This is a genomic window from Glycomyces sambucus, assembly GCF_900102815.1.
GTDB classification, from domain to species: Bacteria; Actinomycetota; Actinomycetes; order Mycobacteriales; family Micromonosporaceae; genus Glycomyces; species Glycomyces sambucus.
Genome location: NZ_FNGF01000008.1, coordinates 99139 through 156142, shown reverse-complemented (window position 1 = coordinate 156142; position 57004 = coordinate 99139). Strand labels below are relative to the sequence as shown.

General features: G+C 71.0%; 51 protein-coding genes and 3 tRNA genes (2 of these 54 running past the window's edge). 34 read left to right on the top strand and 20 right to left on the bottom strand.

Annotated elements, in window-relative coordinates; all coding sequences use genetic code 11:
- On the bottom strand, positions 1–1216 hold the 5' portion of the coding sequence (locus BLS99_RS22545) for a hypothetical protein (protein WP_091053981.1). The gene continues 725 nt to the left of window position 1, outside the view; 1216 of the gene's 1941 nt are visible here — the first part of the coding sequence; the start codon lies at positions 1214–1216; the stop codon falls past the left edge of the window.
- Positions 1217–1429: 213 nt separating this feature from the next.
- Between BLS99_RS22545 and BLS99_RS22540 the strand changes: the two genes are divergently transcribed.
- Entirely contained in the window at positions 1430–2347 is a 918-nt protein-coding gene (locus tag BLS99_RS22540) for a hypothetical protein (RefSeq protein ID WP_143034914.1), read from the top strand.
- A 79-nt stretch (positions 2348–2426) separates the two neighbouring features.
- On the opposite strand, the gene BLS99_RS26415 is transcribed toward BLS99_RS22540, so the two are convergent.
- On the bottom strand, positions 2427–2603 hold the full coding sequence (locus tag BLS99_RS26415) for a hypothetical protein (RefSeq protein WP_176953487.1): 177 nt from the start codon (positions 2601–2603) through the stop codon (positions 2427–2429).
- 479 nt (positions 2604–3082) lie between these two features.
- On the opposite strand from BLS99_RS26415, the gene BLS99_RS22535 reads away from it, so the two are divergent.
- Positions 3083–4054: a serine hydrolase gene (locus BLS99_RS22535; RefSeq protein WP_091053979.1), complete on the top strand. Its 972-nt coding sequence runs from the start codon at positions 3083–3085 to the stop codon at positions 4052–4054.
- 30 nt (positions 4055–4084) lie between these two features.
- Positions 4085–5479: an FAD-binding oxidoreductase gene (locus BLS99_RS22530; protein WP_091053978.1), complete on the top strand. Its 1395-nt coding sequence runs from the start codon at positions 4085–4087 to the stop codon at positions 5477–5479.
- 349 nt (positions 5480–5828) lie between these two features.
- Here the strand turns inward: BLS99_RS22530 and BLS99_RS22525 are convergent, their stop codons facing one another.
- Positions 5829–6683: an aminotransferase class IV gene (locus BLS99_RS22525; RefSeq protein WP_091053977.1), complete on the bottom strand. Its 855-nt coding sequence runs from the start codon at positions 6681–6683 to the stop codon at positions 5829–5831.
- Positions 6684–6952: 269 nt separating this feature from the next.
- Between BLS99_RS22525 and BLS99_RS22520 the strand changes: the two genes are divergently transcribed.
- The 6 genes from BLS99_RS22520 (at position 6953) to BLS99_RS22495 (ending at position 11302) form a co-directional block, all read left to right on the top strand.
- Complete coding sequence (locus BLS99_RS22520) at positions 6953–7393, top strand: Fur family transcriptional regulator (protein ID WP_091053976.1); 441 nt, start codon at positions 6953–6955, stop codon at positions 7391–7393.
- Positions 7390–8448: a CAF17-like 4Fe-4S cluster assembly/insertion protein YgfZ gene (gene ygfZ / locus BLS99_RS22515; protein WP_091053975.1), complete on the top strand. Its 1059-nt coding sequence runs from the start codon at positions 7390–7392 to the stop codon at positions 8446–8448. The genes BLS99_RS22520 and ygfZ overlap by 4 nt, the downstream gene beginning before the upstream one ends.
- Before the next feature lie 21 nt (positions 8449–8469).
- Positions 8470–9450: an asparaginase gene (locus BLS99_RS22510; protein WP_091053974.1), complete on the top strand. Its 981-nt coding sequence runs from the start codon at positions 8470–8472 to the stop codon at positions 9448–9450.
- A 116-nt stretch (positions 9451–9566) separates the two neighbouring features.
- A tRNA-Leu gene (locus tag BLS99_RS22505) sits at positions 9567–9649 on the top strand.
- A gap of 176 nt (positions 9650–9825) precedes the next feature.
- Positions 9826–10446 (top strand): bacterial proteasome activator family protein, encoded by a 621-nt coding sequence (locus BLS99_RS22500; protein WP_091053973.1) that lies wholly within the window; start codon positions 9826–9828, stop codon positions 10444–10446.
- A gap of 172 nt (positions 10447–10618) precedes the next feature.
- Positions 10619–11302, top strand: coding sequence for a lysophospholipid acyltransferase family protein (locus BLS99_RS22495; protein ID WP_218126799.1), 684 nt, complete (start codon positions 10619–10621; stop codon positions 11300–11302).
- Between the two features lie 6 nt (positions 11303–11308).
- On the opposite strand, the gene BLS99_RS22490 is transcribed toward BLS99_RS22495, so the two are convergent.
- The 4 genes from BLS99_RS22490 to BLS99_RS22475 form a co-directional block, all read right to left on the bottom strand.
- Positions 11309–12235 (bottom strand): peptidylprolyl isomerase, encoded by a 927-nt coding sequence (locus tag BLS99_RS22490; RefSeq protein WP_091053972.1) that lies wholly within the window; start codon positions 12233–12235, stop codon positions 11309–11311.
- Entirely contained in the window at positions 12184–13536 is a 1353-nt protein-coding gene (locus tag BLS99_RS22485; protein WP_091053971.1) for an MFS transporter, read from the bottom strand. The genes BLS99_RS22490 and BLS99_RS22485 overlap by 52 nt, the downstream gene beginning before the upstream one ends.
- Positions 13537–13618: 82 nt before the next feature.
- On the bottom strand, positions 13619–14689 hold the full coding sequence (locus BLS99_RS22480; RefSeq protein ID WP_091053970.1) for an inositol-3-phosphate synthase: 1071 nt from the start codon (positions 14687–14689) through the stop codon (positions 13619–13621).
- Positions 14682–15398 carry a PadR family transcriptional regulator gene (locus BLS99_RS22475; protein WP_091053969.1) on the bottom strand — a complete coding sequence of 239 codons (717 nt, stop codon included), beginning with the start codon at positions 15396–15398 and terminating at the stop codon, positions 14682–14684. The genes BLS99_RS22480 and BLS99_RS22475 overlap by 8 nt, the downstream gene beginning before the upstream one ends.
- Before the next feature lie 338 nt (positions 15399–15736).
- Here BLS99_RS22475 and BLS99_RS22465 point away from each other — a divergent pair, with 338 nt between their 5' ends.
- A complete protein-coding gene (locus tag BLS99_RS22465; protein ID WP_176953486.1) occupies positions 15737–19033 on the top strand; it encodes a transglycosylase domain-containing protein in 3297 nt (1098 codons plus the stop codon).
- Between the two features lie 67 nt (positions 19034–19100).
- Positions 19101–20660 (top strand): glycosyltransferase family 87 protein, encoded by a 1560-nt coding sequence (locus BLS99_RS22460; RefSeq protein ID WP_091053966.1) that lies wholly within the window; start codon positions 19101–19103, stop codon positions 20658–20660.
- Here BLS99_RS22460 and BLS99_RS22455 read toward each other — a convergent pair.
- Positions 20551–21984, bottom strand: coding sequence for a CCA tRNA nucleotidyltransferase (locus BLS99_RS22455; RefSeq protein WP_091053965.1), 1434 nt, complete (start codon positions 21982–21984; stop codon positions 20551–20553). The genes BLS99_RS22460 and BLS99_RS22455 overlap by 110 nt on opposite strands.
- 30 nt (positions 21985–22014) lie before the next feature.
- Here BLS99_RS22455 and murJ point away from each other — a divergent pair, with 30 nt between their 5' ends.
- The 6 genes from murJ to trxA all read left to right on the top strand — a co-directional run bounded on the left by murJ (position 22015) and on the right by trxA (position 28549).
- On the top strand, positions 22015–23832 hold the full coding sequence (murJ, locus tag BLS99_RS22450) for a murein biosynthesis integral membrane protein MurJ (RefSeq protein ID WP_091053964.1): 1818 nt from the start codon (positions 22015–22017) through the stop codon (positions 23830–23832).
- A 143-nt stretch (positions 23833–23975) separates the two neighbouring features.
- Positions 23976–25484, top strand: coding sequence for a protein kinase family protein (locus tag BLS99_RS22445; protein ID WP_091053963.1), 1509 nt, complete (start codon positions 23976–23978; stop codon positions 25482–25484).
- 10 nt (positions 25485–25494) lie between these two features.
- Positions 25495–26238: an RNA polymerase sigma factor SigM gene (gene sigM / locus BLS99_RS22440; protein ID WP_091053962.1), complete on the top strand. Its 744-nt coding sequence runs from the start codon at positions 25495–25497 to the stop codon at positions 26236–26238.
- Positions 26235–27011: a hypothetical protein gene (locus BLS99_RS25845; protein WP_143034912.1), complete on the top strand. Its 777-nt coding sequence runs from the start codon at positions 26235–26237 to the stop codon at positions 27009–27011. The genes sigM and BLS99_RS25845 overlap by 4 nt, the downstream gene beginning before the upstream one ends.
- A 238-nt stretch (positions 27012–27249) precedes the next feature.
- Positions 27250–28197 (top strand): thioredoxin-disulfide reductase, encoded by a 948-nt coding sequence (trxB, locus tag BLS99_RS22430; RefSeq protein ID WP_091053960.1) that lies wholly within the window; start codon positions 27250–27252, stop codon positions 28195–28197.
- Between the two features lie 37 nt (positions 28198–28234).
- Complete coding sequence (gene trxA, locus BLS99_RS22425) at positions 28235–28549, top strand: thioredoxin (RefSeq protein ID WP_091053959.1); 315 nt, start codon at positions 28235–28237, stop codon at positions 28547–28549.
- Between the two features lie 302 nt (positions 28550–28851).
- Here trxA and BLS99_RS22420 read toward each other — a convergent pair whose 3' ends face one another.
- Positions 28852–29550 (bottom strand): GNAT family N-acetyltransferase, encoded by a 699-nt coding sequence (locus BLS99_RS22420; RefSeq protein WP_091053958.1) that lies wholly within the window; start codon positions 29548–29550, stop codon positions 28852–28854.
- Between the two features lie 233 nt (positions 29551–29783).
- Between BLS99_RS22420 and BLS99_RS22415 the strand changes: the two genes are divergently transcribed.
- Together BLS99_RS22415 and BLS99_RS22410 are read left to right on the top strand one after the other, a co-directional pair.
- Positions 29784–31031 (top strand): aminotransferase-like domain-containing protein, encoded by a 1248-nt coding sequence (locus tag BLS99_RS22415; RefSeq protein WP_091053957.1) that lies wholly within the window; start codon positions 29784–29786, stop codon positions 31029–31031.
- Complete coding sequence (locus BLS99_RS22410; RefSeq protein WP_091053956.1) at positions 31028–31993, top strand: D-alanine--D-alanine ligase family protein; 966 nt, start codon at positions 31028–31030, stop codon at positions 31991–31993. Before BLS99_RS22415 ends, BLS99_RS22410 begins: the two co-directional genes overlap by 4 nt.
- A gap of 340 nt (positions 31994–32333) precedes the next feature.
- Here BLS99_RS22410 and BLS99_RS22405 read toward each other — a convergent pair whose 3' ends face one another.
- Positions 32334–32903, bottom strand: coding sequence for a hypothetical protein (locus BLS99_RS22405; RefSeq protein ID WP_091053955.1), 570 nt, complete (start codon positions 32901–32903; stop codon positions 32334–32336).
- Positions 32904–33180: 277 nt separating this feature from the next.
- On the opposite strand from BLS99_RS22405, the gene BLS99_RS22400 reads away from it, so the two are divergent.
- On the top strand, positions 33181–33753 hold the full coding sequence (locus BLS99_RS22400) for a GNAT family N-acetyltransferase (RefSeq protein WP_218126797.1): 573 nt from the start codon (positions 33181–33183) through the stop codon (positions 33751–33753).
- 156 nt (positions 33754–33909) lie between these two features.
- Here the strand turns inward: BLS99_RS22400 and BLS99_RS22395 are convergent, their stop codons facing one another.
- The 8 genes from BLS99_RS22395 to rpmH form a co-directional block, all read right to left on the bottom strand.
- On the bottom strand, positions 33910–35004 hold the full coding sequence (locus tag BLS99_RS22395) for a ParB/RepB/Spo0J family partition protein (protein WP_091053953.1): 1095 nt from the start codon (positions 35002–35004) through the stop codon (positions 33910–33912).
- Positions 35005–35007: 3 nt separating this feature from the next.
- Positions 35008–36033 carry an AAA family ATPase gene (locus tag BLS99_RS22390; protein WP_091053952.1) on the bottom strand — a complete coding sequence of 342 codons (1026 nt, stop codon included), beginning with the start codon at positions 36031–36033 and terminating at the stop codon, positions 35008–35010.
- Between the two features lie 458 nt (positions 36034–36491).
- The gene (rsmG, locus tag BLS99_RS22385; RefSeq protein WP_245712375.1) at positions 36492–37109 is read right to left on the bottom strand and encodes a 16S rRNA (guanine(527)-N(7))-methyltransferase RsmG; all 618 of its coding nucleotides are present in this window, start codon (positions 37107–37109) and stop codon (positions 36492–36494) included.
- A gap of 73 nt (positions 37110–37182) precedes the next feature.
- Positions 37183–37680 carry a Jag family protein gene (locus tag BLS99_RS22380; RefSeq protein WP_091053950.1) on the bottom strand — a complete coding sequence of 166 codons (498 nt, stop codon included), beginning with the start codon at positions 37678–37680 and terminating at the stop codon, positions 37183–37185.
- A 90-nt stretch (positions 37681–37770) separates the two neighbouring features.
- Positions 37771–38898, bottom strand: a complete 1128-nt coding sequence (yidC, locus tag BLS99_RS22375) for a membrane protein insertase YidC (protein WP_176953484.1) — start codon at positions 38896–38898, stop codon at positions 37771–37773.
- A gap of 45 nt (positions 38899–38943) precedes the next feature.
- Positions 38944–39165: a membrane protein insertion efficiency factor YidD gene (yidD, locus tag BLS99_RS27705; RefSeq protein ID WP_342761293.1), complete on the bottom strand. Its 222-nt coding sequence runs from the start codon at positions 39163–39165 to the stop codon at positions 38944–38946.
- Between the two features lie 161 nt (positions 39166–39326).
- Positions 39327–39734, bottom strand: a complete 408-nt coding sequence (rnpA, locus tag BLS99_RS22365) for a ribonuclease P protein component (RefSeq protein WP_091054095.1) — start codon at positions 39732–39734, stop codon at positions 39327–39329.
- A 75-nt stretch (positions 39735–39809) separates the two neighbouring features.
- Positions 39810–39947, bottom strand: a complete 138-nt coding sequence (gene rpmH, locus BLS99_RS22360; RefSeq protein WP_091053947.1) for a 50S ribosomal protein L34 — start codon at positions 39945–39947, stop codon at positions 39810–39812.
- A 617-nt stretch (positions 39948–40564) separates the two neighbouring features.
- Between rpmH and dnaA the strand changes: the two genes are divergently transcribed.
- The 12 genes from dnaA to BLS99_RS22305 all read left to right on the top strand — a co-directional run bounded on the left by dnaA (position 40565) and on the right by BLS99_RS22305 (position 53489).
- Positions 40565–42397 carry a chromosomal replication initiator protein DnaA gene (gene dnaA / locus BLS99_RS22355; RefSeq protein WP_143034911.1) on the top strand — a complete coding sequence of 611 codons (1833 nt, stop codon included), beginning with the start codon at positions 40565–40567 and terminating at the stop codon, positions 42395–42397.
- A gap of 391 nt (positions 42398–42788) precedes the next feature.
- Positions 42789–43937, top strand: a complete 1149-nt coding sequence (gene dnaN / locus BLS99_RS22350; RefSeq protein ID WP_091053946.1) for a DNA polymerase III subunit beta — start codon at positions 42789–42791, stop codon at positions 43935–43937.
- A gap of 49 nt (positions 43938–43986) precedes the next feature.
- Positions 43987–44883 (top strand): phosphogluconate dehydrogenase (NAD(+)-dependent, decarboxylating), encoded by an 897-nt coding sequence (gnd, locus tag BLS99_RS22345; RefSeq protein WP_483866693.1) that lies wholly within the window; start codon positions 43987–43989, stop codon positions 44881–44883.
- Positions 44884–45034: 151 nt separating this feature from the next.
- Positions 45035–46114: a DNA replication/repair protein RecF gene (recF, locus tag BLS99_RS22340; RefSeq protein ID WP_425432631.1), complete on the top strand. Its 1080-nt coding sequence runs from the start codon at positions 45035–45037 to the stop codon at positions 46112–46114.
- Positions 46104–46565, top strand: a complete 462-nt coding sequence (locus tag BLS99_RS22335) for a DciA family protein (RefSeq protein WP_091053943.1) — start codon at positions 46104–46106, stop codon at positions 46563–46565. The genes recF and BLS99_RS22335 overlap by 11 nt, the downstream gene beginning before the upstream one ends.
- A 297-nt stretch (positions 46566–46862) precedes the next feature.
- Positions 46863–48827, top strand: a complete 1965-nt coding sequence (gyrB, locus tag BLS99_RS22330; RefSeq protein ID WP_091053942.1) for a DNA topoisomerase (ATP-hydrolyzing) subunit B — start codon at positions 46863–46865, stop codon at positions 48825–48827.
- Positions 48828–48873: 46 nt separating this feature from the next.
- On the top strand, positions 48874–51378 hold the full coding sequence (gyrA, locus tag BLS99_RS22325) for a DNA gyrase subunit A (RefSeq protein WP_091053941.1): 2505 nt from the start codon (positions 48874–48876) through the stop codon (positions 51376–51378).
- Positions 51379–52098: a DUF3566 domain-containing protein gene (locus BLS99_RS22320; protein ID WP_091053940.1), complete on the top strand. Its 720-nt coding sequence runs from the start codon at positions 51379–51381 to the stop codon at positions 52096–52098.
- Between the two features lie 180 nt (positions 52099–52278).
- Positions 52279–52355, top strand: a tRNA-Ile gene (locus BLS99_RS22315).
- Positions 52356–52458: 103 nt separating this feature from the next.
- Positions 52459–53061: a flavodoxin family protein gene (locus BLS99_RS22310; RefSeq protein ID WP_091053939.1), complete on the top strand. Its 603-nt coding sequence runs from the start codon at positions 52459–52461 to the stop codon at positions 53059–53061.
- Positions 53062–53181: 120 nt separating this feature from the next.
- Positions 53182–53313: a DLW-39 family protein gene (locus tag BLS99_RS26690; RefSeq protein WP_218125197.1), complete on the top strand. Its 132-nt coding sequence runs from the start codon at positions 53182–53184 to the stop codon at positions 53311–53313.
- Positions 53314–53413: 100 nt separating this feature from the next.
- Positions 53414–53489, top strand: a tRNA-Ala gene (locus BLS99_RS22305).
- A gap of 107 nt (positions 53490–53596) precedes the next feature.
- Here the strand turns inward: BLS99_RS22305 and BLS99_RS22300 are convergent.
- Positions 53597–54256: a response regulator gene (locus BLS99_RS22300; RefSeq protein WP_091053938.1), complete on the bottom strand. Its 660-nt coding sequence runs from the start codon at positions 54254–54256 to the stop codon at positions 53597–53599.
- A 9-nt stretch (positions 54257–54265) separates the two neighbouring features.
- Entirely contained in the window at positions 54266–55906 is a 1641-nt protein-coding gene (locus BLS99_RS22295) for a sensor histidine kinase (RefSeq protein WP_218126796.1), read from the bottom strand.
- Between the two features lie 100 nt (positions 55907–56006).
- On the opposite strand from BLS99_RS22295, the gene BLS99_RS22290 reads away from it, so the two are divergent.
- Together BLS99_RS22290 and BLS99_RS22285 are read left to right on the top strand one after the other, a co-directional pair.
- Entirely contained in the window at positions 56007–57002 is a 996-nt protein-coding gene (locus BLS99_RS22290) for a Bug family tripartite tricarboxylate transporter substrate binding protein (RefSeq protein ID WP_218126795.1), read from the top strand.
- Positions 56999–57004, top strand: the 5' end (the start) of a protein-coding gene (locus tag BLS99_RS22285; protein ID WP_091053936.1) for a tripartite tricarboxylate transporter TctB family protein. Its footprint extends 603 nt past the window's final position; 6 of the gene's 609 nt are visible here — the first part of the coding sequence; its start codon is at positions 56999–57001; the stop codon falls past the right edge of the window. Before BLS99_RS22290 ends, BLS99_RS22285 begins: the two co-directional genes overlap by 4 nt.

Sequence of the window (57004 nt, the reverse complement as noted above, 5' to 3'; positions counted from 1 at the left end):
GGGTGAAGCCGACCAGGAGCGCCTGCTCGGGCGCCCACGTCAGGTCGGCGCGGGCCGCCTCGTGCGCGGCCCCCCACAGGCGCGACTCCTCCGGGGAGATGATGAACGACTGCCAGGTGGGGCTGAACCACGAGATGTAGTCGACGTCGCGGACCGCCTCGGGGTACTCGCGGGCGACCACGGCGTGCCGGTCGGCGATCCACAGGACGCCGAGGCTGAAGACGACGCCGCCGACGCCGTTCGCGGCGATCGTCTGCCACTTCAGGCGCGGGCGCAGCACCAGCCAGTGCAGGCCGACGACGACGCCGGTGCCGAGCAGCAGGTACACGAACGGGATGCCGAGCCCGGCGCCGATCGAGAACTGCCACAGGGCGGTGAGCCATCCGGCGACGATCCAGCCGGGGCGCTGGCGCTCGGGCTTGAAGCCATGGCGCAGCGACCAGCCGTGCCCGCGCGCGAGCATGGCGAGCGCGAGGGCGATGCCGCCGCAGGAGAGGACCTGGAGGTGCCCGGCCTGGCCGAGTTTCCAAGGCGCGTAGGCGAACGCGGCGGCGGCGACGGCCGAGCCGGCGACGCGGGCGCCGAGCTGGCGCAGGAGCGCGTACGCGCCGAGGAACGCGAGGGCGAACGAGGCGATGTACAGGACGTTGTAGACGACGAGTGCGCTGGTGGGGCCGGTGGCGAAGAGCGCGAACGGCGCGTAGCCCAGGAGCGTGTCGGTGAACAGGTAGGCGTCGGTGAGGGGCCAGAAGCTGTTGGTGTCCCAGATGCCGCCCGGGTCGCCGCGGAGGGCGTGGCCGACCCAGCCGAGGATGTAGGTGAGCAGCAGCGGGTCGCCGGTGTCGTGGGGGATGACGTCGTCGAGGTCCTTGGCGAGGGGCCAGGTCATGCCGACGGCGAGGAGGGCGCTGAAGAGCCCGGCGAGGGTCCATTCGCTGCGGGCGGCGCGGGCGGCGAGGCCGCCGGCGGCGCGGAGGCGCCCGGGCGGTGCCGCGGCGGGGGACGGGGTCGCGCCGGAGGCGAAGCGCTGCCACCGCTCGTGGTCGTCGGGCTTCGCGTCGGGACCCGGCGCCGCGTCGGCCCCGCCGTCCGGGCCCGGTGCCGCGTCGGCGTCCGCTGCGGCCCGCGCTCCGGGCTCGGGGGACGGCGCGGCGTCCTCGGGCTCGCGACCGTCGCCGCGGTCGGGCTGGGTGGAGTCGGGCTCGGTGATCACCATGGGGTTCCCGCGGTCTCGCTCGGTGCTGTCTCAGGGCACATCCTACGGACGGCCGCGCCGCGGCGGTCGGGCGCATGCAGCGGGCCGGCGAATCGGGCGGGGCCCGGGCCGTCACCTTTCGGCCGCCGGTTCGTTGAACGGGGTTGAGACCTGATTCCCGCGGTGGACCGGGTCCGCACCCACAGACGAAATCGCGGTTGGAGAGACGCAGGCATGGGAAGACACACCACGAAGCTCGGTCACCAGTCCCGGGCCCAGACGCGTCCTCCGCTGCCGTACCCGGTGAACGACGGCCGGATCGCCCCGGCGATCCAGGCGGCGATGGACCGGCGCTCGCAGCGCCGCCGCTCGCGCCTGGCGGCGCTCTCGGCCGCGGCGGTGCTCGCGGCGGGCGGCGCGGCCGGGATGAGCATGGCCACGGCCGAGGAGCCCGAGGCGGGCACCGGCAGCGAGATCGTCTTCAGCGGCGACTGCGGCACGCTCGGTCTGCTGTCGGCGTCGTCGACGCCCGACGCGGGCGACCTGACGGTGGAGTCGGGTTCGCAGGTGCGGTACACGAACGAGCTGGGCGCGAACGCCGAGCTGCACGTCGGCGACGAGGTCTACGACATCGCGGACGGCTCGACGCAGGTGTTCGAGATGAACCGCTCGGCCGAGGTCGCGATGGTCCCGCAGTGCCACGGCCTGTTCGCCGAGTACGACTCGGCCCAGGTGCACGTGGTCGAGGCGCAGGCCGACGAGAACGACGAGTCCGGCACCGAGGAGGAGCCCGACTCCCACGACCTGCCCGCCCCCGAGGACGAGGACGAGGACCAGGGCGAGGACGCCGGGGACTCCGGTGCCGAGGGCGCCGCCGACGGCGACAACGCCGCGGCCCAGCAGGGCCCCGACGAGGAACTGCCGTCCCAGGACGCGGCCGAGGTACCCGTCGAGGACGAGGTGAACGCGTTCGGCGAGCCCGGTGCCGACGACGCGTTCGACCCGGCCGCGGAGGAAGAGGTCGTCGCGGTCGACCCGAAGGCCGTGGCGGACGGCGCGAACGGGCTGCTGGCCCTGGTCGCGATCATCTGCCTGGTCGGCGTCGCCGCCGCGGTGACGCGCACCCTCCTCAAGCAGCGGGCGACGGCATGACGGCCGTCGCCTTGAAGGCCCCGGCGCCGCAGCAGGCCGCCGCGTCCGGTTCCGCGCACGGCTCGTCCGCCAGGCAGGTCTACGGGGCGTCCGCGTCGCCGTGGACGCCGAGCGGGCGGGTGCGGAACCGCCGCGACCGCCAGCGCGCGGCCCGGTGTTTCACCGGCCCCGAACCGGCCCGCCGCACCAGGCGGCCGGAGCCGTCGAAGGCCCCGCCTTCGCCGGCGCTGCCCTCCGGGCAGTCGAGGCGCGGCACGGTGGAGTCTCCGTGAGGCACTGCGGCTCGGGCACTCGTTGATGGTCATTTCCTCCCCAGGTCCCACTGCGAACGCCCGGACCAGTGCCTCACGGCCCGCTTCGACCCGCGCGGCCCGGCACCGCCGGACACGGCCTTGAACACCGAGTCTTGGAACACCGAGTCGTGAACACCGAGTCCTGGAACACCGACTCGCCCGCAGCGCCCGCCTTCCGGCGGGCGCTTCGTCGTGCCGTGTCCGGTTCGCGGCGGCACCGGCGGGGCCGCCGTGACGAGGGACGCTGGCCGCGCGGGCCGCGGCGAGCGATCATTGAAGGCCCGGTCCGGGGGACCGGGGGGCCGGCGGCGGGCGCACGCACCGATGCGCAACCGTTACGGAACTCGCGGATGACCCTGCTTGTGGTCGCGCGTGCGGCTGCTTTAGCGTGGGCCGCAGCAACTCGTCCTCCCCCGCCTTTTTGCAGAGTCAGGTTCCCACTGTGACCTCCAAACACGCCTCCTCCCGGCGGCTCTGGCCCTACCTCGCCGTCCCCGGCATCGCCGTGATCGTCGCGGCGGTGATCTTCGTCGTGAGCACCGGCCGGGACGACGGCGGCGCCGGCGGCTCCTCCGACGAGAGCCTGCCGGGCTCCCAGGCCGAGGACCTGTCGAGCTCCTCGCTCCAGCCCTCCGACGAGGAGCTGCGCGAGGCCGCGCAGGCCCAGCTCCAGACCGCGCTCGACGAGGCCGTCGCCGCGTACATGGAGGAGGAGGACGACGAGAACTTCTACGCCGCGGTCGCCGTGGACGACGGCGAGTTCCGCCTCGACTACGACGGCGAGACCCAGTACGACACGGCGTCGGTGGTGAAGGTCGAGATCCTCACGATGCTGCTCAAGGAGTACGGGACCCTCGACCAGGTCCCCGGCTGGCTGATGGACGCGGCCGAGCTGATGATCCGCGAGTCCGACAACGACGCGACGAACGACGTCCTCTACGGCGGGACCTTCGACGACGGGCACGCCGCGATCCGCCAGGCGCACATCGACTTCGGGCTGGAGAACACCAACCCGAACGAGACCGAGCAGTGGGGCAAGACCCAGACGACGGCCCTCGACCAGCTGCGGGTGCTGGAGATCGCGCTGTACGAGGACGCGGGCGTCCTCGACGCCGAGCAGACCGAGTACGCGCGCTCGCTCATGGGCGACCTCGCCGGCTTCCAGCAGTGGGGCGTCTCGGCCGCCGCCGCCGAGGGCGAGACCGTGTGGATGAAGAACGGCTGGGACACGCGCGACGTCATGGGCGGCGAGTGGGTCGTCAACTCCATCGGCGTGGTCGCCGGGGACACCGAGGCCCCCATCGAGATCGCGATCCTCACCGGCGGTTCGGCCTCCCAGGAGGAGGGCATCGAGCGGGTCGAGGCGCTCGCCGAGATCGTCCGCGGGATCGTCGACACCGACCCGTACGCGTAGGGCCCGTGCGCCGCGAGTGACAATCGCAGCATGAGCCGTTCCGCCGACACCGCAGCCGCCGCCCGCACCGACGCCCTCGTCAACGCGCTGACCGAGGCGGGCCTGGCGCCCGTCACCGACCCGGACGTGCTGGCCGCGCACTCGCAGGACCACGCCGGCCTCGTCCCTGCCGGGCGGGCCGCCGCACTGGTGCGGGCCCGCTCGACCGCGGAGGTGAGCGCGGCGGTGCGGATCGCGGCGGAGCTCGCGGCGCCGGTGGTGCCCCAGGGGGCCCGGACGGGCCTGGCGGGCGCGGCGACCGCGGTCGACGGGGCGCTGCTGCTCGACGTGTCGGGCATGGACCGGATCATCGAGGTCGACCCCGTGGACCGGCTCGCGGTGGTCCAGCCCGGCGTGCTCAACGCCGCGATCTCCCAGGCCGCCAAGGACTTCGGGCTGCGCTACAGCCCCGACCCCGGCTCGTGGCTGATCTCCACGATCGGCGGGAACATCGCGACCGCCGCGGGCGGGATGTGCTGCGTCAAGTACGGGACGACCCCCGAGTACGTGCTCGCCCTCGAAGTGGTGCTCGCCTCGGGCGAGGTCATGCGCTGCGGACGGCGGACCGCGAAGGGCGTCGCCGGGTACGACCTGGTGCGGCTGTTCTGCGGTTCGGAGGGGACGCTGGGGATCGTCACCGAGGCGACGGTGAAGCTCTCACCCGTTCCGGCGCAGCGGCTCACGCTCGCCGCGGTCTTCGACACGACCGCCGACGCCGGGCGCGCCGTCACCGCGATCATGGCCGCGGGGAAGCAGCCCTCCCTGCTCGAACTCATCGACAACGTGCACCTGCGGGCCCTGGAGGCGCTGCGGCCCATGGGACTGCCGACCGAGGCGGCCGCGCTGCTGCTGGTCGCCGCCGACGCCGACCCCGAGCACGAGCTCGTCGCGATCGAACAGCTGTGCACCGCTGCGGGCGCGGTCGAGGTGTTCCGGGCGACCGACGCCGAGGAGGCCGACGCGCTCCTGGAGTCGCGCCGGAACGCCTACCACGCCATGGAGAAGCTGGGGACGGTGCTCGTCGACGACGTCGCGGTCCCGCGCGCCCGGCTGGCCGAGGCCCTCGACGGCGTGCAGGCCGCGGCCGAGCGGCACGGGGTCGTCATCGGCGTCATCGCCCATGCGGGGGACGGGAACCTGCACCCGAACATCATCGTGCACCCCGACGTCCCGGGTTCGCTCGAAGCGGGGCGCGCGGCGTTCGACGAGATCCTGGAGATGGCGCTCGCCATGGGCGGCACCATCACCGGCGAGCACGGGGTGGGAATGCTCAAGCGCGATTGGCTGGCGAAGGAGGTCGACCCGGTGAATCTCGCGGTGCAGCGGCGGCTGAAAGCGGCCATGGACCCGCTCGGGATCCTCAATCCGGGGAAGGTGCTCGCCTGAAGTGCGGGCCCGATCGGGAACGGCGTCTTCGCTGGCGGCACCGCGGTACGACTGGCGCCGATACGGTTTCGTGTCGGTCCTGTGACATGTTAATGGGGCCGCAGCGCTTGCCCATTCGCTGCGGCCCCGATAAAGTGGAGGAGCTCCACTTTTCATTGGCACCGGTAGGGCTGTGCCCGATTGCCCTTACCGGCTTTGTGCCCCCGGATTGTTCCGTGCCTCCCGGAAGACTGCCCATGTCCGTCCGTTCGGCTTGTCGGCGTGACCGGAACACTCATTACTATGAGGACCGTCTCTGAGCGGAGCCTGTGGCGAGCCTGGGAAGAACCTGGGAAACGATGCCCAACCGTTACGAAGGCACCTCGAATCCGGCGAGTTTGTCCAGCTCAGCCGTGATGTCCGGCCGCTGCGCGACGGGCTCGCCGTCGATCTGAGTGATGAAGGCCACACCTCGGACGGAGGAGCTGAGCCACGCCGCCTCCGCGTTCTTCAAGTCCCCCACCGCGATCAGCTTCTCGCCGGTCTTCAGACCCGCCTTCGGCGCCTGCTCCAGCAGGTACGCGCTCGTGGTCCCCGGGAGGATCCCCGCCGAGCTCGGCGTCGTGAACACCGTGTCCCCCTCCAGCCACAGCAGCGAGGAGGTCGGGCCCTCCAGCGCGAAGCCGTCGGCCGAGACCCACAGTGCGTCGTCGGCGCCCTGGGTCTTCGCCCAGCGGGTCACCGCCATCATCGACGCGTACGAGAGCGCCTTGACCCCGCCTAGAAGCCACGGGGCGTCGCCCCGCGCATCGGCATTCACCCCCAGGGTCGCCGTGGCGATCCGCAGGCCGTCCCGGCGCGGCAGGATGCGCTCGCGCGGCACGGGGTCGACCGTGGCGTAGACCGTGGGCGGCCCGCCGGCCTCGCGGCCGCGCGTGGCGACCAGGCGCAGCGCGCCCTCGCCCTGGGCCCGCTCGCGCCAGGCGACCAGGGCCTGCTCGGCGAGCTCGGCCAGCTCGGCCTTCGCGGGGAGCTCGAACTCCATGCGGCGCGCGGAGTTCGCCATCCGGTCGAGGTGCTCCGAGAGCAGGAACGCGGCGCCGCCGCGGACGTTGATCGTCTCGAAGACGCCGTCGCCCCGGAGGACCCCGAGGTCGTCGGCGCACAGGAGCGGCGCGTCGGAGTCGACGACGCCGCGGTGCAGTACTGCGGTTACTAGTGCCATGCGCTCATTGTGCTCCCCGCCGCGGCGCCCGCACCGCGAGGCGCGGCACCCCGCCGGGCGGACCCGCGGGCGGACCGGCGCGCCCGGGCCGCCGCGGCGACGGCGGCCGGGGAGTGAACGCGAGGCCGAAGGAGGTGGTTCCGTCCCGAACCCCCACCCACCCCGGGGAACATAGCGGCCATCATGTCGCGGGGGTCCGACAGGAACCGGCCCCCCGCCCGGCCATGTCACCCGGACGGGTCACGTGATCCGCGCAGTACCATGCACACATGCCCACCGAAGCCGAGGCCGAGACCGAACTGGCCGCGGTGCTGCGCTCCAGGGGCCTGCGCATGACCGCGCAGCGGCAGCTGGTCCTGGAGGCGGTCCGCGCCCTCGGGCACGCGACCCCCGAGCGCATCCACGAGCGGATCCGCGGGCAGGTCGAAGGCGTGAACATCACCACCGTCTACCGCACCCTCGACCTCCTCGAAGAACTCCAGCTGGTCTCGCACACCCACCTCTCCCACGGCGCCCCCACCTACCACCTGTCCGGCGACCGCGGCCACGCCCACCTGGTGTGCCACCGCTGCGGCCGGATCACCGAAGTCGACCCCACGATGTTCGCGGGCGTGCGCAGGGAGGTCGCCGACGCCACCGGGTTCGTCATGGACGTCGGCCACGTCGCCCTGTTCGGGACCTGCGCCGAATGCCTGGAGAAGCACGCATGACCGAGAACGCACCGTCCCCGCTCCTGAGCGCCCCCGGCGCCGTCGCCACCGCCGAGGGCCGCACCGCCTGGCACTACGGCGGGCCGCTCACCGAGCAGCGGGCCGCGGTCGAGACCGGCGCGCTCTTCGACCGCTCCGACCGCGACGTCCTCTCCGTCACCGGCGAGGCCCGCCTCACCTGGCTGCACTCGCTCTCCACCCAGCACCTCACCAGCCTCAAGCCCCACGAGGGCACCGAGACGCTCATCCTCTCCCCGACCGGCCGCGTCGAGCACCACGCGAACGTCTACGACGACGGGGCCACCACCTGGCTCGACACCGAGCCCGGCCGCGGCGAGGCGCTCCTGAAGTACCTGGAGCTCATGAAGTTCCGCACCGAGGTCGACCTCCGCGACGAGACCGCCGGCTGGGCCCTGTTCTCCTTCACCGGGATCGCCCGCGCCGCCGACGACGCCCCCGTCGTCCAGCCCGTGCCGATCGCGAAGTTCGCCTCCAAGGACCTCCTCGCCGTCCCCACCGCCGTGTACCCGGGCGGCCCGTTCCAGGAGGCCGCGGGCTGGACCCGCCGCACCGACGCCCTCGGCGTCCCCACCTTCGACGTCCTCGTCCCCCGCGGCGCCCTCGCCGAGGCGGCCGAGGGCGCGGGCGCCGCCCTCGCCGGCACCTGGGCGTGGGACGCCCTGCGCATCGCCGCCAAGCTGCCGCGCTTCGGGATCGACACCGACGAGAAGACCGTCCCGCACGAGGTCCCGCACTGGCTCGCCGCCGCCGTCCACCTCGACAAGGGCTGCTACCGCGGGCAGGAGACCGTCGCGAAGGTCCACCACCTCGGCCAGCCGCCGCGGCGCCTCGTCATGCTCCACCTCGACGGCACCGACGAGCACCCGCCCGCCCACGGCACCCCGATCAGCCTGGGCGACAAGGAGGTCGGCACGATCGGCACCGCCGTGCTCCACCACGAGCTGGGCCAGATCGCGCTCGCCACCGTCAAACGCTCCGCCGTCGCCGAACCGGACGTGCGCCTCATCACGGGCGATCAGGCCGCGAGTCTCTAGCCGCCCGGCTAGCCTCGCAGTATGAGTGCTTCGTACCGCGGCGGCGAGCCCGTCGCCCAAGTCGTCAGGTCCGGATTCGCCGAGAGCCTCCACCGGGGCAGCGTGGCCGTGACCGACCCCGCGGGCGCCCTCGCCGCCGCGATCGGCGACGCGGACTCGCCCGTGTTCCCCCGCTCCTCCAACAAGCCCATGCAGGCCCTCGCCATGCTCCGCGCCGGCTGGGAGCCCGCCACCGAGGCCGACCTCGCCATCGCCGCCGCCAGCCACCGCGGCGAGCCGTTCCACATCGAACGGGCCCGCTCCGTCCTCGCCCACGCCGGCCTCGGCGAGGAGCACCTGCTGTGCCCGCCCGACCTGCCCGGCGACCCGGACGCCCGCAACGCCGTCGTCGCCGCTGACGGCCCCGAACCCAAGCGCGTCTACATGAACTGCTCCGGCAAGCACTCCGGGATGCTCGCCGCCTGCGCCGCCGCCGGCTGGGACCTCGCCACCTACCGCGACCCCGAGCACCCGCTCCAGGCGCTCATCACCGCCACCGTCGAGGAACTCACCGGCGAGACGGTCGAGCACGTCGGCGTCGACGGCTGCGGCGCGCCCGTCCTCGCCGTCTCCCTCACCGGCATCGCCCGCGCCTTCGGCCGCTTCGTCGAAGCACCCGAGGGGACCCCCGAGCGGCGCGTCGCCGACGCCATGCGCGCCCACCCCCGCCTCGTCGACGGCACCCACGGACCCGACAACCGGTCCATGACCGCCCTCCCCGGCCTCCTCGCCAAAGGCGGCGCCGAAGGCTTCCACGTCGTCGCCGCACCCGGCGTCGGCGCGGTCGCCGTCAAGATCGACGACGGCGGCGGCCGCGCCTCCATGCCCGTCGCCCTCCGCGCCCTCACCACCATCGCCGGCCTCGACGTCCCGCTCTCGGCCAAACCCGAGTTCGACGCCCTCACCTGGCCCGAGGTCCTCGGCGGCGGCGAACCCGTCGGCCGCGTCCGCACCCTCCTGTAGTGGCCCCGGCCTCAACGGGGGCAATACCCCGTTGAGCCGCAATCCGGCAGCGGGGTAGTATCGTGCGGTCGGCCGAGCCGACCGAGCGAGCGGTGATCGAGCATCACCACCCGCTGGCGCGAGTGGCGGAATGGCAGACGCGCTGGCTTCAGGTGCCAGTGTCCGCAAGGACGTGGGGGTTCAAGTCCCCCCTCGCGCACAGGCAAGGGCCCGATGGTTTCGACCACCGGGCCCTTTCGCTGTACACGGCCCGCGCGGCCCCGAGGGACGGCCCGGAGGGATGGCGCGAGCGGGAACACCCCCGGGTGATCCCGCGTTAGGCTCGAAGCAAGGGAACGGAACCACCATCGACACGACTGTGGGGTCAATGCGAGCATGAGCGACGCGAACACCGAGCCGGACCGGGACGAGCAGGGGAACGACGACGAACTCCTCATCGTCGACGCCGAAGGCAACCCGGTCGCCACCGCCAAAGCCGCCGCCGCGCCCGACCCCGAGGACGGCGGCGACGACGCCTACGAGACCGACCCGACCCGCCTCGTCCACGAGCCCGCCAAGGTCATGCGCGTCGGCTCCATGATCAAGCAGCTCCTCGAAGAGGTCCGCGCCGCCGACCTCGACGACAAGGGCCGCCAGCGCCTGCGCGACATCCACGCCCGGTCCATAGCCGAACTCGAGTCCGGGCTCGCCCCCGAGCTCCGCGACGAGCTGGAGCGGCTGTCCCTGCCGTTCAGCGCCGACGAGATCCCCACCGAGGCCGAGCTGCGCATCGCGCAGGCCCAGCTCGTGGGCTGGCTCGAAGGGCTCTTCCACGGCATCCAGGCGGCGCTCGTCGCCCAGCAGATGGCCGCCCGGCTCCAGCTCGACCAGATGCGCGGCGGCGACATCAAGGCCCTGCCCGCCGGGAGCGAGCTCCCGCCGCAGCTGAGGGCCGTCATGGCCGAGCGCGCCGCGCGCGGCGACGACCGCGACCACCCGCCCGGCCAGTACCTGTAGCGGAGGCACAGGCCGCAGCCGCGGCGAATGCCATAGACTCGGCCCTGCCTTCCTGGCGGGGCCGCTGTGGTCTTCTGGGATCCGACGGCTCGCGGGTTTCGCCTTCGGCGGTTCGCGAGCCATAATTGTGCCGACCCGTCCCTAGGGTGAGACCACTGGAGAGCTGAACACGGTGCTGTACAGGACGCTGCAATGGACGGCCGCGCCGGCCGTCAAACTGATCTACAGGCCATGGATCGACGGGAAAGAGAACATCCCCGAGACCGGGCCGGTGATCCTGGCGTCGAACCACCTCTCCGTCGCCGACCACTACTTCCTGGGCCTGACCACCAAGCGGCACATCGCGACCATGGCGAAGATCGAGTACTTCACCGGCGCGGGCCTCAAGGGCAAGCTCATCTCCTCCACGGTCAAGGCCCTCGGGCAGGTGGCCGTGGACCGCTCGGGCGGGCGCAAGAGCGCCTCGGCCCTGGAGCCGTCGCTGGAGGTGCTGGAGGAGGGCCGGGTGTTCGCGATCTTCCCGGAGGGGACGCGCTCGCCGGACGGGCGCCTCTACCGGGGCAAGCCCGGGGTGGCGCGGCTGGCGCTGGCGTCGGGGGCGCCGGTGGTGCCGGTGGGGCTCATCGGGACGGAGAAGGTGCTGCCGATCGGAGAGTCGCGGCCGCGGGTGGCGCCGGTGGGCGTGCGCGTGGGCCGGCCGCTGGACTTCACGCGGTACCGGGGCATGGAGAACGACCGGGTGGTGATCCGGGCGGTGACCGACGAGGTCATGGACGCGATCCGGCGCCTGACGGGCCAGGAGTACGTCGACAAGTACGCCAAGCGGAACACGCCCGGCAAGGAGAGCGAGGACTAGTCGCCCTCAGCTCGTGGGACCGTCGGTCGGCGTCGCCGTGCCAGTGGCCGTGGCCGTGGCGGTGGGGTTCCCGGTGGGCGTCCCGGTCTGCGCGGGCGTGGTGAACTCGCCCACGGTGTCGGGTCCGGTCGGCAGGTCGGTGAGCTCGCTGACGGTGATCCCCCACACCTCGACGGGGACGGGCGGGGCGCCGTCGTACTCGACGGTCTCCGAGAGCGCCGCGATCTGGTCGAGGACCTCGAAGCCGTCGACGATCCCGCCGATGACGCTGACGCCCGCGGTGGGCACGGCGGCGCCGCGGACGAGCGCGAAGGCGCTGCCCGCGCGGCCCCGCTCGTCGGTGACGAGCGCGAGCACGTCGGCGACGTCGTTGCCCTCCATGCCGGTCTCGGCCTGGAACCGCCAGCCCGGTCCGTAGGAGGCGTCGCCGTCCTCGGCGCCTTCGCGTCCGGGGCTGCCGCAGCGCAGGACCGCGGTCGGGTCGTGCGGCTGGGTGGTGAGCCGGTCGCACTGGTGCGAGGTGTAGAAGCCGGTGGCGGACAGGTGCGTGAACGCGTCGACGCCGCACGGGGCGAGGTCGCCCCAGAGCATGACGGCGATCTCGCCGTAGTTCGTCTCGATGGCCGCGAGGGACCGCTCGGGCGGGGCGGCGGGCACGAGCGGGTCGGCGCCGCCGCCGGTGTCGTCGGCCTCGGTGATGTTGCAGCGCTCGGAGATCACCTCGCCGGTGTCGCCGCCCTCGCCGTCGCCGTCGCGGAAGGCGAGCCAGGCGACGGCCGCGATCGAGCCGGCGGTGAGGAGGACCGCGCCGAGCCCGGCGAGGCCGCGCTTCCAGCCGCTGCCGCGCTCCCAGGGGGGCGTGGACCGGAAGGGGCTGGAGGCTACCGGCTCGTGCTCGGTCTCGGCTCCGTGGTCGGGGCGGCTGGGCTCCATGACTCAGCATCGTACGGGGCGTCGTCTCGTGCGAGGTAGGCGTATCCGACGCAGATCAGGCCGTAGGAGACGGCGACGGCGACGAGGGTGCCGGGCGCGTAGCCGTCGGTCGGGACGACGAGGGCGGCGGCGAACAGGCCCGCGAGGTAGCCGACGTTGTAGACGGTGTCGTTGACGGAGAACACGCGGCCGCGGTAGGCGTCCTCGACGCCGCGCTGGATGCTCGTGTCGACGGTGATCTTGACGCCCTGGGCGGCGATGTTCACCAGCAGGACGGCGACGGCGAACATGACCGGGACCATGGTCCCGGCGAGGCCGGCGCCGACGACGGCGCACAGGGCCATGAGGACGACGACCCAGTTGCGGGGGCCCCACACGCGGGTGGCGCGGGGGGTGACGATCGCGGCGGCGAGGACGCCGACGTTCCCGAGGATCGCCAGGACCAGCAGCCAGGTGATGGTGGTGGTGCGGGCGGGGTCGGACTCGACGTCCCAGAAGAAGCCCATGAACAGGGCGATCGCGACGATGAACACGATGCCGTACAGGAACCGGTGGAGCCCTTGGACGGCCATGGCGAGGGCCGGGCCGCGGCGCCGCCCGAGGTAGCGGAACCCGGCGATCATCCCGGCGGTGGTGGCGGCGACGCCGCGCCACAGGCCGCCGGGTGCGGCCTCGTCCTCGGTGGGGCCCAGGGCGTTCCGCTTGAACGTGGCCCACAGGACCAGCGCGGAGGCGAGGTAGCCGACGCCGGCGGCGAGCGCGAGCACGGAGTAGGAGACGTTCGAGTCGACGAGCTTGGCGACGCCGGTGGTGGCCAGGCCCAGGCCGTAGGCGAGGGCGCCGAGGGTCGAGGCGAGCGAGTTCGCGGTCACGAGGTCCCCGGCGGGGACGACCTGCGGGTGGGTGGCGCCGAGTCCGGCGAGCACGAACCGGTTCGCGGCCAGGACGACCATGGCGCACAGGATCCAGGTCCAGTTGAAGCCGCCGGGCAGCGTCAGGCAGATGACGACCATGAGGGCGGCGCGCAGGAGGTTGGCGCCGCCGATGAGGTTGCGGCGGCTGAACCGGTCGAGGACGGTGCCGACGTACGGGCCGAGCAGCGAGTAGGGGCCCAGGAGGAGCGCGACCGCGGCGGCGTACTGGAACGGGTCGTTCTCGCCGACCGCGGGGTTGAAGAACACCGACAGCGCCAGGGACGCCTGGAACATGCCGTCGGCGGCCTGGGAGGTGAGTCGCACCGCCAGCAGGTGCCGGAACCGGCGGTTGCCGGCGAGGTTGCGAACGTGGCCGTCGGTGCGCATGGCCGAAGACTATCTCCCTAGAACACGAAGGGGGACTCCGATGTTCGAATCGGAGCCCCCGTTGCGAGACGGATTCGCGGCGCTACCGGCCCGCGATGAAGTCCTCGACCGAGAGGCGGGCCTCCTCGTCGGAGAACTGCTTCGCCGGCGACTTCATGAAGTAGCTCGACGCCGACTCCACCGGGCCGCCCTGGCCGCGGTCCATGGCGATCTTCGCGGCGCGGACCGCGTCGATGATGACGCCCGCCGAGTTCGGGGAGTCCCACACCTCGAGCTTCAGCTCGGCGTTCAGCGGCACGTCGCCGAAGGTGGTGCCCTCCAGGCGGATGTACGCCCACTTGCGGTCGGTCAGCCACGGCACGTGGTCCGACGGGCCGATGTGGACGTCCGCGCCGAGCATCTCGTGGGGGATCTGCGAGGTCACCGACTGGGTCTTGGAGATCTTCTTCGACTTCAGGCGGGTGCGCTCCAGCATGTTCATGAAGTCCATGTTGCCGCCGAAGTTCAACTGGTAGGTGCGGTCGAGCCGCACGCCCCGGTCCTCGAACAGCTTCGCCAGCACGCGGTGCACGATGGTGGCGCCCACCTGCGACTTGATGTCGTCGCCGACGATCGGGATGCCGGCGTCGGTGAACTTCTGGGCCCATTCGGGGTCGGAGGCGATGAACACGGGGAGGGCGTTCACGAACGCGCAGCCCGCGTCGATCGACGCCTGCGCGTAGAACTTCGCGGCCTGCTCGGAACCGACCGGCAGGTAGCACACCACCACGTCGGCCTTCGCCGCCTTCAGGGCCGCGACGACGTCGACGGGCTCCTCGGAGGACTCGGTGACCATCTCGGTGTAGTACTGGCCCAAGCCGTCGTGGGTCGGGCCCCGCAGGACGGGGATGCCGGTCGGGGGCACTTCGGCGAACTGGATGGTGTTGTTCTCCGAGGCGTTGATCGCACTGGCCAGGTCCTCGCCGACCTTCTTCGCGTCCACGTCGAAAGCGGCGACGAACTCGATGTCGTTCACGTGGTAGTCGCCGAACTGGACGTGCATGAGGCCGGGCACCCGGTCCTCGGGCGCGGCGTCGCGGTAGTACTCGACGCCTTGGACCAGCGAAGAGGCGCAGTTGCCCACGCCGACAATGGCTACGCGCAGCTTACCCATCGCGCATGCCTCCTTCTTTGCCTTGTTTATTTGGGTCTCCGGCACTCGCAGCCGGATCGGGTGTTCCCTGTTCCGGGAGCGCGCTGGGCCCTCCCGGTCCGGCGACGGGATCGCCGAAGTCGTGGTGCGGCCGCGGGCGGCGGCCCTCCTCGGACGCGATGAGCTCGTTGAGCCACCGCACCTCGCGCTCGGCGGTTTCCAGGCCGTGGCGCTGCAGTTCGAGTCCGTAGGCGTCGAGCCGCTCGGCGGTGCGGGCCAGCGCCTCGCGGATGCGCTCGCGGCGCTCCTCCACGCGGCGGCGGCGCGCCTCGAGGATCCGCAGGCGGGTGGCCGGGTCGGTCCGCGAGAAGAAGGCGAAGTGCACCCCGAACAGGGCCTCGTCGGCGGACTCGGGGCCCGCGTCGGCCATGAGCTGCGCGAAGTGCTCTTTGCCTTCAGGTGTGAGCCGGTAGACCTTTCGCGCGCGACGGCCGCTGAGCAGCGGTTTCTCCGCCGCGCCGCGCGCCGGGGCGGTCTTGGGGTCCGCGGCGCCCGCCGGGGCCTCCTCGACGATGAGGCCGCGCAGGCGCATGCGCTTGAGCGTCGGGTACAGCGAACCGTAGCTGAACGCCGCCCGGATCGCCCCCAGCAGCGCCAGGAGGCGTTTGCGCAGCTCGTAGCCGTGCATCGGGGACTCGTGCAAGAGCCCCAGAATCGCCAGCTCCAACATCCCGTCCCTCCCTTCACACGGCGATCTAACTGCTCGATGTATCGGACCGATACATCTCGGTAACCATAACCGCAGGTGCAAATCACGTCAAGACTCGGGTCCGCGCCCTGTTCAGAGGCCCACTGTTCCGATAGGCTCGGCCCCACGATGCGATCTAGCAGAGTCCTCTCAGATTCGGTGTGCGAAACTGCGAGACGACCGGCCACCCCCCATGCCGGAAGTAGACCTTTGCGAATGCCGGTCCGCCGGAGCGCCCCCCGCGGGGCGCCACCCTTCCGGCGCGCACCGGGCCGACCGGCAAGCCCCGCTGGGGTTGTACAGCACGTGGATGGTTGAGCATGAGCGACAACGGTTACCGCCCCGCCCCGCCGCCCGAGAACGGCGGGCCGCAGGGCCGCGCCTCCGGGCAGGGCCGCGCCTACGGGAGCGCCTCCGGCGGCCCGCGCGAGCCCGAGTACGGGTGGGGCGGCGGACCGCAGCAGGGACGGCAGCAGCCGCCGCAGCCGCAGGGGGGCGGCTACGGATCGGCGCCCGGGCCCCGGCAGCGGCCGCAGCAGGGCTACGGCGGGCAGGCGCCCGCCGGGCGCGGCTCCGCCTCCGTCGGCGGCGCCCGGCCCTCGGGCTCGGCGTCCGTGGGCGGCGGCTCCGGCCGCGCCTCGGTCGGATCGGCCTCGGTCGGGTCGGCCTCGGTCGGCTCCGCCCAGGTGGGCGGCGGCTCGGGCCGCGCCTCGGTGGGCTCGGCGTCCGTGGGCGGCGCGGGACGCGCCTCCGTCGGCACCGCCCGGCCCATCAACCTCGACGACGCCGACGAGCGGCCCGGCCGCGCCGGCGCCGGCGGCGGCCGCCGCAGGGCCGGCAACGGGCCCCTGAGCAAGGACGACCTCGAGAACGGCAAGAAGAAGCGCAAGCGCCTCGGCCGCAAGATGCTCGCCGCGTTCATCGCGATGGGCATCATCTTCGTGGCGAGCGTCACCGTCATCGCCACCTGGTTCTTCCAGAACACGCCCGAGCTCGAGAACGTCTTCCGCAAGGGCGAGTCCTCCGCGTTCTTCTACGCCAACGGCGTCCAGGCCGGCGCCTACGGCGACACCCTGCGCCTCCAGATCGACCCGGGCGAGGCCCCCGAGAGCGTCACCGACTCGCTCGTGGCCCTCGAGGACCGCAAGTTCTGGGACCACGGCGGCGTCGACTACGTGCGCACCATGGGCGCGCTCGTCAACAACCTCACCGGCGGCGACACCCAGGGCGCCTCGACCATCACCCAGCAGTACGCCGGCATGGTCCTCGACGCGCGCGACGAGATCTCCTACGACCGCAAGGCCCGCGAGGCCGCGCTCGCCATCAAGATGGAGTCCGAGTACGACAAGGACGAGATCATCACCGCCTACCTCAACATGGCCTACTTCGGCCGGGGGGCGTACGGGATCAAGGCCGCCGCGAAGAACTACTTCAACGTCGAGCTCGAAGAGCTCACCTACGGCCAGGCCGCCTACATCGTCATGCAGGTGAAGTCCCCGAACGGCTACTACGACCCGTTCTACACCGACTACTACGACGAGGGCGCGGCCAAGGGCCGCTGGGACTTCACCATGGACGCGCTGGTCGAGACCGGCCAGCTCCCGCAGGCCGACCGCGACGCGGCGAAGTTCGAGGACGTCATCGCCAGCCTGACCGCCGAGTTCAACGCGTCGGGCTCGTGGGGCGGCAACACCGACGTCGGCTTCATCATCAACGAGCTCGACGGCTACGTCTTCGACGAGCTCGAAGAGCGGTACGGCATCACCAAGGACATGCTCAAGGGCACCGAGGAGAGCAAGCGGGACGGCGGCTACTCCGTCACCCTCACCATCGACCCGGACATCCAGGCGTCGCTCAAGTCCACCGGCTCGCGCGGCGAGATCAAGGTGAAGGAGAACGACGCCGAGCAGCCGGTCGACTCCGAGGGCAATGTCGTGACCGACCGCAACCAGGCCGAGCGCGACCTCACCGACGAGGGCTACGCCCAGTTCGAGAACAGCAACGACGACGCCGCGCTCAAGGAGTACGACCCGTACATGATGACGGCGATGGTCGCGATCGACCCGGAGACGGGCGCGATCCTCGGCTACTACGGCGGCGACGACGGCTTCGGCGTCGACAAGGCCGGCGCCGAGTCCCCGCACCCGCCGTCCTCGACGTTCAAGATGATCACCGCCGCGACCGCGCTCGAAGAGGGCGACTCGATCAACTCCTGGTTCAACGCCTCCTCGCCGCGCGAGTTCGAGTCGCTGACCCTCGACGACTCCGAGTCGTGCATCGGCGGCGGGGACTACCCCGAGTGCACGCTGCGCAACGGCAGCCAGAACTCGAAGGTCGAGATGACGCTGACCGACGCGGTCCGCGAGTCGAAGAACACCCCGATGTACACCATCTCCGAGGAGTACGGCGCCGCGACGATCCTCGACTACGCCGACAAGATGGGCCTGTCGGTCATGAACCAGGCCCGCACGATCGAGGACGACTCCGGCAAGGCGTGGGACGTCTCCATCAACTACGTGATGAACGACGACGGCACCTACACCCAGCACGGGACCGCGGTCGACCCCGACACGGGCGAGTCGATCGTCGACGCCTCCGGCAACTGGGACGTCTACGCGGGCATCCAGGTCACCGACGACTGCCAGCCGATCGTCAACACCGAGGGCTACTTCCTGTACGCGGAGGAGCCCACGCCGTGCGAGATCGGCGGCAACGGCAACACCGACCCGTTCTACAACCACATCTCGTTCGGCCAGTACCCGACCAGCGTGCGCGACATGGCCTCGATCTACGCGACCATCGCCAACGACGGCCTCTACAACGAGTCGCACTTCGTGGCCAAGGTCGAGTACAAGGGCGAGGAGGTCGCCCCGATCAACGAGCTCGAGTCCGAGCAGGTCATCCAGACCACGACCGCGCAGAACCTGCAGTGGATCGGCTCGGAGATCCACGGCGAGTCCTCCAGCGGCGACGACCTCGGCCGCGACTACTTCGGCAAGACCGGGACCTGGGAGGCCGGGGGCAAGGACGAGGACGGGAACGAGTACCCCGACTCCTACAACGCCCACGCCTGGTACGTCGGCGCGATCCCGCAGCTGTCCATCGCCGCGTGGGTCGGGAACCTGACCTCCGAGTCGGACCCGATCGCCGACGTCGACGGCAACAAGGACAACGTGTTCGGCTCCAACACCGCCTACCCCGTCTGGTTCACCGCCATGGAGCGGATCCTGGACAAGAAGGACTGGGACGAGGAGGAGTGGGCCGGGAAGGACGACGACGCCGGCAACGTCACCGCCTGGGACATCGAGAAGGCCGGCGGCCCGATCGAGGGCGGCGCGTTCTGCGCGGCCAAGCCCGAGGACCCGCTGTGCGCGGGCCAGGTCGACGAGCAGGCCAAGGAGGACTGCGAAGCGGACGGCGGCACCTGGGACGGCGAGACCTGCACGCCCGCCGAGGAGGACGACGACACCGACCAGCCGACGACCGACCCCTCCGAGGGCGAGTCGACCACCGAGGAGGAGTGCACGGGCATGCCGTGGGACCCGCCCTCGTGCGACGAGGAGCCGTCCACGGACCCGACCGAGGAGGGTTCGACCACTCCCGACGACGACAATTGACGGCGGGGCCGGGGAGCGGTCCTCGGCCCGTCACAGCCATGCGGCGGCATGGGCCACAATAGGGCCCATGCCGCCGTCTTCCATCGAGCCGACCCCCGAGCAGGCCGCCGCCGAGCGCGCGCGGCCCGCCGGGCACCCCCCGGCCGCACCCTCCCTCACCGACCGCGCCGTCCGGTTCGCCTCGGCGTTCATCGGCGGGCCGTTCGGCGACCACGCCGTCGACCCGCCGCGGCGCGCGTTCTGGATCCCGATCCGCGTCATCCTCCTCACCGGCCTGATCGCGTTCGCGGTCAACTGGCTCCAGAAGTACCCGTGCTCGGCGGGCGGCTGGGTGGACTGGCAGCAGTACACCGGCGCCTGCTACACCGACATCCGCGCCCTGTGGGGCGCCGAGAAGCTGAACGAGGGCGCGGTCCCCTACCGCGACCATCCGGTCGAATACCCGGTACTGACCGGCTGGTTCATGGGGGTCCTGGGGCAGATCGCCTACCGGCTCGGCGCCGTCGCCGGGACCGACGGCGGCCCGATCTTCTGGCACCTCAACGCGATCGTCCTCTTCATCTGCGGCGCCGCCGCCATCGCCGTGCTGCACCGGATCCGCACCGACAACCGCCGCACCGACCTGCCGGGGCCCAGCCCCGACCCCGCGCTCGTCCACTCCCGGCCCTCGCGGCCGTGGGACGCGATGATGCTCGCGGCCGCGCCGGTGATCCTGGTGACGGCCACCGTCAACTGGGACCTGTTCGCGGTCGCGCTGTCGATGCCGTTCTTCCTGTACTGGCAGCGCGGCCGCCCGGTCATGGCCGGGCTGTTCCTCGGCCTGGCCGTCGCCGCGAAGTTCTACGCGCTCCTGTTCATCGGCCCGCTGCTCGTGCTCGCCCTGCGGCAGAAGCGGGTCCTGCCCGCGCTCCAGGCGACCGCGACCGCCGCGCTCGTGTGGGCGGTCTTCAACGGGCCCGTCGCGTACCTGTGGCCGGACTCGTGGATGCGGTTCTTCGAGCTCAACTCGGAGCGGCCCGTGGACTGGGGCACCGGCTGGTACGTCCTGCGGGGCGTCACCGGCTGGGAGGCCCTGTGGGACTCCGAGTTCGTCAACGACCTGTACCTGGTCCTGTTCGCCTTGTCCTGCCTGGGGATCGCCGCGCTCGGGTTCTTCGCGCAGCGGCGCACCGCGGGCGGCGCGTTCGGGCTCAAGGCCCCCTCGACCGAGGACGTGGTGCCGCGCCTCGCGCAGCTGTGCTTCCTGGTGATCGCGACGTTCCTGCTGTTCGGGAAGGTCTGGTCGCAGCAGTACGTGCTGTGGCTGCTCCCGCTCGTGGTCCTCGCCCGCCCCAAGTGGGGCTTCTTCCTGGTGTGGCAGGCCGCGGAGCTCTGCTACTTCTTCGCGTTCTACGGCAAGATGCTCCAGGTCTCGGCCGAGGACGGCCGGGGCATCCCCGAGGGCCTGTTCCTGGCCGCGGCCGCCTCGCGGTGGATCGCGGTCGCGGTCATGTGCGCCCTGGTGGTGCAGGAGGTCCTCATCCCGCGTCTGGACGCGGTGCGATCCCTTCCCGTGCGGCCCAAGCGAGCAGCTCCGACTCCGCCGCCTCGCGAGGCAGCGGGCCGCGCTCCAGCCGCAGCTCCTTGAGGAACGCCCAGGCCCGGCCCACCTCGGGGCCGGGCCGCAGGCCCAGCAGCTCCATGATGGCGTTGCCGTCGAGGTCGGGGCGGACCGCGCGCAGGTCCTCCTCGGCCCGCAGCCGCGCGATGCGCTCCTCGAACGCGTCGTAGTCGCGGCGCAGCCGCTCGGCCTTGCGCCGGTTGCGGGTCGTGCAGTCGGAGCGGACCAGGGCGTTGAGCCGGTCGAGCTGGCCGTCGGCGTCGGTGACGTAGCGGCGGACCGCGGAGTCGGTCCAGCCGCCCTCCTCGCCGTCGGCGTACCCGTAGAAGCGCAGGTGCAGGGAGATGAGCAGCGACACGGCCTGCACGTCGGCCTTGGGGAAGCGCAGTTCGCGCATGCGGCGGCGCGCGAGGCGCGCGCCGGCGATGTCGTGGTGGTGGAAGGTGACGCCCCCGCCCGCGACGACCTCCTTGGTCTCGGGCTTGCCGATGTCGTGCAGGAGCGCCGCGATCCGCAGCAGCAGGTCCGGGCCGCCGGTCTCCAGGCCGATCGCGTTGCGCAGCACCTGGAGCGAGTGCTCGTAGACGTCCTTGTGCTGGGCGTGCTCGTCGATCTCCATGCGCAGCGCCGGGAGCTCGGGCAGGAACCGGTCGGCGAGGCCGGTGTCGACCAGCAGCCGCAGGCCCGCGACCGGGTCGGGCGCGAGCATGAGCTTCACGAACTCGTCCCGGACGCGCTCGGCGGTGATCCGCGACAGCTCCGGGGCCAGGTCACGCATCGCGGCGAGCGTCGGCGCCTCGACGTCGAAGCCGAGCTGCGCGGCGAAGCGCGCGGCCCGGAGCATCCGCAGCGGGTCGTCGGCGAACGACGACTCCGGGGACGCGGGCGTGCGGATGGTGCGCCGGGCGATGTCGGCGATGCCGCCGAACGGGTCGGCGAACACGTGGCCGGGCAGCGACACGGCCATGGCGTTCACGGTGAAGTCGCGGCGCTCCAGGTCGTCCTCGAGCCGGTCGCCGTAGCGGACCACCGGGTTGCGGCCGACGCGGTCGTACGCGTCGGCGCGGAACGTGGTCACCTCGACCTGCTCGCCGCGGAACATGCCGCCGATGGTCCCGAAGTCGGCGCCGGTGGTCCACACCGTGGAGCAGTGGGCGCGCAGGATCGCCTCGGTCGCCTCGGGGCGGGCGCCGGTGGTGAAGTCGAGGTCGCTCACGGGCCGGCGCAGGACCGCGTCGCGGACCGGGCCGCCGACCAGGTGCAGCTCGTGGCCCTCCCGCTCGAACACCCGACCCAGCTCATCGGCTATCGGCGGGACCGTGATTTCCTTACCGCTACTGTTGTCAGACATCGCCGGGCAAGCTTAGCGGAGGGTGCGAGAATGGCCGAACCTAGCGCGAGACCGGGACCTGGCCCGGACCGCTCGCCCTCTGGCCCCGCCCTGGGCCCCCGCCCCCACGCGAACCCCCAGTCCTTCCGCCCCGCCGGCCCGCTCACCGGCAACGGGTACGCCCCCGCCGGACCCCCGCCCGCCGCGGCGCCGACCCCTCAGCCGCCGCGCCCGCAGGGCAAGAACGTGGTCCGCTCCAGCCTCCTCATGGGCGCCGGCTCCCTCGTCTCGCGCGTCACCGGGTTCGGGCGCACCGTCGTCATCTCCGCCGCGATCGGCGCCGGGCTCCTCGGCAACTCGTACACGACCGCGCAGTACTTCCCGCAGATGATCTACGAGCTCGTCCTCGGCGGCGTGTTCGCGAGCATCATCATGCCGCTGTTCGTCAAGGCCCACAAGAACGACCCCGACGGCGGCGACGCGTTCGCGCAGCGCCTGCTCACCCTCGCGGCCCTCGTCCTCGGCGGCGCCGCACTCGTCGTCACCCTGTGCGCGCCGCTCATCGCCCGCGCCATGGCCGAGCCCGCCCAGTACGGGCTCGTCACCGAGTTCTCCTACCTCATGCTCCCGGCCCTGCTCCTGTACGGGCTGTTCGCGGTCCTCTCCGGGGTCCTCAACTCGCGCGAGCACTTCGGCGCCCCCATGTGGGTGCCGATCATCAACAACCTCGTCGTCATCACCGTCGGCGCGGTGTTCTTCCTCGTCTACACCCGCGACGCCGTCCCCGGCCCCGGCGGGGAGCTGTTCGCCTCCGCCGACCAGGTCACCAACGGGATGATCATCCTCCTCGGCGGCGGCACCACCGCGGGCGTGCTCATCCAGGTCCTGTGCCTCGCCCCCGCCCTGCGCAGGGCCGGGTTCCGGTGGCGGCTGCGGTTCGACTTCAAGGCCCTGCCGCTGCGCGACATCCGCCGCATGGCCGCGTGGACGCTCCTGTTCGTCGTCGCCAACCAGGTCGCCGTCATGGCCGTGATCAAGGTCGCGAACGCCGCCTCCGGGAACGCCGCCGAAGGCCAGTTCGTGCCCGGCACCACCGTCTACAACAACGCGTACCTCATGATGATGATGGCCCACGGCATCGTCGCCGTCTCCGTCATCACAGCGCTCATGCCGCGCATGACCCGCGCCGCCGACGACCGCCGCTGGCCCGAGCTCACCGACCACCTCTCCTCCGGCATCCGCCTCGCGTCGTTCCTGCTCGTGCCCATCGCCGCCGTGTTCGTCGCCCTCCACGAGCCGATCGCGATGGCGATCTTCCAGTGGGGCGCCTACGACCACACCATGGCCCTCGCCACCGGGCAGGCGCTCCTGATGATCGGCGTCGTGCTCATGCCGTTCTCGGTGAGCCAGCTGCAGATCTACGCGTTCTACGCCCAGACCGACACCAAGACCGTCGGCCTGTTCAACCTGCCGGTCATCGCGATCCGCATCGGCGGGTACCTCCTCGCGTTCGCGTTCCTCCCCCTCGAACAGGTCGTCGTCGGCCTCATCGCCGCCAACGGCGTCTCCTACCTCGTCTCGCTCCTGCTCTCGATGAGCCTGCTGCGCAAGCGCGTCGGCCTCCTCGGCATGCGCAAGACCGCGAACGGCCTGGTCCGCACCGGTGCCGCCGCGGTCATCGCCGGCGCCGCCGCCTACGCGGGCTGGCTCGCCTGGCCCGACGTGTCCGGTTCCAAACTCGGGCAGCTCGGTGCGTCGTTCGTCCTCGGCATCGCCCTCCTGGGCGTGTATCTCGCGGCCTGCCTGGTATTCCGCGTCACTGAAATGGCGTCGCTCCAGGCAACGGTGCGCGCAAGGCTGCGACGATGAGGCAAGTACGATCCATACGTGCACTATGGCCTTGGATCGCCGAGCAACCCTGCACCACGCTGAACCGCTTCTACGCCTGAAAGACCCGACCGGCCGGCACGGCCCCTCCGCGGGGTCGGTCTGAGAGGGGAGGACCCCGCACCATGAGTTCCGCCGAAGTGCCGTCCGTGGGCGACCTGCTCGCAGAGCGGTACCGCCTCGAAGAGCTCCTCGGAGGCGCGAACGGCCACCGCCAACTCTGGCGCGGCGTCGACGTGCTCCTCCACCGCTCCGTCGCGGTCGTCCTGCGCTCCCCCGGCGGCGAGGCCGCGGCCCCGACCATGACCGCCGCCGTGGCCGCCTCCCGCACGCACGTCGACTCCATGGTCGACGTGTACGACGCGGTCGACGAGGACCGGTTCGCCTACGTGGTGCGCGAATGGGTCAACGGCTCCTCCCTCCGCGGCGTCCTCGAGCAGCAGACCCTCGAGAGCGCCCACGCGCTCGAACTCGTCGCCTCGGTCGCCGACGCGGTCGCCGCCCTCCACGACGGCGGCGTCACCCACGCCGACCTCCAGCCCGGCTCGATCCTCCTCTCCGAGGACGACCGCGTCATGGTCACCGAGCCCCGCAACGAACCCGGGAACACCCAGGTCGAGGACGTGCGCGCGCTCGGCGCGACCCTCTACGCCTGCCTCACCGGCGCCTGGCCGCGCGTCGTCCCCGCCGAGAACACCGGCCTGCCCGACGCCGCCACCGACGAATGGGGCCGCGTCCTCGACGCCGCCAAGGTCGTCCCCGGCGTCCCCGCCCGCCTCTCCCAGCTCACCGCGGACCTCCTCGACCACTCCCAGACCCCGCCCTCGGCCGCCGAACTCGCCGTCGAACTGCGCCGCCTCTCCGAGACCGGCGGCGCCGACCCCGCACCCGCCCAGGCCACCAGCGTCCTCGGCGCCATCAACCTCGGCAGCCTCAACCTCGGCCGCCGCCTCTCCGGCGACGCCGCCGCACCGCCCCTGGGCATGAAGCGCCTCGCCGTGGTCGCCGCCGTGGTCGCCGCGGTCATCTTCGCCGGCGTCGTCGGCAGCGCCATCGTCTTCGGCGGCGGCGACGACCCCGCCGGGGCCGAAGACCAGATCACCGGCGAGGACACCGGCGGCGACGCCTCCGAAGAGGGCGAGAGCGACGTCGCCGCCCCCACCGAGGCCGAGATCACCGAAGCCGACATCCGCGTCGTCGACCCGCCTGACGGCGACCGCGACCAGGGCGAGGGCGTCGAGGCCGTCATCGACGGCAACGCCTCCACCGGCTGGTCCACCAACACGTACTACAACGACCCCGGCTTCGGGAACCTCAAGCCCGGCATGGGCATCCTCATCGACCTCGGCGAGGCCATGGAGGTCGCCTCCGTCCGGGTCCAGATGACCAGCGCCGGCGCCACCGTCGGCCTCCTCGCCGGCGACGAGGACCCCGGCGACTCCTCCGAGGGCGACCAGGCGATCGTCGACGACTTCACCGAACTGGCCCCGCCCGTCGCCGACGCCGACACCAACATCGAACTCCAGGCCGGCGGCCAGTCCGCCCGCTACATCGTCGTCTGGGTGACCGAGCTCCCCGCCTCCTCCGGCGGCTTCAAGCTCACCATCTCCGACATCAACGTGTTCGTCCGGTAAGCCGCCCACCATGCCCGGCCCCCTCCCGCCCCGCACCGGCACCGACGGCGACACCGCCGGACCGCTGGACGGAGTGGGCGACACCGAGCTGCTGCGCCGCCACGTCGAAGGCGACCGCGAGGCGTTCGGGGAGCTGTTCCGCCGCCACCGCGGACGCCTCTGGGCCGTCGCCGTGCGCACCCTCGCCGACCCCGAGGACGCCGCCGAAGCCCTCCAGGACGCCATGATCAAGGCGTACCAGGCCGCCGGCACCTTCCGCGGCGGCGCCGCCGTCACCACCTGGCTCCACCGCATCGTCGTCAACGCCTGCCTCGACCGCATCCGCGCCGCCGGACGCCGCCCCACCGTGCCCCTCCCCGAGGACGGGCGCGAACCCGCCGCCGTCCCCGGCCCCGCCGGCGAGGACCCCCAGCAGGCCGCCCTGCGCCTCACCGTCCACCGCGCCCTCGCCGAACTCCCCTTCGACCAGCGCGCCGTCCTCGTCTACATCGACATGCTCGGCTACCCCGTCGACGAGGTCGCCGCCATCCTCAAGGTGCGCCCCGGCACCGTCAAGTCGCGCGCCTCCCGGGCCCGCAAGCGCCTCGCCGCCCGCCTCCCCGAACTCGACCCGGGCACCAGGAGCCCGGCTCCCGAGGCCCCCGCACCCGCGGACGGCGCACCGGGCGCCGCCCTCGCCGGGAACCCGCCGGGCCAGCGCGGCGTCGAACCAGGAGCCGGACGACCGACGAGCCGAGAGGAGGGGAGCCGATGATCGGGCAGACGCCAGGAGGGCCCGAGACCGAGACCGCCCGCATGCTGCGGCAGGTCTCCGGCGGCTACGCCGACCTCCCCGACGAGGTCGCGCACCGGCTCGACCGCGTCCTGGACACCCTCCCGGCCGCCGACACCCTCCACCGCGCCGCCGGACCCGAGCGTGAAGGGTTCTTCGCGACCCTCGCCGAACGCCTGCGGCCCAAGCGGGTCCGGTACGCGCTCGCGAGCGGCGCGGCCGCGGTCCTGGTCACCGTCGGCGCGGTCGCGGTCGGGCTCCAGTCCCTCGCCACCCAGTCGCAGGACGCCGGGTCGGCCGAGGTGTACGCCGAGGAGGACGCACCGCGCTCCGACGACGCGGACGACGCCCCGGGCGGACCCGAGTCCGCTTCCGACTCCCTCAACGAGGAGTCCGAGGAGGGGGCCGGGACCGACTCGGCCGGCATCACCGGCGTCGCGTGGTTCGCCAGCGGCACCGACTACACCGCCGATACCGACCTGCTCGGGACCATGCGCGCCTTCAGCTTCGAGTCCACCTCCGCCGACATCCCCGCCGAGCTGGCGGAACTCGCCGCGGGCGGCGACTTCTGGCACAACTGCGAGGAGGCGATCGCACGGGAGTATCAGAGCCTCCTCGTGGCGGTCGACTTCGCCCGGTACGAGTCCGCACCCGCGATCATCGCGCTGCTCATGACCGACCAGGGCGAGCTCGCGGTGGCCCTCAGCCCCGCGTGCGCCGACGGGGTCATCGAAGCACTCGCCGTCCAGCCCTGACGGGAGCCGCACTCCGCCTCCTGCGCCATGCAGTCCGCGCTGCGCCCTGCGCGCTATGCCTTCCGCGCTGTGCTCTCTGCGAACGCCGTGGTGAGCTTCCCCACGATCGGGAAACGCGCCTGTCACAAGGCCGCCACGGCGCCGCCCCCTGGAATTTCGGGTCAATAGGATGGCGTTGTAGCAGTCAGCACCAGGGGAGCCGTCCCTGGAGCGCCGAACCACCACAGGAGCGAACCCGGTGAGCGAAATCCGCGACGTCATCATCATCGGCTCGGGCCCGGCCGGATACACGGCCGCGCTGTACACCGCGCGCGCGAACATGCGCCCGCTGGTGTTCGAGGGCTTCCAGTTCGGCGGCGCGCTCATGCAGACCACCGAGGTCGAGAACTTCCCCGGCTTCCCCGAGGGCATCATGGGCCCCGAGCTCATGGACCAGTGGCGCAAGCAGGCCGAGCGCTTCGGCGCCGAGCTCGTCTCCGACGACGTCACCCGCGTCGACCTCACGGGCGAGGTCAAGAAGGTGTGGGTCGGCGACGAGGAGCACCACGCGAAGGCCGTCATCCTCGCCACGGGCTCGGCGTACCGCCCGCTGAACGTCCCCGGCGAGAACGAGCTCATGGGCCGCGGCGTCTCCGCCTGCGCCACCTGCGACGGGTTCTTCTTCCGCGACCAGAACATCGCGGTGGTCGGCGGCGGCGACTCGGCGATGGAGGAGGCCACGTTCCTCACCAAGTTCGCCTCCAAGGTCACCATCGTGCACCGCCGCGACGAGTTCCGCGCCTCCAAGATCATGGCCGAGCGCGCGCTGGCGAACCCGAAGATCGAGGTCGCCTGGAACTCCGCGGTCGAGAAGATCAACGCCGACGGCGGCAAGGTCGCCAGCGTCGACCTGGTCGACACCGTGACCGGCGAGACCCGGAACCTCGCGGCGACGGGCCTGTTCATCGCGATCGGCCACGACCCGCGCTCGGAGCTGTTCAAGGGCCAGGTCGAGCTCGACGAGTCCGGCTACGTGAAAGTGGCCGCGCCGTCGACGAAGACCAACCTGGAGGGCGTGTTCGCCGCGGGCGACCTCGTCGACCACACGTACCAGCAGGCGGTCACGGCCGCCGGCACCGGCTGCGCCGCCGCGCTCGACGCCGAGCGCTACATCGCCGCACTCGAGGACGCCGCGGTCGCGGCATAACCGACTTCCCCTTCTTCACACACACAGGAGGATGCCCATGGGCGCCATCAAAGCCGTCAACGACGAGCAGTTCCAGGCCGAGGTGCTGGAAGCCGACAAGCCCGTGCTCGTCGACTTCTGGGCCGAGTGGTGCGGGCCCTGCAAGAAGGTCGCGCCGGTCCTCGAAGAGCTCGCGACCGAGATCGACTCGATCGAGATCCGCAAGCTCGACACCGACGCGAACCCGGAGATCACCCGCAAGTACGGCGTGATGAGCGTGCCGACCATGATCCTGTTCAAGGACGGCGAGCCGGCGCAGCAGCTCATCGGCGCCCAGCCCAAGGCGGCCATCCGCAAGTTCCTGGGCCAGTAGGGAACGAGACGAGTACTCACTAGTCGATCGGGGGACGGAGCCAGCTGCTTCGTCCCCCGCTTCTTGTCGTACCCCCGCGATATTTTTGATACCAGGGGTCCCTTAAGGGGACATTTCGGGAATATCCGCTTTCATGTTTCATCACCGCAGGTCAGCGTCCTACAGATGTTGCGATGCGGCCCAGTGGGCGGCCAGCGGACCGGGTCGGCGGCCGAGGTCGGCAGCCAGGGCCGACGATCACGATCAGCCGCCGGTCGGGAGCCAGGGCCAGCGAGCAGGGCGAGCGGCCGGGGCCCGCGGATTCAGTCGAAGACGTCGCCGTCGCGCTGGGTCCCCGGGCGGTCGATGCGGGAGCGGCTCGTGGTCGGCTCGCCGAAGAACTGCTCCAGCTCGACGTCGTCGAGCTTGAACCACTCCACCGAATCGCTCGGCTCCATGGCCTCCTCGGCCTCCACGCTCCGGTCGATCGCCGAGCGCAGCTCCAGACGCAGCCGCGGGTACCGCGGGTCGAAGCGGACCGTCTTGAACCCCACCGAGCGGTAGAAGTCCGCCGGCACCAGGCACGCCCCGGCCTCGCCGCGGGCGTCGCCGAAGGTCTCCAGCGCGTAGATCCCCCGCCGCGCCACGTCCGCCGCGACGGTCTGCACCAGCTGGCGCCCCAGGCCCGTCCCCGCGAACGCCGGGCTCACATAGGCCGTCATCAGCAGGGCCGCATCGGGAGAGACCGGCCCCGACGGGAACTCCATCGAGCGGGGCACGAACTTCGGGGAGGCGTAGGTGACGAAACCGGCCACCGCCTCGCCCTCGTAGGCGATCCGGCCGCACCCGCCCCACTCCAGGAGCGTGTGCGACAGCCACGCCTCCTTCTCGATGGCGGGCTCGCCGACGTCCCGCGCCGCCTCGGCGCACAGGGGCGACAGCTCCCAGAACACGCAGGCGCGGCACCGCCTCGGAACCTCGTCCAAGGAGTCGAGTGTGAGGTTGACCATGCGCCGATGCACCCGTCCAGCCTACGCGGATGAGGGGTCCACATGACGGAAAACACGCGCGGCCTGCGGCCCCTGTGCTAGTAGAGTGGTTCGATCACTGTGCGCGAACGGCGGCGCTCGCCGACCGCTCGACGGCAGGGGCCGTAGGCTGGCCGACAGGACCCCGCGCGCCGGGGCCCGAAACGCAGAGCGCGACCCGCGACCACCGCTCGCGGGCGACGAGGACCATCAGAGGAGGTCTCCGCGTGTCCGGTACAACACTCGACGATTACACCGGTCGCTACGCATCCCGGGTTCACGGGATGGCACAGTCGGAGATCCGCGCACTGTTCTCGGTCGCATCGCGACCGGAGGTCGTCTCCCTCGCCGGAGGGAACCCGTACACGGCCGCGCTCCCCATGGACGAACTCGGCGAGATGTTCACCCGCCTCCTCTCCCAGGTCGGCGCCGAAGCGCTCGGCTACTGCCCCGGCCAGGGCAGCGTCGCGCTGCGCGAGGCGCTGTGCGGGGTCCTGGAGCTGTCGGGCATCCGCGCCTCGGCCGACGACCTCGTCCTCACCACCGGCGCGCAGCAGGGACTCGACCTGCTCGCCCGCACCTTCCTCGACCCCGGCGACATCGTGCTCGCCGAAGGGCCCACCTACGTCGGCGCGCTCGGCGCGTTCCAGGCCGCGCAGGCCGACGTCCGGCACCTCCCCATGGACGACGAGGGCCTCATCCCCGCCGGCCTGGAGGAAGGGCTCGCCGCGATCGCGCGCGAGGGCCGCCGGGCCAAGTTCCTGTACACGATCCCGACCTACCAGAACCCGGCCGGCGTCACGCTGACCGAGGAGCGGCGCGAGGAGATCCTCGCGATCGCCGAGCGGCACGGGCTCCTCATCATCGAGGACGACCCGTACTCGATGATCAGCTTCGACGGCACGCCGCCCGCGCCGCTGCGCGCCCGCGCCGAGCGGGGTGTCATCTACCTCGGGACGGTCTCCAAGATCTTCGCCGCGGGCCTGCGCCTCGGCTGGGTCCTGGCCCCGCCCGCGGTGCGCGACAAGCTGCTCCTGGCGATCGAGGCGTCGATCCTGTGCCCGTCCGGGCTCACGCAGGAGGCCACGCTCCGCTTCCTCACGGAGATGGAGTGGCGCCAGCAGGTCAAGGTCTTCAACACGCTCTACCGGGACCGCCGGGACGCGCTCCTGGCGGCGCTCGGCGACTACATGCCCGACGGGATGACCTGGACCGTCCCCGGCGGCGGCCTGTTCATCTGGGCCACACTGCCGGACGGGCTCGACTCCAAGGCGATGCTCCCCCGCGCGCTCCAGGAGCGGGTGGCGTACGTCCCGGGCACCGGTTTCTACGCCGACGGCAACGGCCGCAGGGAGATGCGCTTGAACTTCTCGACCCAGACCGCCGAGGTCATCCGCGAGGGGGTCCGCCGCCTGGCGGGCGTCGTCGCGAGCGACATCGAACTGCGCGACACGTTCGCGGAGGGCGGGGCATGAAGGAGGGCGCCGCAGCCGCGGACATCCGGGTGCTCATCCTCGCCGGGGGCATGTCGTACGAGCACGAGGTCTCGCTGAAGTCCGGCCGCCGCGCGGCCGACGCGCTCCAGCGGCTCGGCTTCGCCTGCTACACGCGGGACCTCGACGGGGAGCTGCTGCCGGCCCTCCAGGAGTTCCCGCCCGACGTGGTCCTGCCGCTCGTGCACGGCCAGCCGGGCGAGGACGGCTCGCTCCAGGCGGTGCTCGAACTGCTCGGGCTCCCGATCGTCGGCACCGGCTCCACTGGCGCACGCCGGGCGTGGAACAAGATCGCGGCCAAGGACCTGCTCCGGACCGCCGGGATCCCCACGCCGGACTGGACGTCGATGCCGCGCCAGGCGTTCTCGGACTTCGGGGCGCGCAAGCTCCTCGACCGGATCGCCGCGAAGATGGGCCTGCCGCTGGTCGTCAAGCCGAACTCGGGCGGGTCGGGCCTCGGCGTGCACGCGGTGCACAAGGAGGACGACTTCCCGTCGGCAATGATGGGCTGCTTCTCCTACAGCGACACGGCGCTCATCGAGTCGTTCGTCGAGGGGCGCGACATCGCGGTCGGCGTGATCGACCTCGGCGACGGCCCGGTGGCCCTGCCGCCGGTCGAGATCGCGCCGCTCCACGGGGACTACGACTACGCGGCCCGGTACAACCCCGGCGCGACCCGCTGGACGGTCCCCGCGGCCCTCAGCGAGCCCGTGGCGGCCCGTACGGCCGAACTGGCACTGGAGGTCCACCGGACGCTCGGACTCGGCGACATGTCGCGGGTCGACCTGATCGTGGACGACGCCGGCGGCATCCAGGTCCTGGAGGCGAACGTCGCCCCCGGGACCACCGAGACCTCGCTGCTGCCCATGGCGATCGAGGCCGCCGGGCTCGATTTCGGCGAGGTGCTGGCGACGATGGTCCGCCAGGCCCTCGCCCGCACCTGATCCGCACCGGAGCAGCAGGGCAACTGAGCAACACGAAGGGCGCCGATGTTTCACGTGAAACATCGGCGCCCTGAGTCGTTCCCCGCCGCAACGGGCCGGGCACGGCCCCGGCCGGGCATCGTCCCCGACCGAGCGTCGTCCCCGACCTGTCGACGCTCATCGAAGGGCACCGGCCGGAGGGTCCCGTACCGCGATTCAGCAGGCAGTAGCGTTGGGCCAGAACATGAAGGCGGATATTCCCGAAATGTCCCCTTAAGGGACCCCTGGTATCAAAAATATCGCGGGGGTGCGACAGAAACCCGGCCTGTCGCCTCACCCGATCGGGGGCGGATCATTCAGGTCAGTCGTCGCTGAGCCAGGCGGCGATGTACTCGAGGTTCATCTGCCACTCGTGCTCCTCGACCGGCGGGAGGATCTCGTCCCACATGGTCATGAACGGGCCCCGCAGTTGGAGGTAGCCGTGGGGGCGGGCCAGGAACCACTGCTGGAGATGCGCGGTGCCGTCGCCCCAGCGGTTCACGTGGACCTGGGCCACCGACTCCAGGGAGCGGATCGCCCGTTCCAGGCGCACGGTGAGGACGCCGAGTTCCGCGGCGTGCATCGTCGAGAGGTCACCGAGGTCGAGGTGCGCCCGCGGCTCCAGGATCACCACCACCGGGAGGCCGCTCGGGGCCGGCGGGCTCTTCAGGCGCCAGCGTTCGTTCGACCACAGGTACACCGAGTCCGGCGTATGGCAGGCCGCGCACTGCTCCTGCCGGTCGCCGCGGCGCGGCGGCTCCGCGTCCACCGGTTCCTGGAGCGGCTTGATGCGGAGTTCGCCTTCGAACGGGAAGGCGGGCCAGCCGACGAAGGCGGGCAGGTTCGGCCGGACACCGCGCGGGTGCTGGTTCGGGTGCCGGGTGTTCGTCAAGTCGGGCTTCGAATTCGGGCCGGGGGTACTCGCAGCTGCCACCATCGAAAAATACCTCATGGGGGCGAGAGGGGAAACCACCGGAATCCACCTTTTGGCAGATTTCAACTGGGTTAACACGGAGGACGCCTTCCGGACTCCCGACAGTGGAGCGATCATAGTCCGCGAACCAGGCGAATCAGTGGCGGACAACGCGTTTCACGGGCACAAGTGACGTGCGCCCATATGGCGGGAAGCCCCTGTCCGGAGGGCCGGTCCATAGGGCAAGCTGGAAGGCGTGCAAGCAACAGTGACTGATAGTTCCACGCCGGAGGCGACGCCCGATTCGGGCGAGATCGCCGTCCTGGTGGACCCGCCGGTCACCGCCGCGCTCGTTGACGAACTCAGCCATCTCTGGGTGAGAGTGACGAACGCCGGCGGTTCCGTCGGGTTCGTCCCGCCGGTCAACATCGACGAGGTCCGCCCTCACACCGTCTCCATTCTCGCGCGAGTGATCGACCGGACTGACACGCTGGTCGCTCTAAAGGAAGGAGCCGCCATTGTCGCTTGGTGTGTTCTCGCATCAAACGACAGCCCGCCGCGACACGGGTGGCGGACCATGCGCCACGTCCAGGTCGACCCCGCCCGGCAGGGCGGCGGTCTGGGGGGCAAGCTGCTGGCGGCCGTCGACCATGTGGCCCGCGAAGAGCTGAAGCTGGAGGCGCTCAGCCTCAAGGTCCGCTCGGGCACCGGTGCCGACGCCTTCTATCGCCGACACGGATTCACTGAGGTCGGCCGTCTGCCGCGCGCCGTGCGCATGGCCGATGACGACTACCGGGACGACATCATCATGTGGCGGGAACTCTCCTAGCCGCAACCGGGATTGAACAAGGGGCGGGATGTTTCACGTGAAACATCCCGCCCCTTCGTTGTCTGCAACAGCGGGCCACCTGACGGCGCTCCGCTCGGCGTTACTCGATGCCGACCTGCTCGGCAGTGCGTTTCGATGCCGATCCGCTCGCCAGTGCTATTCGATGCCGATTTGCTCGACGATGCGATCGAGGTCCGAGAGCGAGCCGAAGTCGATGACGATCTTGCCCTTCTTGCGACCCCAGGAGATCGACACCTGCGTCTCGAAGTGGTCCGACAGGCGCTCTTTCAGCTCCTCCAGACCGGGGGCCTTGATGCGGTCCTTCGCGGCGCGCGAGTCGCGCGGGCGGGGCTCGTCGAGCTCCGGCTTCTCCTCCAGGCGGTTGGCCGTCACCAGCTCTTCAGTGCTGCGCACCGACAGGCCTTCGCTGATGATCCGCTCGGCGATGTGCTCCTGCGAGTCGGCGCTGTCGAGGCCGAGCAGGGCGCGGGCGTGGCCCGCGGTGAGGACGCCGGCGGCGACCTTCGTCTGGACCGTCGGCGGCAGGCCGAGGAGGCGGATCATGTTGGAGATCTGCGGGCGGCTGCGGCCGATCTTCTTCGACAGCTCCTCCTGGGTCACGTTGAACTCTTCGAGGAGCTGCGCGTAGGCCGCGCCCTCTTCGAGGGGGTTCAGCTGGACCCGGTGGATGTTCTCCAGCAGCGCCTCGCGGAGCATCTCCTCGTCGGCGGTGCGGCGCACGATCGCCGGGACGGTCTCCCAGCCGAGGGCGGTGGCCGCGCGCAGACGCCGCTCCCCCATGACGAGTTCGAAGCGGGCGCCGTCCTCGCGGGGCTCGTCCGCGGTGCGCTCGCGCACGGCGATCGGCTGGAGCATGCCGACCTCGGTGAGGGAGGTCTGGAGTTCGAGCAGATGGTCGTCGTCGAAGAACTGCCGCGGCTGCTTCGGGTTGGTGCCGATGTCGGGGATCGGGATCAGCTGGAAGCTCGCCCCGGGGACCGGCACGAGGTCCGGGCCCGCCGATGTTTCACGTGAAACATCGGGAACCGGCTCGGGCTCGACGGTGGATGTTTCACGTGAAACATCGCGCTCGATCGTCCGTTCCGGAGCCCGCTCGACCCGTGCCGCCTGACGGGGTGCCGCCACCGGCGCGGGGGCCTCGTCGGCCTCCGTCGTCGTGCTCTCGGCCAGACCGGTCGGGATGAGCGCGCCCAGTCCGCGACCGAGCCCTCCGCGCTTCGCCGCAGCCATCGACTAGTTCCCGCCCTTCTGGTTCTTCCCGCGCCGGGAGAGTTTCGCGCCCCGCAGGGCGATCTCCTCAGCCGCTTCGAAATAGCTCGTCGCACCCCGCGAGCCGGGGTCGTACGTCATGATCGACTGCCCGTACCCAGGGGCCTCGGACACGCGGACGCTCCGCGGGACCACCGCGTCGAGGACGATCTCGCTGAAGTGCCCGCGCACCTCCTGCTCCACCTGGTCGGCGAGCTTGGTCCGCTTGTCGTACATGGTGAGCAGAATGGTCGAGACCCGCAGGCGCGCATTGAGATGCGCCTTGATGAGCTCGATGTTCCGCAGCAGCTGGCCGAGCCCTTCGAGCGCGTAGTACTCGCACTGGATCGGGATCAGCACCTCTTCCGCGGCGACGAGCGCGTTCACGGTGAGGAGGCCGAGCGACGGCGGGCAGTCGATGAAGATGTAGTCGAGCTCCCCGCTGAAGGTCTCGATGCTCTTCTCCAGGCGCCCTTCACGGGCGACCACGTTGACGAGCTCGACCTCCGCACCGGCGAGGTCGATCGTCGCCGGGATGCAGTAGAGCGAGGGGATGCCGTCGACCGGGGTCGCGATCTCGTCGAGCGACATGCCCTCGACGAGTGCTTCGTAGACGCTCGGGGTGCCGGCGCCGTGTTCGACACCGAGACCGGTGGAGGCGTTCCCCTGCGGGTCGAGGTCGACCACCATGACACGGTTTCCGTGCAGTGCCAACGCGACCGCCAGGTTCACCGTGCTCGTGGTCTTGCCGACGCCGCCCTTCTGGTTGGCCACGGCGAAGACGCGGCGGCGGGTGGGCCGGGGCATCGTCACGGAGCCGGTGGGGTTGAGGACGCGGACCGCGCGCTGGGCTTCGCGCGCCAGCGGGAGGTCGTCGTCGAGCGGCGAGTTCTTCTCGATCGACACCGGCTGCTGCGGCACCGATTTCGTGGCGGCCTTCCGCCCGTTGTTCGCCTGCGCCTCTTCGGGCGCCAAGTGCCGACCGGCCCTGCCGCGCGATGTCTTCGCCATCCCGTCCCCCCGTTCCCCGCTGCCTTGAGACGTACCGGCGTTCGCGCCGGACTGGCTCGCAACCGATTCTGACCCAGTCTGCCCGTAGGCCGGGGCTGCGCCACCCGATTCGGGGGAGGTTTCTCGATAGCGGTAGCGGCGGGAGGGGGGCGCCTCCTCGCTCACGGCCGCATCGAGGAGGTTCCGGATACGCCGTTCGGCCGGTGTATCGCCGCCAAGGGAGCTGTGTTCACGATCTTCGGAGGGAAGGGGGTCGCGCACGTTCACCGCCACAGACTACGGGCCGAATGTTTCACGTGAAACATCGCCCTGCTCGGAGTAACTTACTCGGCATAGGTTATCCGAACCCGGCGCACATCGCCGAATGCAAAGTGCCGCGATGCGGTCGGCATCGCGGCACTTGTTGCAGCACTTGGGTTCTGACGACGTGAATTTTGCAGTCGCCTTGGTGCGGTCGGCTAGTGCACCCGCTCGATCTCCACAACCGTTACGGGGACGGTGAACACGGGCTCGCTCAGCTTGTACTGCCCGCACTGGAGGATCGACGCCTTCGACCCGCCGAGGGCCCGGATCGAGTTCGCGTCGCGCTTGATCTCCTCCTCCGCACTCTGCCCCTTGATCGCCAGCATCACGCCGGCGACCCGGACCAGCGGCAGGCACCAGCCCGCGAGCTTTCCCAAGGGCGCCACGGCACGCGACACCACGATGTCGGCCTTGCCCCGCGGGGCGACCTCGTCGGCGCGGGCCCGGACGACCTCCACGTTGGTGAGGCCGAGCGTCTCGATGACCTCTTCGAGGAAGGTCACCCGTCGCTGCATGGGCTCCACGAGGGTCACCCAGATGTCCGGCCGGGCGATCGCCAGCGGGATGCCCGGGAGGCCGCCGCCGGACCCGACGTCGATCACGTCGGAGTCCTGAGGGATCAGCTCCTCGACCACCGCGCTGCCGAGCACGTGCCGGCCCCACAACCGCGGCACCTCCCGCGGCCCGATGAGGCCGCGCTCGATCCCGATGGTCGACAGGAGGCCGACGTACCCTTCGGCGAGGGCGATCCGCTCGTCGTCTGCCCCGAACACAGAGGCCAATGTTTCACGTGAAACATTGGCCTCGGCGGTTTCGGAGCCTTCCGGCTCTTCGCTCATTCGATCGCTACTCCGCCGGCTTCACGACGACCCGGCGGCGCGGCTCGGCGCCCTCGGACTCGCTCTGCACGCCGTCGGTGGCGTTGATGACGTCGTGGACGCACTTCCGCTCGAAGGCGCTCATCGGGTCCAGCTTGACGACGCTCGCGGTCTCGATGACCCGCTTGGCGGTCTTCTCGGCCAGCTCGGCGAGCTTCTTGCGGCGCCCGGCGCGGTAGCCCCCGATGTCGAGCATCAGGCGCGAGTGGTCACCGGTCTTGCGGTACACCGCGAGGCGGCACAGCTCCTGGAGGGCTTCGAGGGTCTGGCCCTTGGGGCCGACGAGGCCGCCGAGGTCCTCCCCGACGATCTCGACCTGGGGGCGGTCGCCGACGACGAGTTCGTCGATGTCCCCGTCGAGGTCGAGGATGTCCAGCAGGCCTTCCATGTAGTCGGCCGCCACTTCGCTCTGCTCAAAGAGGTCGTCTTCGGAGGCCACCTCGTCCTCCCGCACCGTTGCTCCCATAATTGCCAACTCGTCCTATCGCTCGTTATAAGCCTAGTTTGCACCATTGTGGCTGATCCGGAGGCGCCTGCGCCGCCCCGGATCCTCCCCCTAGCCTTTTTTCTTCTTGGAGGCCTGCTGCGCGCCGCTGACCTTCTTGGCCCGCGCGATGCGCTCGGCCCGTGAGAGGTTCTTGCCCGCGCCCGGGCCGCCCTTGGTCTGGCCGGACCCGTTGGCGCCGTTGACGGCACTGCCGTTCACTCCCGGCTCCGGGTCGGGCTTCGGGGTGGCGGAAGGGGTCTGCTTCGGCCGCTTGCCCGGCTTGGGGGCCAGGTCCTTGCGGCGCTGCTCGGCCTCGCGCTGCTCTTCGAGCATCTTCTCGTGGGCCTTCGAGCCGGGCTTCGGCGGCTTCGCGTTCGCGTTGTTCTGCGCGGGCGGCGGGTACTTGTGGAGCACGTACTGCTGCTGCCCCAGCGAGAACAGGTTGTTGATGGTCCAGTAGATGACCACGCCGATCGGGAACGCGCCCGCGGAGAAGATCATGATGACGGGGATGCCGTAGAGCATCACCTTCTGGATCATGCGCTGGTTCGGGTCCTCGTTCCAGCCGGTCTTGAGGATCATCTGACGGGTGGTCAGGAAGGTCGTGAGGATCATCGCCGCGCCGAGGACGCCGGCGACGAGCTTGACGGTGACCGAGGAGGAGCCGACCGCTTCGAGCTGGCTCGCGGGGGTGAGGAAGGTGCTCCAGAACGGGGCGCCGAACAGCTTCGCGTGGACGTAGGTGTTCCAGTCCGAGCCCGCGCCGGCGGCGAGGCCGCTCCAGCCGTACAGGTCGGTGTTCAGCGTCTGGTCGGGGTCGGGGCGGCGGAGCACGTGGAACAGCGCCAGGAAGACGGGCATCTGGATCAGGATGGGAAGGCAGCCCATGAGCGGGTTGGCCTTCTCCTTCCGATACAGCTCCATCATCTCTTTCTGGAGCGTCTCGCGGTCGCCCTTGTAGCGCTCCTGGAGCGCCTTGATCTCGGGGGCGAGCTTCTGCATCGCGCGCTGCGACTGGATCTGCTTGACGAACAGCGGGAAGAGGATGACGCGGAGGGTGATCACGACGCCGACGATGGCGAGGACCCACGCCCAGTCCGTCTGGAGGAAGCCGTTGTCGTCTCCGCCGAAGACGTTCGACCAGAGGTCGTGCCACCGCAGCAGCACCCAGGACACGCCGTCGTAGGCCCACTCCATCACTTGCGGACTCCAGTCATCTCGCTCTTCGAATTCATCACGTGCTCATCGGTGCCGAGGGGGCACGGGGTCGAAACCCCCCGGATGAAAGGGGTGGCACCGTCCCAGCCTTCGCAGGCTCAACCATATGCCACGTACGGCGCCGTGCTCGGACAGCGCCTCAAGGGTATATGCGCTGCAACTGGGGTAGAAGCGGCAGCGGGCCGGAAGGGCCGGGCTTATCCAACGACGGTACGCGACGACGGGAGCACCGACCACCCGGACCAGGGCGGACCTCGCCTCTCGTTCAACAGGTTTCGCCGAAGGCGAACAAGCGTGGGGCGCCGAAGGCGAACCGCCGAAAGCGTGCTCGCTCCCCGCGGGGGGATCGGCGGTCTCGGACACCGGGCGCACGCGTCCGAAGGGCGCCGGTCCCGCTGCGGGGACCGTCATCGCCGGCTCCGCTGCTCGCGGGCGGGCTTGGGGTCGCGGGCCGCCTTGACGGCCTCGGTCAGGTCCCGGTGCAGTTCGTCGAAGTCGCGCTGGGCGGCCTTCGGGGTGGCCCGGACGACGACGTCGGTCCCGGCCGGCCAGTGCGGCAGCTCGGCCGCGGCGGCGTGGCGGAGGCGGCGCTTCACCTTGTTGCGGACGACGGCGTTGCCAACGGCCTTGGAGACGACAAAACCCGCCCGCGCCGTGCGGTTCGCATCGGCTTCGGGCGGTGTGGTCTCGCTGTGTGCTGCTGTGCGCTCAGGTGCCCAGTGCACGACGACGCCACCCCGGGCGGCGCGGCTGCCGCGTTTGAGCGCGGCGCCGAAGTCCCGGCTGCTGCGGATTCGCGCGTCGGCTGGTAGCACCTGGATCACGTCCTCATCGGGAGCCCCCGCGGGCGGGCCTTCGCCCGCCTCGCGCAGGGGTCCGGAGGCAAGCGCTCAGACGGTCAGCTGCTTGCGACCCTTGTTGCGGCGCGCGTTCACGATGGCGCGGCCGGCACGGGTGCGCATGCGCAGCCGGAAGCCGTGGGTGCGCTTGCGACGGCGGTTGTTCGGCTGGTAGGTGCGCTTGCTCACGACGGATGTCTCCCATTACGAATCAAATTGCCACTGCGCCAGGCCCTCTCGGGGCCCAGCCCCGGATCGGGGCTACGGGGACGCGGAGAACAGCCTAGCAGGGCTTTCATCGGCGGCCCCAGCCGCGGACGGCGGGTGTGGCATGCCCCTCTGGGTCGACGGGCAACCACCTCATGTTACTCGCCGCACCGGCGCGGTCGCCAGCGCGGGTGCGGGGCCCGCGGGCCGGGCTCGAGTGCCGCGACCGTCCTTCCGGGAGCGGTCGGGGCGCCTTCCTGCGGCCGTCTCCAGGGCTTGCGCGACCGGTGCGAGCAGCCTGTGGATAACTTCGCGCGGATTGCGGGCGACTTTCGCGGCACTGGAACGGCATCGTTCCGGGCGTGGCGCGAAATACCAGGTCATGACCGTGATTCAGGAAACATTGTCACAAGCGGCGCATGTGCACAGGGCAGCTGAAGACCTGTGGATAACCTGTGGAAAACTTGCTGGAACGCGCTGCGGGCGGCACCGGGGGAACCGGGTGCGGCAGTGCGGAACGCCTGCATCGGAGCCTACCGGTAGCGGCCCCCGAACTTCGCGAAACCGACCGTTCGGGGACAGAAGACGAGCACAAAGGGATGGCGAACGTGACCGACCGAGATCTGTCGGCAGTCTGGTCGGCGGTGAGCGCCGAGCTGGCTGAGGCGTCCTCGCTCACCCGTCAGCAGGCGGCGTGGATGCGGCTGTCGCAGCCCGTGCTGTCGATGCCGGGCACGTTCATCGTCGCGGCTCCGGACAAGTTCGCCCGGTCGGCGTTCGAGTCGAAGCTCCGCGTCCCGATCAGCGAGGCCCTCTCCCGGCATCTGGGCCAGCCGACGCAGATCGCGGTGACCTTGCAGGAGAAGCAGGCCGAGGCGGCGCCGGCTCCGGAGGCGCCGGTGAACGGGACGTCGGTCCCGGTGTCGGAAGCGCAGCCGGGCGACGCGACGATCGTGTTCGAGCGGCCGAACTTCGAGCAGCCCGCCGCGCCGGCCGAGGAGCCGCCGCAGCAGCCGCGGGGTCCCGTCCCGGCGCAGAATCCGCCGAGCCTGTTCGACACGGCGGCGTTCCGTCCCGGGGAGGCCCCGGAGGCGCGGCCGGCCGAGCGCGCGCCGGAGCCCGAGCCGGAGCGTGCGGCGTCGATCCCGCACCAGCCGGTGCGTCCGGCGCAGGCCGAGGCGCCCCGCTGGGAGGAGCAGGCCCCGGAGCCGCCGCCGGTCGACGGCGCGGAGCTCGAGCGGGTCCTGTCGGAGACGGCGGCGCGGCGCGCGGACGGGCACAAGGACAACGGCGGCGGTCCGGCGGTGGCGCCGCCGCCCTCGGACGACCCGGATCCGGAGCGGCGCGGGCACATCACGAAGGCCCACCAGGCGACGCCGGCGAAGGGCGTGGACGGGGTCGGCCGGCTCAATCCGCGCTACAACTTCGACACGTTCGTCATCGGCTCCTCGAACCGCTTCGCGCACGCGGCGGCGTTCGCGGTCGCGGAGGCCCCGGCGAAGGCGTACAACCCGCTCTTCATCTACGGCGGCTCCGGGCTGGGCAAGACCCACCTGCTGCACGCCGTGGGGCACTACGCGCACGACCTGGGCACGGCCCACTCGGTGCGGTACGTGACCACGGAGGAGTTCACGAACGACTTCATCAACTCGCTGTCGGACCGGCGCCAGCAGGCGTTCCAGCGCCGCTACCGGGACGTGGACATCCTCCTGATCGACGACATCCAGTTCCTCATGGACCGCGAGCGCACGCAGGAGGAGTTCTTCCACACCTTCAACGCGCTGCACAACGCGAACAAGCAGCTGGTGATCTCCTCGGACCGCTCGCCGAAGCAGCTCCAGACGCTGGAGGACCGGCTGCGGACCCGCTTCGAGTGGGGGCTGCTGGCGGACATCCAGCCGCCGGACCTGGAGACGCGGATCGCGATCCTGCGCAAGAAGGCCGTGCAGGACGAGCTGAACGTGCCCACGGACGCGGTGGAGTTCATCGCGACGCAGATCCACCACTCGATCCGGGAGCTGGAGGGCGCGCTGATCCGGGTGACGGCGTACGCGAGCCTGAACAAGAAGCCGGTGGACCTGGGCCTGGCCGAGGAGGTGCTGCACGACTTCATCCCCGAGGGCGGCAACACGGCCGAGGTGACGGTGGACCAGATCATGCAGGCGACGGCGGACTACTTCGGGGTGGCGTCGGCGGACCTGAAGGGGAACTCGCGCTCGCGGGTGCTGGTGAACGCCCGGCAGGTCGCGATGTACCTGTGCCGGGAGCTGACGGACATGTCGCTGCCGCGGATCGGGCAGGCGTTCGGCGGTCGCGACCACACGACGGTCATGCATGCGAACAAGAAGATCCGGAAGCAGATGGCGGAGCGGCGGGCGCTCTACAACCAGATCGCGGAATTGACGAACCGTTTGAAACACCAGGACGATTGAGCGGGTTGTGGAAAAGGTTGTGGAAAAGCTGTGGATAAGCCCCGGATTCTGTGGACAACCTGTGGACAGTGTGTGGAAAACAGGCGGCAGCGCGATTCTGTTTCGCGTTGAGGCTGTGGAGAACCCTGTGCATAACCTGTGGAAAAGCTGTGGACAGACCTGTGGACGAGATGTGGAAAACTCGGCGGGTGTCGGAGGCTGTGGATAAGCTCCTGATTCATCCACAGGTTCTCCACAGGCCGTCCACAGGCCCGGACCCCGAAAGAGCTGCGAAAAGACGGGTTTTCCACAGTTTCCACAGCACCGACTACTACGACGACAGTTATATCTATAGAGAAACCATTAGTACTAGCGCTGTGAATAACCGAGCTTCATCCAGAAGGAGCGACCCATGAAGTTCCAAGTCGAACGCGACACGTTCGCCGACGCGGTGTCCTGGACCGCGAAGAGCCTCCCGGCCCGCCCGTCGGTGCCCGTCCTCGCGGGCGCGCGCCTGTCGGTGGACGACGGCACGCTGACCATCTCCGGTTTCGACTACGAGATCTCCACCCGGGTCACCGTGGAGGTCACCGGCGAGTCGGCCGGGACCGCGCTGGTCTCGGGCAAGCTCCTCGCCGAGATCGTCAAGGCCCTCCCGAACAAGCCGGTCGACTTCGTGGTCGACGGCCCCCACGCCGAGCTCACCTGCGGGTCGGCGCGGTTCACCCTGCCGACCATGCCCCTGGAGGACTACCCCTCGCTGCCGCAGATGCCCGAGGCGATCGGGACCATCGACGCCGAGGAGTTCGCGAAGGCCGTGGCGCAGACCGCGGTCGCCGCAGGTAAGGACGAGACCCTGCCGACGATGACCGGCGTCCAGGTGGAGCTGTCGGGCGGCGGCATCGGGATGCTGGCGACCGACCGCTACCGGATGGCCATCCGCGACTCCTCCTGGGAGCCCGGCGCCTCCGACGTGGCCGTGACGGTCCTGGTGCCGGCCAAGGCGCTCGCGGACACCGCGCGCACGTTCGGCTCGCTCTCGGGCCCGGTGACGATCGCGGTCCCCGCCGGCGGCGAGGGCGCCCCCGGGATGATCGGCTTCACCGCGGGCGGGCGCCAGACGACCTCGCGGGTCCTCGACGGCCAGCTGCCGCCGCTGCGCAGCCTGCTGGCGACGTCGTACGCGACGACGCTGAAGGTGAAGACCTCGGAGCTCATCGAGGTGGCGCGCCGCGTCGCGCTCGTGGGCGACCGGAACTCGCCGATCCGCCTCTCGTTCGACGAGGACGGGCTCGTGGTCGAGGCCGGCGGCGCCGAGGACGCGAAGGCGTCGGAGGCGATGGACTGCTCGCTGGACGGCGAGCCCGGCAAGATCGCGTTCAACCCGACGTACCTCCTCGACGGCCTGTCGGCCGTGGACGCGCCCTACACCGCGTTCAAGATGAACGAGCTCGGCAAGCCGGTCGTGATGACCGGGCAGCCCGCGCCCGAAGATGAGGATTCCGACACAAACCACGACGTGTACCTGTACATGCTGCAACCATTGCGTTGGGACGCCTGACCGCACAACGACGTGAACGACCCTGGCGCGAACACCGCGGAACGCTTTCGTGTTTGAAAGGGGGCGCGACATGCAACTCGGCATGATCGGGCTCGGCAAGATGGGCGGCAACATGAAGTTGCGGCTCGAAAAGGCTGGACACCAGGTCGTCGGCTACGACCGCAACCCGGAGGTCGCCGACGTCGGCTCCCTCGCGGAGCTGGTCGGCGCGCTCGACGCCCCGCGGGCCGTGTGGGTCATGGTCCCCGCGGGCGAGGCCACCCGGTCCACCGTGGCCGAACTGGCCGGGCTCCTGTCGGAGGGCGACATCGTCGTCGACGGCGGCAACTCGCGGTTCACCGAGGACGCGGTCAACGCCGAGGCCCTCGCGGCCCACGGCATCGGCTACGTCGACGCGGGCGTCTCCGGCGGCGTGTGGGGCCTGACCGAGGGCTACGCGCTCATGGTCGGCGGCGCCGAGGCCGACGTGGCCCGGCTCCAGCCGGTCTTCGACGCGCTCAAGCCCGAGGGCGAGCACGGATTCGTGCACGCGGGCGGGGTCGGCGCGGGCCACTACGCGAAGATGGTGCACAACGGCATCGAGTACGCCATGATGCAGGCGTACGCCGAGGGCTACGAGCTCCTGGAGGCCAGCGAGTACGTCGACAACGTGCCCGAGGTCTTCAAGTCCTGGCGCGAGGGCACCGTCATCCGCTCGTGGCTGCTCGACCTCATGGACCGGGCGCTCTCGGCGGACCCGAAGCTCGACCACGTCAAGGGCTACGTGGAGGACTCCGGCGAGGGCCGGTGGACCGTGGACGAGGGCATCCGCCTGCGCGTCCCGCTCCCGGCGATCACCGAGTCCCTGTTCGCCCGCTTCACCTCCCGCCAGGAGGACTCCCCGGCGATGAAGGCCGTCGCGGCGCTGCGGAACCAGTTCGGCGGCCACGCCGTCAAATCCGAGTAGCGCAGTGGCGGGCACGCGCCGCGAAGCGGCTGGTGTCGGGACGAAGTCTCGACACCACGTGGAGTCGGAATAATCGAGACGGCATCATAGAGGCGTGCGTGTACGACAGCTGCAATTGACGGACTTCAGGTCCTACGCGCACGCCCAAGTCATGTTCGACGAGGGGCCCTCGATCCTGGTGGGCCCCAACGGACACGGGAAGACCAACCTGGTCGAGGCCCTGGTCTACCTGGCGAACCTCCGCTCCCACCGCGTCTCCGCCGACGCGCCCCTGGTCCGCCAGGGCTGCGAGCAGGCCGTGGTCCGGGCCGAGATCGTCCACGAGTCCCGGCGCCTCCTCGCCGAGCTGGCGATCGTCCCCGGCAAGTCGAACAAGGCCCGGCTCAACCGCACCGACCTGAAGCGCCCCCGCGAACTCATCGGTGCCCTCAAGGCCATCGCGTTCGCCCCCGAGGACCTCGCGCTCGTGCGCGGCGAGCCGTCCGCCCGGCGCCGCTACCTCGACGAGCTCCTGTGCTCCCGGTACCCGCGCTTCGCCGGCGTCCGCGCCGACTACGAGCGGGTCCTCAAGCAGCGCAACACCCTCCTGCGCACCGCGTACCTCGCGAAGAAGACCGGCGGCCGCGGCCCCGGCGGCGCCGAGATGGCCACCCTCGACGCGTGGGACGCCCACCTGGCCGCCCACGGCGCCGAGCTCATGGCCGGGCGCCTCGCGCTCCTCGACGACCTCGCCGAACCCGTCGCGAAGGCGCACTCGCGCATCGCCGACGGCCGCGCCGAGGTGGCGCTCACCTACGAGTCCGAGCTCGGCGACGGCCTCACCGCCGACCAGGAGGTGCTCGAAGCGCGCCTCGCCGCCGCGCTCGCGGGCGCCCGCGCCAAGGAGGTCGAGCGCGGCTCGACCCTCGTCGGCCCCCACCGCGACGACCTCGACCTGGTCCTGGGGACCCTCCCGGTCAAGGGCTACGCCTCCCACGGCGAGACCTGGTCGGTCGCGCTCGCGCTCCGCCTCGGCGCGTTCGAGCTCCTGCGCGCCGACGGCACCGCCCCGATCCTCATCCTCGACGACGTGTTCGCCGAGCTCGACGCCACGCGCCGCGAGCGCCTGGCCGAGTACGCCGAGGCCGCCCCGCAGACGCTCATCACCTGCGCGGTGGCCGGCGACGTGCCCGACCGGCTCACCGGCGCCCGCTACGACGTGTGGGAAGGCGAGGTCAAACGTGTCCTCTAGCAGCAGCGGCGGCTTCGACTACCGGCCGCGCCCGCGGCGGCGCGGCAAGTCCGACGACCCGCGCTTCCGCAAGGAGTGGTCCGGCCCCGGACCCGACAAGCGCGACCCCGAGACCCTCGGCGCGCTCCTGCCGCAGATCGTCCGCAAGAACGGCTGGACCCGCAAGGTGGCCGACGCCTCGGTGTTCGGCCGCTGGGAGGCGATCGTCGGCGCCGACATCGCCAGCCACTGCCGCCCCGAGCAGCTGGAGAACGGCGAGCTCCTCGTCGTCGCGGAGTCCACCGCGTGGGCGACGCAGCTGCGCCTGTTCTCGCGCCAGATCCACGGCAAGCTCGCCGCGGCCCTGGGCCCGAGCGTGGTCAAGCGCCTGAAGATCGTCGGCCCGAGGCAGCCGACTCGCTCCTTCGGCCCCAGGCGGGTGCGGTTTAATGGCTCTCGTGACACGTTCTGAAGCCGGACACCCCTAGGTCCGTAGGGGGGTTCATGTCCGCGGCTCCCAGTGCGACTGTGACGACAACGAGGCGCACAGACACCCGGTCGCAGGCCGAGTCGCAGTAGACTTGACGGATGCGGACCGGCCGGCGCTCCCAGCGTCCGGCCGTCTCCATGGCTGACCCGCCGCGGCGGTGCCCGCGCCCTCCCACCCGGACCAGACAATCCGGCAGGGCCGAGGCCAGACGGCTGAAAAGTGTCACAACCATGGACTAGCTTTCTCACTACGATGCGTGAACGACAGAAGGAGTTGCCGGTGGCGGCGAAGCAGCAGGACGAGTACAGCGCCAGTTCGCTGCAGGTCCTCGAAGGGCTCGAGGCCGTCAGGAAGCGCCCGGGCATGTACATCGGCTCGACCGGCGAGCGCGGCCTGCACCACCTCATCCAGGAGGTCGTCGACAACGCGGTCGACGAGGCGATGGCGGGATACGCCACGGACATCCTGGTGACCCTCACCGACGACGGCGGCGTGAGCGTGCGCGACGACGGCCGCGGCTTCCCCGTTGACCTCCACCCCAAGCTGAAGAAGCCCGGTGTCGAGGTCGCCCTCACCGTCCTGCACGCCGGCGGCAAGTTCGACTCCCAGACCTACGCCGTCTCCGGCGGTCTGCACGGCGTCGGCGTCTCGGTCGTGAACGCGCTCTCGACGCGCGTCACCGTCGAGATCAAGCGCGACGGCTTCAACTGGCGCCAGGACTACAAGCACGCCCAGCCCGGCCCCCTCGAGAAGGGCGAGCCGACCGACGAGACCGGCACGGTCGTCAGCTTCTGGCCCGACGGCGACATCTTCGAGACCCTCGAGTTCGACTACAAGACGATCTACCGCCGCATCCAGGAGATGGCGTTTCTCAACAAGGGACTCGCCATCACCCTCCGCGACGAGCGCCCCGAGCACCTCGACGACGAGGGCAAGATCCGGGAGGTGCGGTTCCAGTACGACGAGGGCATCGCCGACTTCGTGCGCCACCTGAACGCCTCCAAGAACGCCGTCCACCCCACCGTGGTGCAGTTCACGGCCGAGGACGAGAAGGAGTTCCACACCGTCGAGATCGCGATGCAGTGGAACGAGTCGTACGGCGAGTCGGTCTACACGTTCGCGAACACGATCAACACCCACGAGGGCGGCACCCACGAAGAGGGCTTCCGCTCCGCGCTCACCAACGCGGTGAACAAGTACGGCCTCGACAAGAAGATCATCAAGTCCGAGAAGGACCGCCTCTCCGGCGAGGACATCCGCGAGGGCCTGGCCGCGATCATCTCCGTGAAGCTGCGCGAGCCGCAGTTCGAGGGCCAGACCAAGACCAAGCTCGGCAACACCGAGATCAAGGGCTTCGTGCAGCGCGTCTGCAACGAGTGGCTGCCCGACTGGCTCGACCGCCACCCCAAGGAAGCGCGGATCATCGTCCAGAAGGCGTCGAGCGCGGCGAACGCCCGCAAGGCGGCGCAGCAGGCCCGCAAGCTCGCGCGCCGCAAGAGCCTCCTGGAGACCTCCTCGATGCCGGGCAAGCTCGCCGACTGCCAGTCGACGAACCCCGAGGAGTGCGAGATCTTCGTCGTCGAGGGCGACTCGGCCGGCGGCTCCGCCAAGCAGGGCCGCAACCCGCGCACCCAGGCGATCATGCCCATCCGCGGCAAGATCCTCAACGTGGAGAAGGCCCGCCTCGACAAGATCCTCAAGAACAACGAGGTCCAGGGCATGATCACCGCCCTGGGCACCGGCATCCACGAGGAGTTCGACGCCGAGAAGCTCCGCTACCACAAGGTCATCCTGATGTCGGACGCCGACGTCGACGGCCACCACATCAACACGCTGCTGCTGACGCTCCTGTTCCGGTTCATGCGCCCGCTCATCGAGCTCGGCCACGTGTACATGAGCCAGCCGCCGCTGTACAAGATCAAGTGGAACAAGAAGGGCGACCTCGTCGACTACGCCTACTCGGACGCCGAGCGCGACCGGGTGATCGAGGCCGGCGTCGCCTCCGGCAAGGCCGATCCGCGCCGCTCGGACGGCGTCCAGCGCTACAAGGGCCTCGGTGAGATGAACTACACCGAGCTGTGGGAGACGACCATGGACCCCTCGCAGCGCAACCTCCTCCAGGTTCAGCTCGACGACGCGGCAACCGCGGACGAGCTCTTCAGCGTCCTGATGGGTGAGGACGTGGAGAGCCGCCGCCGCTTCATCCAGGAGAACGCCAAGGACGTCCGCTTCTTGGACATCTGAGGCATCGGCCCGATACGACTTCGTCTGACACAGCAAGGAAGCACTGGTGCCTGAGAACAACCAAGACCAGCTGGAGATCCCCGAGGGCCACGGCCGCATCGAACCGGTCGGCATCGAAGTGGAGATGTCGCGCTCCTACCTCGACTACGCGATGAGCGTCATCGTCGGGCGCGCGCTGCCCGACGTCCGCGACGGCCTCAAGCCGGTCCACCGCAAGATCCTGTACGCGATGTACGACGGCGGCTACCGCCCCGACCGCGGGTACGTGAAGTGCTCGCGCGTCATCGGCGACGTGATGGGCCAGTTCCACCCGCACGGCGACGGCGCGATCTACGACTCGCTGGTCCGCATGGCCCAGCCGTGGAGCCTGCGCTACCCGCTCATCGACGGCCAGGGCAACTTCGGCTCCCCCGGCAACGACCCGGCCGCCGCGCACCGGTACACCGAGTCGCGCCTCGAACCGCTCGCCATGGAGATGCTGCGGGACATCGACGAGGAGTCGGTGGACTTCGAGCCGAACTACGACGGCAAGACCACCGAGCCGACGATCCTCCCCAGCCGCATCCCGAACCTCCTGGTGAACGGCTCCGAGGGCATCGCGGTCGGCATGGCCACCAAGATCCCGCCGCACAACCTCCGCGAGGTCGCCAGGGCCGTCGACTGGTGCCTGGAGCACTTCGACGCCACCGAGGAGGAGGCCCTGGAGGCGATCCTCGGGATCATCACCGGCCCCGACTTCCCGACCGGCGCGACCATCCTCGGGCGCGCCGCGATCGAGGACGCCTACCGGACCGGCCGCGGCTCGATCAAGATGCGCGCGGTGATCGAGGTCGAGGAGGACACCAAGGGCCGCCCGTGCCTGGTCGTCACCGAGCTGCCGTACCAGGTCAACCCCGACAACCTGGCCGAGCGCATCGCCGACCTCGTCAAGGAGGGCAAGCTCGGCGGCATCGCCGACATCCGCGACGAGTCCTCGGGCCGCACCGGCATGCGGATCGTGGTCGTGCTCAAGCGCGACGCGGTCCCGAAGGTCGTGCTCAACAACCTGTACAAGCACACGCAGCTCCAGGACACGTTCGGCGCGAACATGCTCGCGCTGGTCGACGGGGTCCCGCGGACGCTGAACATCGCGCAGATGGTCCGCCACTACGTGGCGCACCAGGTCGACGTCATCGTCCGCCGCACCCGGTACCGGATGCGCAAGGCCGAGGAGCGCGCCCACATCCTGCGCGGCCTCGCGAAGGCCCTCGACCTGCTCGACGAGACGATCGCGCTCATCCGCCGCTCGCCCTCGGCCGAGGAGTCGAAGCAGGGCCTCATGAGCCTGCTCGACGTCGACGAGGTCCAGGCCGTCGCGATCCTCGACATGCAGCTGCGCCGCCTCGCGGCGCTGGAGCGGCAGCGGATCATCGACGAGCTGGCCGAGATCGAGGCGAAGATCGCCGACCTGGCCGACATCCTCGCCAAGCCCGAGCGGGTCCGCGCGATCATCCGCGAGGAGCTCGGCGCGGTCGTGGCCCGCTGGGGCGACGAGCGCCGGACGCAGATCCTGCCCGACGCCGGCGAGGTGTCCATGGAGGACCTCATCGCCCGCGAGGACATCGTGGTGACGATCACCCGCGGCGGGTACGTGAAGCGCACGACCACCGACTCGTTCCGCTCGCAGAAGCGCGGCGGGAAGGGCGTCCAGGGCGCGCAGCTCAAGCAGGACGACATCGTCAGCCACTTCTTCGTGTGCACCACGCACGACTGGATCCTGTTCTTCACGAACAAGGGCCGCGTGTACCGCGCGAAGGCGTACGAGCTGCCGGAGGCGAGCCGCACGGCCCGCGGGCAGCACGTGGCGAACATCCTCGCGTTCGGCCCGGACGAGACGATCGCCCAGGTCATCCAGATGGCGAACTACGAGGTGACGCCGTACCTGGTGCTGGCGACCCGCAACGGCCTGGTGAAGAAGTCCAAGCTCACCGACTTCGACTCCCCGCGCACGGGCGGCCTCATCGGCATCAACCTGCGCGACGGCGACGAGCTGGTCGGCGCCTCGCTCATCCAGCAGGAGGACGACCTGCTGCTGGTGTCGCGCAAGGCGCAGTCGATCCGGTTCCAGGCCACCGACGAGGCGCTGCGGCCGATGGGCCGGGCGACGAGCGGCGTGATCGGGATGCGGTTCGTCGGGGACGACGAATTGCTCACCATGATCGTGCTCCGCGATAATATGGACATCCTCGTGGCCACCAGCCGCGGTTACGCGAAGCGGACTCCGGTCGACGCGTATCCGCAGCAGGGCCGCGGCGGCAAGGGCGTCCTGACGGCTAAGATCACGGAACGGCGCGGCGACCTGGTTGGGGCGCTGTCGGTGACGCCCGACGACGAGTTGTTCGCGATCACCTCGGAGGGAGGGGTCATCAGGACTCCTGTGAAGCCGGTCCGGCAGACGTCGGACCGCAACACCCAGGGCGTCAAGCTGATCGACCTGCCCGAGGAAGTGTCGCTGCTCGCCATCACCAGGAGCGCCGAGGAACCGGAACCCGATGAGGGGCAGGACGAGTAGATGACCGACGCGAAGGCCACCGCAGCGGAGACCGAGCGCGAGGACGACGTGCCGGAGCTGCCCTCCGAGCCGTCCGAAGCGAAGCCGGCCGAGGCGGGCACGTCGAAACCGGACGTGACGCCCGAACCGGCGCCCGCGCCCGCGCAGGACCAGACGCTGACGCTGCGGCGCCCTCCGGGCATGACGCCGCCCCCGCTGACGCCGGAGGCGGTGCCGATCCCGCAGTCGACCGGGCCCACCGGCAACACCGCGGCCCAGCAGGCCGCGGGGGTCGCCTCGTCGGCGCGCGTCGCCGACGCGGTGCGCGCGGCCCGCGCGGCCGTCAGCCAGGCCGCGGCGCGGGGTCCGCGCCGGGCCCGCCTGCGGCTCAAGCGGATCGACCCGTGGTCGGTGATGAAGTTCGCGTTCGCCGTGTCGATCGTGCTGTTCATCGTCATGGTCGTGGCGACCACCGTCCTGTACATCGCGCTCGACGCGATGGGCGTGTTCGACACCGTCAACGACATGCTCCAGATGCTCATGGGCTCGAACGCGGACTCGGGCGCGGCGGCCACTGAAGGCTTCAGGATCACCGCGAAGGGCGTCATCGGGGCCGCGGCCCTGCTCGGCGTCGTGAACATGGTCCTGTTCACCGCCCTGGCGACCCTCGGGTCGTTCATCTACAACGTGTGCGCCGACCTCGTGGGCGGCGTCGAGGTCACGCTCGCCGAGCGCGACTAGCACTGACCTGACGGAGCGCCCGCGGCCGGTGGCCGCGGGCGCTCCGCCGTTCCGCGGGAGTGCCAGGGACAGTGCCCAAGGACGCAGTGATGCCCGTCCCTTGAGGGAGGCCCCCTGATTCGCGCACGCGGCGAACGTGGGGTAATCTTTCCCAGCGCCGCCGATGAGCGGCCGATGCAAGGGCGTATAGCTCAGGTGGTTAGAGCGTCGAGCTGATAACTCGAAGGTCCCAAGTTCGAGTCTTGGTACGCCCACCAACACCCGCCGGACACGGCGGGTTTTTTCTTGCCCGGAATACCCGGGCCGCCGCGCGGCCTTGAACCTGGTGACCCCTCGTCCCCGCTCCGAAAGCGCTCCGCCATGGCCGACTCGCCCCGCTCGTTCCTGTTCCTCCTCGGCAGCTCCCGCACCGGCGGCAACACCGAGACCCTCGTCCGCGCCGCTGCCGAGCACCTCGAACCCGAGGCCGCGCAGCGGTGGCTGCGCCTGTCCGACCTCGACCTGCCGCCGTTCCGGGACCTCCGCCACCTCGGCGACGGGCGGACCCCGGCGGCCGAGGGCGCCGAGAAGACCCTCCAGGACGCGACCCTCGCGGCCACCGACGTCGTCATCGCCTCCCCGCTGTACTGGTACTCCGTGTCCGGCTCGGTCAAGAACTACCTCGACCACTGGTCCGGGTGGCTGCGCGTGCCCGGCCTGGACTTCAAGGCCCGCATGGGCGGGCGGCGCCTGTGGGGCGTCACCGTCCAAGGCGACGAGGAGCCCGACGTCGCCGAACCCCTCGCCGGGACTCTGCGCCTCTCGGCCGAGTACATGGGCATGGAGTGGCGGGGCGTGCTCCTGGGGTACGGGTCGCGGCCCGGGCAGGTCCTGCGCGACGCGGCGGCGCTCGCGGCCGCGAAGACCTTCTTCACCGGGCCGCGCGACACCGGGCCTCGCGACACGCCGGGCATCCGGTATTGAGCGTGCGGGCCCAGAGCCGGACGGTCCGGCGTACCGCAGTTCGCTATGCTGAGGCGCATCGCGCGATGCCGACCGCGGCATTGCTGTACGCGGCAATCTCTGATATGGGGGCCTGGGTCCATGTGGAAGAAGATCTTGATCGTCGCCGGCGTGGCGACGGTCGCGTTCGTGGTCGCCAAGAAGGTCAAGTCGATCAACGACGACCGCACCCTGTGGCACGAGGCCACCACCTCCGCGGAGGACGTGCGCTAGCGAATCGCGTTAGCCAGCTCACTGCGCTGCGGGTATCCTCGCTGTTGCCGCCTGCGCGGCGGGGATACTCGAACGGACCGGCCTCACCGCCGGCCCGCGAGGGGTCTTAGCTCAATTGGCAGAGCACCGCCTTTGCAAGGCGGGGGTTAGGGGTTCGATTCCCCTAGACTCCACCAGGACCACATGTCGCCGCAGTTCACGCGGCCCATAGACGAAGCAACGGCCGGGCTCTCGCCCGGCCGTTGCCCATTCATTGCCCATGAGGTCCGGCGGTGCCTCCCGGTCAGCGCCAGCGGTAGCGGCGTTCGGGGCGGCCTCGGCCGGCGTATTTGAGGGCGACTTCGGCTCTGCCGCGTTCGGCGAGGTGTTCGAGGTAGCGGCGGGCGCTGACGCGGGAGACGCCGATGCGCTCGGCGCACTCGGCGGCGGAGAGGGAGCCGTCGGCGTCGCGGAGGGCGGCCTCGACGAGCTGGGCGGTCTCGGTGCTGAAGCCCTTCGGCATGGCGGTCGCGGCGCCGGTGCGGGCGAAGGCGCGGTCGACGTCGGCCTGGTCGCGGACGGCCATCGCGAGGCCGGCGCGGCGGTTCGCGTACTGCTCCAGGCGCTCCTGGAACTCGTCGAAGCCGAAGGGCTTGAGGAGGTAGGAGACGACGCCGAGGCGCACGGCCGCGCGGACGGCCTCGGACTCGCGGGCCGCGGAGATGACGAAGACGTCGGTCTCGTGGCCTTCGGCCCGCATGCGGCGCACCAGGTCGAGGCCGAACACGTCGGGCAGGTACAGGTCGAGGAGGACGAGGTCGGGGCGGTGCTCGTCGAGGGCGGCGAGGGTCTCCTCGCCGGTGCGGGCCGAGGCGACCGCCCGGAATCCGGGGGTGCGCTCGACGAAGCCGCGGTGGATGTTGACGAGGCGGAAGTCGTCGTCGACCACCAGCACATCGATCATGTCGGTTCCTCAGCCGTCGTTGGCGCGGGCGCGGGGCGGAGCGGTCCGCCCGCCGAGCAGGGGCAGGACGGCGGTGAAGCGGGCGCCGTCGGCGGTGTTGGCGACGTGCACGCCGCCGCCGTGATGCTCGCACACGAGCCTGGTGAGCGCCAGTCCGATCCCGTGCTCGCCGGCCGCGGCCTTCGTGGTGAACCCGTGCGCGAACACTTCCTCGGCGGTCTCGGGCGGGACGCCGGGACCGGAGTCGGTGACCGTGATCCGCACGCCCCCTTCGGTGTCGCGGACGTCGACCGACACCCAGGCGGGGTCTGGGAGCGGGCTCGGGGCCCCGGCGGCGGCGTCGACGGCGTTGTCCACGAGGTTGCCCAGGACGGTGCCGACGTCGGCGGAGTCCTCGGGGGCCAGCGGCCCGAGGGCGCTGCCGGGTGCGACGTCGAGGCGGACCTGCCGCTCGGACGCCTGCGCGGACTTGGCCATGAGGAGCGCGGCGATGGCCTTGTCGCGGATGGGCTCCCCGATCGACAGGTCGAGGGACTGCCGGTGCCGGTTGAGCGCGTCGATGAACCGGACGACCTCGTCCTGCTCGCCGATCTGGATGAGCCCGGAGATCGTGTGCAGCTTGTTGTCGAACTCGTGGGCCTGCGCGCGCAGGGCCTCGGCGGTGGACCGGAACGACCCGAGGTCGCGCTCCAGCTGCGCGAGTTCGGTGCGGTCGCGCAGGGTGGCGACGGCGCCGAGCGCGCGCCCGTCCTTGTCCACCGGCATCCGGTTGACGACCAGGACCCGGTTGCCCTGGAGCACCACCTGGTCGGAGCCGGTGACGGTGCCGGAGAGGACGTCGCGCAATCGCGCGGTCAGGTCGAGGTCGTCGAGGGTGCGCCCGACCGCGCCGTCGGGGAGGTCGAGGAGGCGCCGGCCGACGTCGTTGACGAGCGTGACCCGGTGCTGGTCGTCGAGGGCGACCACGCCCTCGGCGATCCCGTACAGCATCGCCTCGCGGTGCTCGGCGAGCCCGGCGATCTCCCTCGGCTCCATGCCGAACGTCTGGTGCTTGATGCGCCGCGTCAGCAGCCAGGACCCGGCCACGCCGAGGACGCTGGCGACCCCCAGGTACAGCAGCAGCGTCGGCGTGGCCTCGACCAGGAGCTCGGCGAGCGTCGGGACCTCCTGGCCGACGACGGCGACGCCGAGCTGCACCCCGAGGCTCGACTCCTCGGCGCTGAGCACCGGGACCTGCCCGACCAGTTCGGTGCGGCCCCCGAGCTCGATCTCGCCGCGCCAGCCGCGCCCCTCGAGGACGCCCGCGCCCAGCGGCAGGTACGTGCCGATGAGCAGCGGGTTCGTGGAGGCGACGACCTTGCCGTCCGCGTCGGCGACGGTCACCGAGGAGACCTGCCAGCGTTCGCGGTCGGCCTGGATCTGCGGGGCGAGCGTCTGCGCCGGGGCCGGTTCGGGCAGGCGCCCGCGCACGAGGTCGGAGGCGGCGACGGACTCGGCGAGCTGCACGACCCGCCGCCCCTGCTCGGCGCCGAACACCGCGGCCGACTGCGCCAGCGAGAGCCCCGCGACGGCGGCGAGCACCAGGAGGATCACCGTGAGCTGGAAGAGGAGGAGCTGCCCGGCGAGGGTCGGGCGGAGTGGCCTGAACACAATGAACTCAATGATCGATACGGACACAAGGCTGACGCAGGGGCCGCGCCGGGGTGACCATCGTCTCTCACACCACCCTCGAAATGAAAGAGCAGCGACGATGAAATTTCCCCGGAGGGCCCTCCTCAGTGCTGCGGCGGCCGTCCCGGCGCTCGCGGCGGCCTCGGCGTGCGGCCTCACCGCCGAGGACGGATCGGGCGACGGACCCCTCACCGGTCTGCGCATCATGGTGCCCAACAGCCCCGGCGGCGGCTACGACACGACCGCCCGCTCCATCGCCCGGATCATGGAGGACGAGGAGATCGCCCGCGCGATCGAGGTGTTCAACCTCGAAGGCGCCGGCGGCACCGTCGGCCTCCAGCGGATGGTGGGCGAGGAGGGCAACGGCGACCTCGCCATGCAGATGGGCCTGGGCGTCGTGGGCGCCTCGTACACGCAGAACTCCGAGGCGAAGCTGACGGGCACCACCCCGCTGGCGAAGCTCGTGGAGGAGTCCGGGGCGATCGTGGTGCCCGTGGCCTCCCCGTTCCAGACGATCGAGGACCTGGTCGCGGCCTGGTCCGCGGACCTGGACAACGTGACCGTCGGCGGCGGCTCCTCCCCCGGCGGCCCCGACCACCTGCTGCCGATGCGGCTGGCGAACGCCGTCGGCATCGACCCGGTGCAGGTCAACTTCGTGTCCTACGACGGCGGCGGGGAGCTCCTGCCCGCGCTCCTGGGCGAGAAGGTCTCCTTCGGCGCCAGCGGGGTCGGCGAGTTCATCGACCAGATCGAGGCCGGGCAGCTGCGGGTCCTGGCGACCTCCGGCTCCGAGCGGGTCGACGTCGTGCCGGACGCGCCGACGTTCGGGGAGTCGGGGATCGACCTGGTGTTCACGAACTGGCGCGGCTGGGTGGCCCCGCCCGGGATCGGGGACGCCGACGTCGAGAAGTGGACCGAAGCGCTCACGACCATGCACGACTCGGCGGCGTGGCAGGAGGAACTGGAGAAGCAGGGCTGGACCGACGCGTTCATGACCGGCAGCGACTTCGGCGACTTCCTCTCCGACCAGGACCACACCGTCGCGGCGACCCTCGAAGAGCTGGGCCTGGCATGACG

Excerpts from the sequence above, each read along its gene's own strand:
- BLS99_RS22540 (WP_143034914.1), top strand. The coding sequence starts at position 1,430 with ATGGGAAGACACACCACGAAGCTCGGTCACCAGTCCCGGGCCCAGACG.
- BLS99_RS22530 (WP_091053978.1), top strand. The coding sequence starts at position 4,085 with ATGAGCCGTTCCGCCGACACCGCAGCCGCCGCCCGCACCGACGCCCTC.
- BLS99_RS22525 (WP_091053977.1), bottom strand. The coding sequence starts at position 6,683 with ATGGCACTAGTAACCGCAGTACTGCACCGCGGCGTCGTCGACTCCGAC.
- BLS99_RS22520 (WP_091053976.1), top strand. The coding sequence starts at position 6,953 with ATGCCCACCGAAGCCGAGGCCGAGACCGAACTGGCCGCGGTGCTGCGC.
- ygfZ (WP_091053975.1), top strand. The coding sequence starts at position 7,390 with ATGACCGAGAACGCACCGTCCCCGCTCCTGAGCGCCCCCGGCGCCGTC.
- BLS99_RS22510 (WP_091053974.1), top strand. The coding sequence starts at position 8,470 with ATGAGTGCTTCGTACCGCGGCGGCGAGCCCGTCGCCCAAGTCGTCAGG.
- BLS99_RS22500 (WP_091053973.1), top strand. The coding sequence starts at position 9,826 with ATGAGCGACGCGAACACCGAGCCGGACCGGGACGAGCAGGGGAACGAC.
- BLS99_RS22490 (WP_091053972.1), bottom strand. The coding sequence starts at position 12,235 with ATGGAGCCCAGCCGCCCCGACCACGGAGCCGAGACCGAGCACGAGCCG.
- BLS99_RS22485 (WP_091053971.1), bottom strand. The coding sequence starts at position 13,536 with ATGCGCACCGACGGCCACGTTCGCAACCTCGCCGGCAACCGCCGGTTC.
- BLS99_RS22480 (WP_091053970.1), bottom strand. The coding sequence starts at position 14,689 with ATGGGTAAGCTGCGCGTAGCCATTGTCGGCGTGGGCAACTGCGCCTCT.
- BLS99_RS22475 (WP_091053969.1), bottom strand. The coding sequence starts at position 15,398 with ATGTTGGAGCTGGCGATTCTGGGGCTCTTGCACGAGTCCCCGATGCAC.
- BLS99_RS22465 (WP_176953486.1), top strand. The coding sequence starts at position 15,737 with ATGAGCGACAACGGTTACCGCCCCGCCCCGCCGCCCGAGAACGGCGGG.
- BLS99_RS22460 (WP_091053966.1), top strand. The coding sequence starts at position 19,101 with ATGCCGCCGTCTTCCATCGAGCCGACCCCCGAGCAGGCCGCCGCCGAG.
- BLS99_RS22455 (WP_091053965.1), bottom strand. The coding sequence starts at position 21,984 with ATGTCTGACAACAGTAGCGGTAAGGAAATCACGGTCCCGCCGATAGCC.
- murJ (WP_091053964.1), top strand. The coding sequence starts at position 22,015 with ATGGCCGAACCTAGCGCGAGACCGGGACCTGGCCCGGACCGCTCGCCC.
- BLS99_RS22445 (WP_091053963.1), top strand. The coding sequence starts at position 23,976 with ATGAGTTCCGCCGAAGTGCCGTCCGTGGGCGACCTGCTCGCAGAGCGG.
- sigM (WP_091053962.1), top strand. The coding sequence starts at position 25,495 with ATGCCCGGCCCCCTCCCGCCCCGCACCGGCACCGACGGCGACACCGCC.
- BLS99_RS25845 (WP_143034912.1), top strand. The coding sequence starts at position 26,235 with ATGATCGGGCAGACGCCAGGAGGGCCCGAGACCGAGACCGCCCGCATG.
- trxA (WP_091053959.1), top strand. The coding sequence starts at position 28,235 with ATGGGCGCCATCAAAGCCGTCAACGACGAGCAGTTCCAGGCCGAGGTG.
- BLS99_RS22410 (WP_091053956.1), top strand. The coding sequence starts at position 31,028 with ATGAAGGAGGGCGCCGCAGCCGCGGACATCCGGGTGCTCATCCTCGCC.
- BLS99_RS22395 (WP_091053953.1), bottom strand. The coding sequence starts at position 35,004 with ATGGCTGCGGCGAAGCGCGGAGGGCTCGGTCGCGGACTGGGCGCGCTC.
- BLS99_RS22390 (WP_091053952.1), bottom strand. The coding sequence starts at position 36,033 with ATGGCGAAGACATCGCGCGGCAGGGCCGGTCGGCACTTGGCGCCCGAA.
- BLS99_RS22380 (WP_091053950.1), bottom strand. The coding sequence starts at position 37,680 with ATGGGAGCAACGGTGCGGGAGGACGAGGTGGCCTCCGAAGACGACCTC.
- yidC (WP_176953484.1), bottom strand. The coding sequence starts at position 38,898 with ATGGAGTGGGCCTACGACGGCGTGTCCTGGGTGCTGCTGCGGTGGCAC.
- dnaA (WP_143034911.1), top strand. The coding sequence starts at position 40,565 with ATGGCGAACGTGACCGACCGAGATCTGTCGGCAGTCTGGTCGGCGGTG.
- dnaN (WP_091053946.1), top strand. The coding sequence starts at position 42,789 with ATGAAGTTCCAAGTCGAACGCGACACGTTCGCCGACGCGGTGTCCTGG.
- recF (WP_425432631.1), top strand. The coding sequence starts at position 45,035 with ATGTTCGACGAGGGGCCCTCGATCCTGGTGGGCCCCAACGGACACGGG.
- BLS99_RS22320 (WP_091053940.1), top strand. The coding sequence starts at position 51,379 with ATGACCGACGCGAAGGCCACCGCAGCGGAGACCGAGCGCGAGGACGAC.
- BLS99_RS22310 (WP_091053939.1), top strand. The coding sequence starts at position 52,459 with ATGGCCGACTCGCCCCGCTCGTTCCTGTTCCTCCTCGGCAGCTCCCGC.
- BLS99_RS26690 (WP_218125197.1), top strand. The coding sequence starts at position 53,182 with ATGTGGAAGAAGATCTTGATCGTCGCCGGCGTGGCGACGGTCGCGTTC.
- BLS99_RS22300 (WP_091053938.1), bottom strand. The coding sequence starts at position 54,256 with ATGATCGATGTGCTGGTGGTCGACGACGACTTCCGCCTCGTCAACATC.
- BLS99_RS22290 (WP_218126795.1), top strand. The coding sequence starts at position 56,007 with ATGAAATTTCCCCGGAGGGCCCTCCTCAGTGCTGCGGCGGCCGTCCCG.